At 66.8% G+C, this 57,229-nt stretch carries 50 protein-coding genes, 3 tRNA genes and 4 pseudogenes (1 of these 57 cut by a window edge); 35 read left to right on the top strand and 22 right to left on the bottom strand.

Going from position 1 to position 57,229, the window contains the following annotated elements:
* The 3 genes and pseudogenes from MKK65_RS01085 to MKK65_RS01095 all read right to left on the bottom strand — a co-directional run.
* A pseudogene (locus MKK65_RS01085) lies at positions 1–519 on the bottom strand (flagellar protein); the annotation flags it as partial.
* A gap of 673 nt (positions 520–1,192) precedes the next feature.
* On the bottom strand, positions 1,193–3,334 hold the full coding sequence (locus MKK65_RS01090) for a tetratricopeptide repeat protein (protein ID WP_243954571.1): 2,142 nt from the start codon (positions 3,332–3,334) through the stop codon (positions 1,193–1,195).
* A 231-nt stretch (positions 3,335–3,565) separates the two neighbouring features.
* Positions 3,566–3,655, bottom strand: a tRNA-Ser gene (locus MKK65_RS01095).
* Between the two features lie 165 nt (positions 3,656–3,820).
* Here MKK65_RS01095 and MKK65_RS01100 point away from each other — a divergent pair.
* From MKK65_RS01100 to MKK65_RS01145, 10 genes are all read left to right on the top strand, one after another.
* Positions 3,821–3,894 (top strand) — tRNA-Gln (locus MKK65_RS01100).
* 209 nt (positions 3,895–4,103) lie between these two features.
* Positions 4,104–4,487 carry a hypothetical protein gene (locus MKK65_RS01105; RefSeq protein WP_243954572.1) on the top strand — a complete coding sequence of 128 codons (384 nt, stop codon included), beginning with the start codon at positions 4,104–4,106 and terminating at the stop codon, positions 4,485–4,487.
* A 39-nt stretch (positions 4,488–4,526) separates the two neighbouring features.
* Positions 4,527–5,909: a PepSY-associated TM helix domain-containing protein gene (locus MKK65_RS01110; protein ID WP_243954574.1), complete on the top strand. Its 1,383-nt coding sequence runs from the start codon at positions 4,527–4,529 to the stop codon at positions 5,907–5,909.
* Between the two features lie 20 nt (positions 5,910–5,929).
* The gene (locus MKK65_RS01115; RefSeq protein WP_243954576.1) at positions 5,930–6,325 is read left to right on the top strand and encodes a DUF2946 family protein; all 396 of its coding nucleotides are present in this window, start codon (positions 5,930–5,932) and stop codon (positions 6,323–6,325) included.
* Positions 6,326–6,392: 67 nt separating this feature from the next.
* Positions 6,393–8,705: a TonB-dependent receptor family protein gene (locus tag MKK65_RS01120; RefSeq protein ID WP_243954578.1), complete on the top strand. Its 2,313-nt coding sequence runs from the start codon at positions 6,393–6,395 to the stop codon at positions 8,703–8,705.
* Positions 8,706–8,847: 142 nt separating this feature from the next.
* Positions 8,848–9,822, top strand: coding sequence for an ABC transporter substrate-binding protein (locus tag MKK65_RS01125; RefSeq protein WP_243954580.1), 975 nt, complete (start codon positions 8,848–8,850; stop codon positions 9,820–9,822).
* On the top strand, positions 9,819–11,888 hold the full coding sequence (locus tag MKK65_RS01130) for a cache domain-containing protein (protein WP_243954582.1): 2,070 nt from the start codon (positions 9,819–9,821) through the stop codon (positions 11,886–11,888). Before MKK65_RS01125 ends, MKK65_RS01130 begins: the two co-directional genes overlap by 4 nt.
* On the top strand, positions 11,885–12,283 hold the full coding sequence (locus tag MKK65_RS01135) for a response regulator (protein ID WP_243954584.1): 399 nt from the start codon (positions 11,885–11,887) through the stop codon (positions 12,281–12,283). Before MKK65_RS01130 ends, MKK65_RS01135 begins: the two co-directional genes overlap by 4 nt.
* Entirely contained in the window at positions 12,280–13,545 is a 1,266-nt protein-coding gene (locus tag MKK65_RS01140) for an adenylate/guanylate cyclase domain-containing protein (RefSeq protein WP_243954586.1), read from the top strand. The genes MKK65_RS01135 and MKK65_RS01140 overlap by 4 nt, the downstream gene beginning before the upstream one ends.
* Before the next feature lie 145 nt (positions 13,546–13,690).
* Complete coding sequence (locus MKK65_RS01145) at positions 13,691–14,677, top strand: ABC transporter substrate-binding protein (protein WP_243954588.1); 987 nt, start codon at positions 13,691–13,693, stop codon at positions 14,675–14,677.
* Between the two features lie 279 nt (positions 14,678–14,956).
* Here the strand turns inward: MKK65_RS01145 and MKK65_RS01150 are convergent.
* The 3 genes and pseudogenes from MKK65_RS01150 to MKK65_RS01160 form a co-directional block, all read right to left on the bottom strand.
* Positions 14,957–16,284, bottom strand: a pseudogene (locus tag MKK65_RS01150) (LLM class flavin-dependent oxidoreductase).
* Positions 16,285–16,297: 13 nt separating this feature from the next.
* A complete protein-coding gene (locus MKK65_RS01155) occupies positions 16,298–17,341 on the bottom strand; it encodes an LLM class flavin-dependent oxidoreductase (RefSeq protein ID WP_243954590.1) in 1,044 nt (347 codons plus the stop codon).
* Positions 17,342–17,345: 4 nt separating this feature from the next.
* Entirely contained in the window at positions 17,346–18,332 is a 987-nt protein-coding gene (locus MKK65_RS01160; protein ID WP_243954591.1) for an aliphatic sulfonate ABC transporter substrate-binding protein, read from the bottom strand.
* A gap of 438 nt (positions 18,333–18,770) precedes the next feature.
* On the opposite strand from MKK65_RS01160, the gene MKK65_RS01165 reads away from it, so the two are divergent.
* From MKK65_RS01165 to MKK65_RS01220, 12 genes and pseudogenes are all read left to right on the top strand, one after another.
* Entirely contained in the window at positions 18,771–19,904 is a 1,134-nt protein-coding gene (locus tag MKK65_RS01165; RefSeq protein ID WP_243954593.1) for a methionine ABC transporter ATP-binding protein, read from the top strand.
* A complete protein-coding gene (locus MKK65_RS01170; RefSeq protein ID WP_243954595.1) occupies positions 19,894–20,559 on the top strand; it encodes a methionine ABC transporter permease in 666 nt (221 codons plus the stop codon). The genes MKK65_RS01165 and MKK65_RS01170 overlap by 11 nt, the downstream gene beginning before the upstream one ends.
* Before the next feature lie 42 nt (positions 20,560–20,601).
* A pseudogene (locus MKK65_RS01175) lies at positions 20,602–21,381 on the top strand (MetQ/NlpA family ABC transporter substrate-binding protein).
* 33 nt (positions 21,382–21,414) lie between these two features.
* Complete coding sequence (locus tag MKK65_RS01180) at positions 21,415–21,726, top strand: hypothetical protein (RefSeq protein WP_243954597.1); 312 nt, start codon at positions 21,415–21,417, stop codon at positions 21,724–21,726.
* Positions 21,726–22,961, top strand: coding sequence for an acyl-CoA dehydrogenase family protein (locus tag MKK65_RS01185; protein WP_243954599.1), 1,236 nt, complete (start codon positions 21,726–21,728; stop codon positions 22,959–22,961). The genes MKK65_RS01180 and MKK65_RS01185 overlap by 1 nt, the downstream gene beginning before the upstream one ends.
* A gap of 300 nt (positions 22,962–23,261) precedes the next feature.
* On the top strand, positions 23,262–24,362 hold the full coding sequence (locus MKK65_RS01190) for an ABC transporter substrate-binding protein (RefSeq protein WP_243954601.1): 1,101 nt from the start codon (positions 23,262–23,264) through the stop codon (positions 24,360–24,362).
* An 8-nt stretch (positions 24,363–24,370) separates the two neighbouring features.
* Complete coding sequence (locus MKK65_RS01195; protein WP_243954603.1) at positions 24,371–25,375, top strand: ABC transporter permease; 1,005 nt, start codon at positions 24,371–24,373, stop codon at positions 25,373–25,375.
* Positions 25,369–26,160 (top strand): annotated as a pseudogene (locus MKK65_RS01200) (ABC transporter ATP-binding protein). The gene MKK65_RS01195 and the pseudogene MKK65_RS01200 overlap by 7 nt, the downstream one beginning before the upstream one ends.
* Positions 26,161–26,271: 111 nt before the next feature.
* On the top strand, positions 26,272–27,252 hold the full coding sequence (locus tag MKK65_RS01205) for an aliphatic sulfonate ABC transporter substrate-binding protein (protein WP_243954605.1): 981 nt from the start codon (positions 26,272–26,274) through the stop codon (positions 27,250–27,252).
* A 14-nt stretch (positions 27,253–27,266) separates the two neighbouring features.
* A complete protein-coding gene (locus tag MKK65_RS01210; protein WP_243954607.1) occupies positions 27,267–28,037 on the top strand; it encodes an ABC transporter permease in 771 nt (256 codons plus the stop codon).
* Between the two features lie 62 nt (positions 28,038–28,099).
* Positions 28,100–28,882 (top strand): ABC transporter ATP-binding protein, encoded by a 783-nt coding sequence (locus MKK65_RS01215; RefSeq protein WP_243954609.1) that lies wholly within the window; start codon positions 28,100–28,102, stop codon positions 28,880–28,882.
* 45 nt (positions 28,883–28,927) lie between these two features.
* Entirely contained in the window at positions 28,928–29,884 is a 957-nt protein-coding gene (locus tag MKK65_RS01220) for an aliphatic sulfonate ABC transporter substrate-binding protein (protein ID WP_243954611.1), read from the top strand.
* 4 nt (positions 29,885–29,888) lie between these two features.
* On the opposite strand, the gene MKK65_RS01225 is transcribed toward MKK65_RS01220, so the two are convergent.
* Complete coding sequence (locus MKK65_RS01225) at positions 29,889–31,298, bottom strand: class I SAM-dependent methyltransferase (protein WP_243954613.1); 1,410 nt, start codon at positions 31,296–31,298, stop codon at positions 29,889–29,891.
* A gap of 74 nt (positions 31,299–31,372) precedes the next feature.
* On the opposite strand from MKK65_RS01225, the gene MKK65_RS01230 reads away from it, so the two are divergent.
* The 3 genes from MKK65_RS01230 to MKK65_RS01240 all read left to right on the top strand — a co-directional run bounded on the left by MKK65_RS01230 (position 31,373) and on the right by MKK65_RS01240 (position 34,082).
* The gene (locus tag MKK65_RS01230) at positions 31,373–32,221 is read left to right on the top strand and encodes a glycosyltransferase family 2 protein (protein ID WP_243954615.1); all 849 of its coding nucleotides are present in this window, start codon (positions 31,373–31,375) and stop codon (positions 32,219–32,221) included.
* Positions 32,222–32,345: 124 nt separating this feature from the next.
* On the top strand, positions 32,346–33,266 hold the full coding sequence (gene mdcB, locus MKK65_RS01235; RefSeq protein WP_243954617.1) for a triphosphoribosyl-dephospho-CoA synthase MdcB: 921 nt from the start codon (positions 32,346–32,348) through the stop codon (positions 33,264–33,266).
* 81 nt (positions 33,267–33,347) lie between these two features.
* Positions 33,348–34,082, top strand: coding sequence for a DUF3750 domain-containing protein (locus tag MKK65_RS01240; protein ID WP_243954675.1), 735 nt, complete (start codon positions 33,348–33,350; stop codon positions 34,080–34,082).
* A gap of 720 nt (positions 34,083–34,802) precedes the next feature.
* Here MKK65_RS01240 and MKK65_RS01245 read toward each other — a convergent pair.
* Both MKK65_RS01245 and MKK65_RS01250 read right to left on the bottom strand, forming a co-directional pair.
* Positions 34,803–35,879, bottom strand: coding sequence for a tlde1 domain-containing protein (locus MKK65_RS01245; RefSeq protein ID WP_243954619.1), 1,077 nt, complete (start codon positions 35,877–35,879; stop codon positions 34,803–34,805).
* A 236-nt stretch (positions 35,880–36,115) separates the two neighbouring features.
* Positions 36,116–36,898, bottom strand: a complete 783-nt coding sequence (locus tag MKK65_RS01250) for a lytic transglycosylase domain-containing protein (RefSeq protein ID WP_243954677.1) — start codon at positions 36,896–36,898, stop codon at positions 36,116–36,118.
* Positions 36,899–37,740: 842 nt separating this feature from the next.
* On the opposite strand from MKK65_RS01250, the gene MKK65_RS01255 reads away from it, so the two are divergent.
* Positions 37,741–38,427, top strand: a complete 687-nt coding sequence (locus MKK65_RS01255) for a class I SAM-dependent methyltransferase (protein ID WP_058193373.1) — start codon at positions 37,741–37,743, stop codon at positions 38,425–38,427.
* A gap of 51 nt (positions 38,428–38,478) precedes the next feature.
* Positions 38,479–39,090, top strand: coding sequence for a hypothetical protein (locus MKK65_RS01260; RefSeq protein WP_058193485.1), 612 nt, complete (start codon positions 38,479–38,481; stop codon positions 39,088–39,090).
* 194 nt (positions 39,091–39,284) lie between these two features.
* Here the strand turns inward: MKK65_RS01260 and MKK65_RS01265 are convergent, their stop codons facing one another.
* Positions 39,285–40,976, bottom strand: a complete 1,692-nt coding sequence (locus MKK65_RS01265) for an aminotransferase class III-fold pyridoxal phosphate-dependent enzyme (RefSeq protein ID WP_243954621.1) — start codon at positions 40,974–40,976, stop codon at positions 39,285–39,287.
* A gap of 32 nt (positions 40,977–41,008) precedes the next feature.
* Here MKK65_RS01265 and asd point away from each other — a divergent pair, with 32 nt between their 5' ends.
* Positions 41,009–41,908: an archaetidylserine decarboxylase gene (gene asd, locus MKK65_RS01270; RefSeq protein ID WP_243954623.1), complete on the top strand. Its 900-nt coding sequence runs from the start codon at positions 41,009–41,011 to the stop codon at positions 41,906–41,908.
* A 29-nt stretch (positions 41,909–41,937) separates the two neighbouring features.
* On the opposite strand, the gene MKK65_RS01275 is transcribed toward asd, so the two are convergent.
* Entirely contained in the window at positions 41,938–42,213 is a 276-nt protein-coding gene (locus tag MKK65_RS01275; RefSeq protein ID WP_243954625.1) for a hypothetical protein, read from the bottom strand.
* Positions 42,214–42,351: 138 nt separating this feature from the next.
* Between MKK65_RS01275 and MKK65_RS01280 the strand changes: the two genes are divergently transcribed.
* Together MKK65_RS01280 and MKK65_RS01285 are read left to right on the top strand one after the other, a co-directional pair.
* Positions 42,352–42,699 carry a hypothetical protein gene (locus MKK65_RS01280; protein WP_243954627.1) on the top strand — a complete coding sequence of 116 codons (348 nt, stop codon included), beginning with the start codon at positions 42,352–42,354 and terminating at the stop codon, positions 42,697–42,699.
* Entirely contained in the window at positions 42,690–42,944 is a 255-nt protein-coding gene (locus tag MKK65_RS01285) for a hypothetical protein (protein WP_243954629.1), read from the top strand. Before MKK65_RS01280 ends, MKK65_RS01285 begins: the two co-directional genes overlap by 10 nt.
* Here the strand turns inward: MKK65_RS01285 and MKK65_RS01290 are convergent.
* A complete protein-coding gene (locus tag MKK65_RS01290; RefSeq protein ID WP_243954630.1) occupies positions 42,922–43,080 on the bottom strand; it encodes a hypothetical protein in 159 nt (52 codons plus the stop codon). The genes MKK65_RS01285 and MKK65_RS01290 overlap by 23 nt on opposite strands.
* A gap of 521 nt (positions 43,081–43,601) precedes the next feature.
* Positions 43,602–43,677: transfer RNA gene (locus MKK65_RS01295), tRNA-Glu, on the bottom strand.
* A gap of 107 nt (positions 43,678–43,784) precedes the next feature.
* On the opposite strand from MKK65_RS01295, the gene MKK65_RS01300 reads away from it, so the two are divergent.
* Both MKK65_RS01300 and rpoH read left to right on the top strand, forming a co-directional pair.
* Positions 43,785–44,765 carry an RluA family pseudouridine synthase gene (locus MKK65_RS01300; protein WP_243954632.1) on the top strand — a complete coding sequence of 327 codons (981 nt, stop codon included), beginning with the start codon at positions 43,785–43,787 and terminating at the stop codon, positions 44,763–44,765.
* Positions 44,766–45,024: 259 nt separating this feature from the next.
* Entirely contained in the window at positions 45,025–45,918 is an 894-nt protein-coding gene (gene rpoH, locus MKK65_RS01305; protein WP_243954634.1) for an RNA polymerase sigma factor RpoH, read from the top strand.
* A gap of 45 nt (positions 45,919–45,963) precedes the next feature.
* Here rpoH and MKK65_RS01310 read toward each other — a convergent pair whose 3' ends face one another.
* From MKK65_RS01310 to hemB, 8 genes are all read right to left on the bottom strand, one after another.
* Positions 45,964–47,367, bottom strand: coding sequence for a histidine kinase (locus tag MKK65_RS01310; protein WP_243954636.1), 1,404 nt, complete (start codon positions 47,365–47,367; stop codon positions 45,964–45,966).
* 286 nt (positions 47,368–47,653) lie between these two features.
* Complete coding sequence (locus MKK65_RS01315; RefSeq protein ID WP_243954638.1) at positions 47,654–48,946, bottom strand: adenylosuccinate synthase; 1,293 nt, start codon at positions 48,944–48,946, stop codon at positions 47,654–47,656.
* A gap of 143 nt (positions 48,947–49,089) precedes the next feature.
* Positions 49,090–49,422 carry a hypothetical protein gene (locus MKK65_RS01320; protein ID WP_243954640.1) on the bottom strand — a complete coding sequence of 111 codons (333 nt, stop codon included), beginning with the start codon at positions 49,420–49,422 and terminating at the stop codon, positions 49,090–49,092.
* Between the two features lie 86 nt (positions 49,423–49,508).
* Complete coding sequence (locus MKK65_RS01325) at positions 49,509–50,366, bottom strand: D-amino-acid transaminase (RefSeq protein WP_243954642.1); 858 nt, start codon at positions 50,364–50,366, stop codon at positions 49,509–49,511.
* A gap of 50 nt (positions 50,367–50,416) precedes the next feature.
* On the bottom strand, positions 50,417–51,724 hold the full coding sequence (gene purB / locus MKK65_RS01330) for an adenylosuccinate lyase (protein WP_243954644.1): 1,308 nt from the start codon (positions 51,722–51,724) through the stop codon (positions 50,417–50,419).
* 107 nt (positions 51,725–51,831) lie between these two features.
* Positions 51,832–52,578 (bottom strand): arginyltransferase, encoded by a 747-nt coding sequence (locus MKK65_RS01335; RefSeq protein ID WP_058193383.1) that lies wholly within the window; start codon positions 52,576–52,578, stop codon positions 51,832–51,834.
* A gap of 123 nt (positions 52,579–52,701) precedes the next feature.
* Positions 52,702–53,190 (bottom strand): RDD family protein, encoded by a 489-nt coding sequence (locus tag MKK65_RS01340; RefSeq protein WP_058193384.1) that lies wholly within the window; start codon positions 53,188–53,190, stop codon positions 52,702–52,704.
* A gap of 446 nt (positions 53,191–53,636) precedes the next feature.
* On the bottom strand, positions 53,637–54,695 hold the full coding sequence (hemB, locus tag MKK65_RS01345) for a porphobilinogen synthase (RefSeq protein WP_243954646.1): 1,059 nt from the start codon (positions 54,693–54,695) through the stop codon (positions 53,637–53,639).
* A gap of 224 nt (positions 54,696–54,919) precedes the next feature.
* Here hemB and MKK65_RS01350 point away from each other — a divergent pair, with 224 nt between their 5' ends.
* Positions 54,920–55,360 carry a DUF6163 family protein gene (locus MKK65_RS01350; RefSeq protein ID WP_243954648.1) on the top strand — a complete coding sequence of 147 codons (441 nt, stop codon included), beginning with the start codon at positions 54,920–54,922 and terminating at the stop codon, positions 55,358–55,360.
* Between the two features lie 162 nt (positions 55,361–55,522).
* Positions 55,523–56,035: a transcriptional regulator LdtR gene (ldtR, locus tag MKK65_RS01355; protein WP_243954650.1), complete on the top strand. Its 513-nt coding sequence runs from the start codon at positions 55,523–55,525 to the stop codon at positions 56,033–56,035.
* Positions 56,036–56,045: 10 nt separating this feature from the next.
* On the opposite strand, the gene MKK65_RS01360 is transcribed toward ldtR, so the two are convergent.
* Positions 56,046–56,648, bottom strand: coding sequence for an exopolysaccharide biosynthesis protein (locus MKK65_RS01360; RefSeq protein WP_279596439.1), 603 nt, complete (start codon positions 56,646–56,648; stop codon positions 56,046–56,048).
* A gap of 305 nt (positions 56,649–56,953) precedes the next feature.
* Here MKK65_RS01360 and bcsS point away from each other — a divergent pair, with 305 nt between their 5' ends.
* Positions 56,954–57,229, top strand: the 5' portion of a protein-coding gene (bcsS, locus tag MKK65_RS01365) for a cellulose biosynthesis protein BcsS (protein ID WP_243954652.1). The gene runs 447 nt beyond the window's last position; only the first 276 of its 723 coding nucleotides appear in the window; the start codon lies at positions 56,954–56,956; its stop codon lies beyond the right edge, outside the window.

The following is a 57,229-nucleotide window of genomic DNA, read 5'->3' on the forward strand; positions in this document are numbered from 1 at the left end:
GGAGGGCGGCTTTCTCACGGGCTTGGTGCCGTTGGGGCTCCTGGAGAAGCAGCCGGCGCCGACCGCGGTGTGGAGCGTGGTCAGGGCTGGGTCGAGGGTGGCGGTCGAGGCCAGCGCGACGGTGGTGGCCGAGCCGTTGACGTAGAGGTTGAGCGGGGTGTTGGCGGGCGGGGCCGAATAGGCGGTCGAGGCGGTGCCGGTGGTGGTGGTCTGGGTGGACAGCGCCTGGTTGGCGACCGACTTGGCCTGATCGACCAGCTTCTGGATCGAGGTGATGCCCTGGTTGGCGGCCTGGGTCGACTGGATGCCGTTCGAGATGCCGTCGAGCAGGTTGCCGAGATCCCCCGAGCGCTGGCTCAGCGACTGGGAGGTGAAGAAGCTCACCGGGTTGTCGAGGGCCGAGGAGACCTTCAGGCCGGTGGAGAGCCGGTTCTGGGTGGTCGCGGTCAGCGAGGCCGTATCCTGCAGGGAGAGCAGGTTCTGGCGGGTGGCGGCGGTGAGGGTGACGCTGGAAGACATCGGGTCGATCCTTTTGATCGCGAAGCCGTCTTATTGGCGGCTCCTGCGATGTATCGCCCGATGGCTTGCGGAGACCTTAATTCGATCCTCGAAAAAATGTATCTGGGGGACATCGTTAATGAGTCTCAACCGCACACGAATAAGAAATGTGCTGCGCTTGAACCCTGCTATCTTTAAGTATCAGGATCATTCTATTCTGACATTGACAAAATCAGTTCGGCATTGCTTTACGAGGCGAAGATCACTGCAACCTAAATTCACTTAATATTTGTCAAATCGATCTATTCGGCAGCACGTTCGGCCGGCTCAAACGTCGCCAGCGATGACAGGCGTCCGCCGCCGCGAGGCCGATCACGAGCCGCCCCTGGCCCAACCGGGGCCGCAACATTACGGATACCGACTGATTGATGCGTCATCGGTTCCGCTGGCCCCGGGATCCGGTGAGCGGCCGCGGCATGATCGAGCGACCAGGATGAGCCTGCATGCGCTCGGCGCGGGGCGGAGATATCGGTTCGACGCGAACCGGCACGGCAGAAGCGGAATCGCGCGCCTCAGTGTTTCGCTAGGCGATCGGGCGCGGGGGCGGCGACGTCGCGGTCCGTCCTGACGAACGTCGACGCCCCTTGGATCCCGGCAGCGATTCGCGGCCTTGCGCTTCCGGCGGGGCCGCGTGTCAGGCTTGCCCTTCGGACAGCCAGGCCCGCCACATCCCCCGGAATGCGGCATCGACATCCGCGGCCAGGGCAGCGTGATCCATCAGCGGGCTGGCATGCAAGCGCTCGCGCAGACCCTGGCGGATCGTCCTTAGGCGCTCCTTATCGCAGGCGAGATCCCGGGCGATTGCGACGTAGTCCTCCTCGCTATCCGCGATCAGATCCGGCAGGCCCATCGCAGTGAGAACCGAAACACCGGTGCGCGCCGCCGCGTGGCCGCCCCGCAGCGTCACGAACGGCACGCCCATCGACAAGGTGTCGTAGCTCGTCGTGCCGCCGTTATAGGGGTATGGATCCAGGGCGATATCCACCCGGTGGTAGAGCTCGTGGTAGCCGCTGTTGACCCGCGGCTGGAAGATCACCCGGTCCAGCGGCATGCCGGCCGCGGTGAGACGCGTTTCGACGGCCTCGCGGACCTCCGGGGTGCCGATATCACCCACCACCATGAACAGCCGCGCATCCGGCACCGATGACAGGATGGCGGCCCAGGTCCGGAGGGCGTCGTCGCAGACCTTGGTCAGGCGGTTGAAGCAGCCGAAGGTGATGGAGCCCGCATCCTCGAAGGGCGCCCGCGCGCGCACCGGCGGCAGATCGTCGACGCCGGCATAGGTGGCGGTCACCCGAGGCAGGCGCCAGAGCCGCTCGGCATGAAGCGGCTCGGCGAGGCCGGGCGGATCGGTAATCGGGTCGGTGAGGCGATAGTCGATCGCCGTCAGGCCGGTGGTGCCGGGATGCCCGATCCAGGTCCCCTGCACGGGGGCGGGCTTGCGGGCTAAAACCAGCAGGCGATTGCCGGCGCTGTGGCCGGACAGGTCGACCAGGATGTCGATGGCGTCGGCCTCGATCCGGTCGGCCGCCTCGTCGTCGTCGAGGCCGGCGAGGTTGATCCAGCTGTCGAACAACGGCTTGAGCCGCTCGGAGACCGCGTCTTCGCTCGCATGCGTCATGTAGGCCAGCGCCGTGATGCCGTCCCGGTCGATGGCCCGCAGATAGGGCTCGAAGAAGCGGACGAGCGCATGGTTGCAGAAATCGCCCGAGACGAAGCCGACGCGCAGGCGACGATCCGGATCGCGATCGTTGGCGAAGGGGCGCCGCCGCAGGAGAGGGTCTGCGTAGCGACGGCCATAGGCCAGCGCATCGGCGGCGTATTCCGCATGCGGGATGTCGGCGGCGTAGAGCTTGGCGAACAGGCGATTCGAGGCGACGAACAGCTTGGATGGATCGAGGCTCAGGGCGCGGTCGAAGGCCTCCACTGCCTCGCCCAGGCGCCCGAGGGCCAGCAGGGCACTGCCGCGGTTGCTGTGCGCGCCGGCATTGCCGGGCTCCAGCGTGATCGCACGCTCGGCGTGCCGCAGGGCCTCGCCATACCGGAACCGGCGCTGGTAAACGCCGGCGAGGTTGGCATGCGCGATCGCTAGATCGGGATCGAGTTCGAGGGCCTTCTCCAGGGCCGAGATGGCGCCGTCGTGATCGCCCCGATTGGTGAGGACGGAGCTGAGCCCGCTGAAGAACAGCGGGTTCTCCGGCTCACGGTAGAGCGCGATGCTGATCAGATCGTAGGCGAGCTCGGGCCGGTTCGTCCGGGCCGCGATGGCGCCGGCGAGGTAGGTTGCGTGGGCGTGGGTGTCGTCGAGGAGGAGCACCAGATCGAGCAGCGCCTCCGCCGGGCGGTACTCGCCCCGGTCGTAGCGGGCCTGCGCCGCCGCGAAGGTGCTGGTCAGGAACGCTGTGTTGAGCGGTCGCGTCTCGGAACCGAAGGTCTGTGCCTTATAACGCTCCAGGATCGCGCGCGCGTCCGGCTGCCGATCGACCGCGAGCAGGGCGGTGGCGAGCGCCAGCCAGTAGCCCGGCCGCTCCGGCGCGCCTCGCAACGCCGTGACGAAATGGGTCACGGCCTTCTCCGGCGCGGTTCGCGCGGCGATCTGGCCGAGTTCGTAATGCGCCTCGGGATGGTCGGGCTCGGCGCCGAGGACGCGTCGCAGGCTGGACTCGGCCCGATCGAAGCGACCGGAGGCGCGATGATCCCGAGCCTTGGCGAGGCTGCGCATCGTAGCCCCGTCCAGCGTTGTCCCGCGCGTCCGCCCGCTATCGTGATCGAGCATTCCGCGCCCTCCTGTCGCGCGGAGATTGCGAAGGCATCGTTAAGAACGCGTCAACCCGGTCTGCAGGCGCGTTTCGGGGTTCCAGCAACCCTGCGCAGAGCCAGACTGTAAGGACGAAAGAATCCGCGCCTTCGCACGCGCCGGTGGATAGCTGCGCCGATCCTCCGGAACGCTGCACGGGCCGCCGACGGTACCGCTGGCAAACCAAACCGAGCTGCCAGCGACGCGGGCTGGCGGAAGGGGTGGGATTCGAACCCACGGTGGAGTTGCCCCCACGGCGGTTTTCAAGACCGCTGCCTTAAACCACTCGGCCACCCTTCCAAGCCGCGCCTGCGGCCCTCCGGTTATGGCTGCCCCGCTCGCCGCGTCAACAGGAGAACGCCCTGTTGACCTGTCACGCCATTCCGCATATCTCACCGCCACGCCCGGGGCCGCCATGTCGGCGCGGGCGCTATCCGGTCGTGGGTTTCCATCCAGCCGGCGCGGTGGGGGATAGTTTAACGGTAGAACGGTGGACTCTGACTCCTCTAGTCCTGGTTCGAATCCAGGTCCCCCAGCCACCGAGTTGCACTTCAACGACAAGACTGCAGAATCCGGGATCGGCCACGGGTGCCGCGCGTGAAGCACGCGACCGGCCTGATGCACTTCCGACGCGTGGCGGGCGTCACCCCCGGGCCGTCATGTTCGCGGGCCTGAGGTCTCTTCGATCGCGTAAGGCATGATAACGCCTGATCGAGCGCCGGCGCCCCGTTGACGGCCGGCGGCGACGATGCCTAACAATTTTGTTATGTGCTGGCGCCTGCCCCTGACGGTTCGAGGCCGCGCGATCATCGGGATGGTCGCGCTCTACGCGCTGTTGCTTCAGGCCTTCCTCGGCTTTGCGACGCCAACCCACGCTCTCGGATCGCCCGGCGCGGTGCTGTGCGCCGAGCACGGCTCCGGTCCATCCGATGACGGAGCGGCTCCACGGCATGCCCACCCCTGCTGCACGCTGGTGCAGGTGGTCGGTGCGGCGCTGCCCCCGTCCGAGCCGGTCGCCGTCGCGTGGCCGTTCGCGCCGGCCCAGCGCTTGGCCTGGCGCCCGGAAGCCGACCGGCCGAAGACCGGTCCGCCGCCCTCAGCCACCTCCGCCCGAGGTCCGCCCGCCGCCTGACGATCCCGTTTCCCGATCGTTCAGGCCCGGACCGTTTCCATGTCGATTCTCCTGCACGGCAACGCCCCCGCGTTCGGGGCCGTGGCCGCTTTGCGTGCCTCCCGCGAGGCCGTCTATCGCGCCGTGTGGCGCTGGCACTTCTATGCAGGCCTGCTGTGCCTGCCGTTCCTGATCAGTCTGTCGGCGACCGGCGCGCTCTACCTGTTCAAGGACGAGATCAACGGCAGCCTGTTCGCCTACCGGACCCGCGTGGTCGTTCAGGCGACCGCGCCCCTCGGGCCGGATCGCCTGATCTTCAACGCCCTGCAGGTGGAGCCGGACGGGGTGCCAATCTCCTACGCGGATCCGCCCTCGCCAGACGCCTCCGCGGTGGTCACCCTGTCGAAGGGGGCACGCAAACGGCTCGTCTATCTTAATCCCTATACGGGATCCGTGCTCGACCGTGTCGATCGCGACGGCGAGTTCATGATGGTCGTGCGCGGCCTGCACAGCCTCAGTTACTTCGGCCCCTTCGCCAATGCCGTGGTCGAGGTGGTGGCGGGCTTCGCCATCATTCTGGTGATCACGGGCGTCTACCTCTGGTGGCCGCGCGGCCAAACCGGTGGCGTCATCACCCTACGCGCAACCCCGAGCCGTCGGGTCTGGTGGCGCGACCTCCATGCCGTGACCGGGCTCGTAGCCGGGGGCGGCCTGCTGTTCCTCGCGATCACCGGGCTGCCCTGGTCGATCTGGTGGGGGCAGCAGCTGCGCACCTGGTCGAACGCCGCCGGGCTCGGCCAGCCCGCAATCCTGTGGGCCGGCAAGCCGGTCTCGGCGGTACCGATGCGCGCGCGGCTGCCCGATGCCGGTTGGACCCTTCAGGATGCCCCGGTGCCGCGCTCGCAGCCGTCCGCCAGAGCGGCTGAGCCTATCGGAATCGATCAGGCCGCGGCGATTCTCGCCCGTCTGGGGATGCCGCGAGGCTACGACCTCGCGCTGCCGGTCGGGACCGATGGGGTGTTCGCGGCGGCCGCGTATCCGCACGATGTCGCCGAGCAGCGGATGATCTCCCTCGATCAGTATACCGGCGCACCCCTGGTCGACGTGCATTTCGCCGATCTCGGCCCGGTCGGGCGGGCGATCCAGTACGGGATCGGCATCCACAAGGGCGAGCATTGGGGCCGGGCCAACCAGTTCGCTATGCTGGCCTTCTGCCTGGCCACGATCCTGCTCGCCATCACCGCCGCCACGATGTGGTGGAAGCGCCGACCGACCCGCGGCCTCGGCGCGCCGCCCTGGCCGCGGGACCGGCGTGTGATTCTGACTGTGACCTCGATCATCGCAGGGCTGGGTGCGCTGTTTCCCCTGACCGGCCTAGCAATCCTCGGGATGATCGGGCTCGATCTCGCCATCCAGGTCGCCCGCAGGCGCGAGGCGGCCTGATCCGGAGACGGGCGGGCTCGATGCCCGTGTCGACCGACCTCAACCTCAGGCGCAGGCGCTCCGGCTACCTTGGGACAGGGCTGATCCTGCTCGCCCTGTGGGTGCAGGCCCTGGCGCCGCTGGCGGTCCTGCGGATGGCGCTGGCCGTGCCGGACATGCCGGGCGCGATTCTGTGCGGCCACCCGCCGGATGGAGACGCGATCGGCGCGGTATCGGACCAGCCGGAGGCGCCGCCGACCTGCGACGTTTGCCGGCTCTGCCGCGCCGGGATGATCCCCCCGCCCCTTCCGGAAGCCCCCGGTCTCGCCCGCCTGCTGCGCTGGACCGCGCCGGCCTGGCCGATCCCGCCGCTGTCCCATCCGAAGCCGGCGCCGCGCATCGCAGGCCAGCCGCGTGCGCCGCCCCTCCCCGCCTGATCCCGGCTTCCATGCGGGCGGCGATCGCGCCGTCCGGCCCCACGACCGATCAGACGAGACTTTTGAGATGGTGATTCCCCAAGCCGCATCGCGGTTCGGCGCGCTGGCCGTGCTGCTCGCCGGCAGCGCGATACCAGCCTTCGCGCAACAGGCCGTCACGCTGGACGAGCTCTCCGTCGAAGGCGAAGCCGGTTCCGGCGTCGGCCGAACCGCCGTCGCCACGCCGTTCGGCGTGGCCGCGCCCCAGGGCTCGGCCCCCTCGGTGATCGAGCATCCGGTCGGCGAGATCGTCACGGCAATCGGGCGGGAGAACACCATCGCCAACCGGCCGGCGACCAGCATCGGCTCGGTGCTGGTGAACAGCCCAGGCGTCACCGTCCGCCAGGGCAATGGCGGGCGCGATGTGGTCATCTCGATCCGCGGCAACAACGCCCGCTCCACCGGGGTGATCAAGAACACGGTGGTGCTGGAGGATGGATTCATCCTCACTCAGCCGGACGGCGCGTCGCGCTTCGACCTGACCGACCCGCGGGCCTACAGCCGCATCGACGTGTTCCGCGGGCCGCAATCGCCCCTGTTCGGCAACTACGCCACGGGCGGCGCCATCGCGTTCCGCACCCGCACCGGCCGGGAGATCGACGGCTACGAGATCGGGACCGACGCAGGCAGCTTCGGCTACCTCAGCAATTACTTCACGGTGGGCAAGGCCAGCGGGCCGTTCGAGATCAGCCTGTTCGCGAGCGATGTCCGGGCCAACGGCTATCAGGATCATGCGAGCTACAACACGCAGACCATCAATCTGCTGGCGAGCTACACCCCGACGCCGGACAATCGGTTCACCCTGAAGGTCATTAACAACAACCTCGACACCAATCTCGCGGCCAGATCCTCGTTAACGCAGTATCGGATCAATCCCTACCAGCGGGGTTGCGCCGCCGCCGCGATCGCCGCCCCCGGCTGCACGACCTTTGCCCTGCTCACCAACGGCGCGTTCGGCGCCACCGTCCCGGTCACCGCCGACGAAGGGGCCTTCGGCCGCAAGGACCGGCGCACCATCGTGGCAGCGCGCTGGGAGCACGATATCGACGCGCTCACCACCTGGCGGACGCAACTCGGCTTCGACGAGCGCAACTTCAATCAACCCTTCTATACGACCTCATCGCAGGGCTCCTATCCGGCCTGGAATTTCCTGACCGACGTGACACGGCGCGGCGACCTCTTCGGCCTGCCGGCGGTGGGCTATGTGGCGCTCGCCTACAACACGATCGACAACCGTATCGCCACCTATAACCGCGCGCCCTATGGCGGGCCCCGTCTCGGCGCTTTGATCGGCGTTCAGGACGCGGTCCAATCGAACCTCGGCGGCCGTGCGCGACTGGAACTTGCCCTGTCCGATCACTGGACCGGCGTGCTGGGCATCAGCGCCGAGGGCACAGCCATCACGGGACGCAACCTCGCCTACGGCTACGCCGCCGGCGGCACGACCCGGACGGTGGCAGATGCGGACCGCAACTTCCTGAACGTCGCTCCCGAACTCGCGCTGGTCTACCGGGCGGACGACGCTTGGGCGTTCCGTGGCCGGGTCGCCACCGGTTACACCACACCGGCCGCGAGCAACCTGTTCATCACCCCGGCGGGTCTCCCCGGAAACAACACGCAGCTCCAGACCCAGGAGAATCTCGGCTTCGACCTCGGTGCAGACTGGAGCCCCATCGAAACGGTGCGGCTTAGCGTGACCGGTTTCTACGAGTTCTTCCGCAATGAACTGGTCTCACAATCGCCGGGCGCGGGGCTCTTGGCCTACACCTTCAACGCGCCGGCCTCCGAGCACCGGGGTCTCGAAGTCGGGGCCGACTGGGCCTTCGCACCGGGCTGGCGCGGGGTCCTGGCCTACACGTTCGATGATCAGATCTACACACGCTACACCGAGCAGCTGAGCGCTGGCAGCCTGACGCGCCGGTTCGACCGGGCGGGCAACCAGATCCCCGGCGTGCCGGCGCATCAGGTGCTGGCGCGGGTCGGCTACGATGTGCCGACGGGGCCGCTCGCCGGCCTGGGAGCCTTCGTCGAGACGGTGGTGCAGAGCGACTTCTACATCGACAACGCCAATTTGCTGAAGGCGCCGGGCTACGCGATCGTCAATGCCAACGTCCATTACGCCACGGAGCTGACCGGCGGCTACGCGAAGCGGCTGAACCTCTACCTGGAGGTACGCAATCTCTTCGACACGACTTATGTCGCCTCTGCCCAGACTCTCGCCAACTCGATCAGTGGCGCGACCGGCCTCCAGAATGGCGCCGGTGTTCTGGCGACCACCACGGGGTCCGTCTTCGCAGGTGCGCCGCGCAACATCGTCGGGGGATTCCGTCTGGCATTCTGATAACCGCTTCCGCAGGTCGGCCGTGGTGTGCGGGCCGAGCTTGGATTAAGTCACATTCGGCCACCTTCAGGTCGAGCCGTAAGCTTCCGGCCCGACCTGCGCGACGTCCGGCCGGCGGCGATGGATTGGGCGCGGTGTTCGGATGCGACGGCGGACTCTACTCGCTGGGCTGTCTGCGACTTTGGCCGGGCGATCGCTGGCCGCCCTGGCGGACGAACGCGCACATGTGGCGGCGCTCTGGCCGTTCGTGACCGACGATCCGGAGGGTTTGGCGCTTGCCGCGACCCTTCGCGCGACGCTGCGCGATCACGGGAAGTCGGATCTGCGCATCACCGATTACTGGGGCGGCGGGAGTCCGGAACGGACCGACGCCCTGGCGGCCGAACTCGTGGCATCCGCGCCGAAGGTGATCTTCACTTATCTCAAGCAGCAGCTCGCCGCCGTGTGTGCGGTGACGCGTACGATCCCGGTCGTCTCCGTCGGGCCCGATCCGGTCCGATCGGAATACGCCGCCAGCTTGCAGCGGCCGGGGGGCAACGTGACGGGCTTCATGCTGTACGAGCCCTCACTCGGCGGGAAATGGGTGGCGGCTCTCAAGGAGGCCGTGCCATCGATCGACCGCGTTGCTCTCGTGTCGAACCCGAACAACGAAGGGCGGTACGGCAACTTCTTCGCGGAGCCCTTCCTGTCAACCGCGACCGCCCTCGGCCTCGAACCGACGATCGCGACGATCAAAAGCGAGAGCGAGATCGAGCCGGTGATCACGCAGCTTGCCCGGCAGGAGCGTGTCGGCGTGATCGTGGCGCCCGGGACCTTCGGCGAAGCCAACGGTGACCGGATCGTCGCGTTCGTGACGGCGCATCGCCTGCCCACGCTCTTCGCGATCCGCCGTTTTGCCTATCGGGGCGGGCTGATGGCCTATGGACCGGACACCACCGACGCGATCAGCCGCGCGACGGCCTATGTCGATCGCATCCTCAACGGCGAGAACCCCGCAATTCTGCCGATCCAACTGCCGACGCGGTTCGATTTCATCGTGAACCTCGAGACGGCGCAAGCGCTGGGCATCACGTTTTCCTCGGCGCTTCTCGCGCAAGCCGACGAGATCGTCGAATGAGCAAGCCGCTCGCCCCAGCCGCGGTGTCGAACCCGCCCATACCGGACGTGACGCAGCCGGCCCCGAAGCGGTCGCTGCGGCGCTTCCGCTTGCGGCTTTCAGGAAAGTTCGGCGTCGCGTTCGTTGGACTGGTGACCCTCGTCCTCCTGATCCACGGCGCCGTCGACCTGTTCCTGAACTTCGAGGATGCGAAGCGGACGGCCATCGAAGTGCAGCGCGAGAAAGCGCGTGCCGCCGCCGAGCGCGTCCAGGCATTCCTGTCCGAGATCGAAAATCAGATCGGCTGGACGACGCGGGCCGAATGGCGGCGCGTCGCACCGGAGCAGCGCCGTTACGACTTCATCCGGCTCCTGCGCCAGGCCCCCGCCATCACGGAGGTCGCCTATCTCGATCCGAGCGGCAGGGAGCAGCTGCGCCTGTCGCGGCTCGAGCCCGACGCGATCGGAAGCGGGAAGGACTTTTCCGCCACGCCCCTCTTCACCGAGGCACTTAAGGACAAGATCTGGTTCGGGCCGGTCTATTTCCGCCGGGGATCCGAACCGTACATGACCATCGCGGTGGCCCATTCCGGGCGCGATCCCGGTGTCACCGTGGCCGAGGTCAACCTGAAGCTGATCTGGGACGTGGTCAGCAGCATCAAGATCGGCGAGGGCGGCTACGCCTTCGTGGTCACGTCCAACGGACACCTGATCGCGCATCCGGATCTCAGCCTCGTCTTACGCGATACCGACCTGTCCAATCTGCCCGAGGTCGCAATTGCGCTGGCCTCCATCGAAGCCGGGGATAAGCGGCAGTCGGACGACTACGAGATCACGACGGGAATCGATGGCGGGTCGGTCCTGGCGGCCCGCGCCACGATCCCGCGGGTCGACTGGATCGTGTTCGTGCAGCTGCCCTTGCGGGAGGCGATGCAACCGTTAATCGAGACTGTCATCCAGACCGTCTCCCTGTTCTTCCTCTCCGTGCTTCTGGCGACCGTGGCCGGAACGTACCTCGCCAGGCGCATGGTCGTGCCGATCCGCCAGCTGCAGGATGGCGCGGAACGCTTCGGCGCCGGCGACCTCTCGGAACGCATCGTGATCCGCACCGGCGACGAGATCGAGACCCTCGCGCACCGCTTCAACCTCATGGCGAGCCGCGTGCAGGAATCCTACGAGACCCTTGAGGCCAAGGTCGAGGAACGGACCCGTGACCTCAACAAGTCCCTGGACGATCTCCAGAAGGCTCAGAGCCGCCTCGTCCAATCCGAGAAGCTCGCCTCACTCGGCCAGCTCACGGCCGGCATCGCGCACGAGATCAAGAACCCGCTGAATTTCGTGAACAACTTCGCCTCGCTGTCGAGCGACCTCGTCGACGAGTTGCAGGAGGTGCTTCAGCCCGCAAACCTCGATCCGAAGAGCCGCGCGGAGGTCGATGAGATCGCCGAGCTGTTGAAGGGCAATCTTGGGAAGGTCGTGCAACACGGCAAGCGCGCCGATTCGATCATCAAGAACATGCTGCTGCACTCGCGCTCCGGGTCCGGCGAGCACCGCCCCGTCGAGATCAACGCCCTGGTCGAGGAGAGCCTGAACCTGGCCTATCACGGGGCTCGGGCGGCGCAGCCGGCCTTCAACGTCACCCTGGTCCGCGATCTGGACCCGGCGGCCGGCTCTGCGGATGTCTACCCACAGGAATTGACCCGCGTTCTGCTGAACCTGATGTCGAACGGGTTCTATGCAACCGAGAAGCGTAAGGCGGCGGGAACCGAACCCGGTTACGAACCGACCCTGTCGATCACCACGCGTGACCACGGCGACCGTGTCGAGATCCGTGTGCGGGACAACGGAACCGGCATCCCGGAGAGCGTCAGGGCCAAGATGTTCGACCCGTTCTTCACCACCAAGCCGCCTGGAGAGGGGACCGGCCTCGGCCTGTCCCTGAGCCACGACATCCTGGTCAAGCAGCATGGCGGGTCGATCGACGTCGCCACCGAGCCCGGCCAATTCACCGAGTTCACGATCCTGCTGCCCCGCGGCGGCGGCACGAATGCACAGACGATAGTCGCCCAAGGTCAGAGCGCGCCATGACCGTCCTCATCCTTGTCGTGGACGATGAGCCCGACGTCACGGAGCTGTTCCGGCAGCAATTCCGCCGCGAGCTTCGCGCTGGGCGTTTCACGATGGACTTCGCGCATTCGGCGCCCGATGCCCTGGCCTGCCTGAAGGCTTCGGATGCCTCGAGTCTGATTCTCATGTTCTCCGACATCAACATGCCGGGCATGACCGGCCTGGAACTTCTGCCGCTCGTGCGGGCCGCGCGGCCGGATGTCCCGGTCATCATGATCACGGCCTACGGCGATGCCGACACCCGCGAGAAGGTTCTGGCCGGCGGGGCGGTGGGCCTGATCACCAAGCCGATCGACTTCGATCTCCTGCGCTCCGAGATCGACCGGCGTGTGACGTCCATCGCGGGGCCGGCATGAACGCCGATCTGCCCCCCGCCAAGATCCTGGTCGTCGACGACGAGCCGGATCTCGAGGCGCTGATCACCCAGAAATTCCGCCGGCAGATCCGGTCCGGCCAAGTCGCCTTCCTGTTCGCCCGTGACGGACATGAGGCCCTACAACTGCTCGTCGCGCATCGCGATGTCGACATGGTCGTGTCGGACATCAACATGCCGGGCATGGACGGGCTGACCCTGCTTGCCAAGCTGCAGGAATCCGACGACAAGCCTTCGACCATCATCGTGTCGGCCTACGGCGATATGGCCAATATCCGCACCGCCATGAATCGCGGGGCCTTCGACTTCCTGACCAAGCCGATCGACTTCACCGATCTCGAGACCACGATCGCGCGAACACTGCGCCACGTCGGGACCCTGCGCGAAGGCCGCCAGCGACAGATGCTGGCCGAGCGCGCGCACGCCTCCCTGGCGCGGTACTTCTCGCCCAATCTCGCCGAACGCCTGGCGGGGGACGCATCCGGGCTGGAGCTCGGCGGCGAGCGGCGCGAGGTGGCGTCCCTCTTCACCGATATCGCCGGATTCACTGGGCTGGTGGAGAGCCTGGACCCAGCTCAGCTCGCCGAGATTCTGAACGGCTACTTCGCGGAGATGACCGATCTGGTCTTCGCGCATGAGGGTACCGTCGCCAAGATCGTCGGCGACGCACTCCATGTCTTGTTCGGGGCTCCCGGCGATCAGCCGGACCACGCGGCGCGGGCAGTTGATTGTGCGCTCGCCCTCGACACCGCCTCCGAGGCCTTCCGGGCGCGCTGGCAGGACCGGGGAATCGCGATCGGCGTGACGCGGATCGGCGTTCACGCCGGGCCGGCCATCGTCGGCAATTTCGGGGGCGGCCGGTATTTCGACTACACGGCCTACGGCGACACCATCAACACCTCCGCCCGCCTGGAGAACGCCAACAAGGCGCTCGGTACGCGGATCTGCGTGAGCCAGAGTGTGGTGATCCGGGCCGAGCGATTCCGCGGCCGCCCGGTCGGCGACTTGGTCCTGCGCGGAAAGCAGGGCGCGCTGCGCGCCTTCGAGCCGCTGACCGAGGAGGAATACGACGGCACGACGCTCGACCGCTATCTGGACGCGTTCGCCAAGCTGGAAGCCGGAGAGGCCGGCGCGATGCCGGCCTTCGCGGCTTTGGTCGGGTTGCGGCCGGACGATGCGTTGGCGGCGTTCCATCTCAAGCGCCTGCTCAACGGTGCCTCTGGAACGCGCATCGAGGTGCGTTGATTCCGATTGTGCTCTCGCCTGGCCAGACACAGGACCAACGTTCAAAGAATCTCCGCCCCATCACACGAGTACCCTCCGGGATGACCCGTCCTCCCAACAGCCATAAGAGCGACGGCCGGATAACCGCCACGCTGGCGACCGTCGGATGAGGCGGCGCGACGTCCTCGCCACAATCGGCAGCGCGGCCGTATGGCCTGTGACGGGGTGCGGCCCGAACCCGCTGCCGCGCCGGCTCGGCGTTCTTCTGGTCTATGGCGAGAGCCATCCGGACGTGCCCGTCATCGTCGAGACCCTGAAGGACAGCCTGCAGAAGCGCGGCTGGATCTGGGGACAGAATCTCATCGTCGACCTGCGGTATGGCGACGGCGATGGCGAGAGAATGCGCCGCCAGACCGGCGAATTGCTGGCCTTGAAGCCCGATCTTCTGTTCGCGCAAGGCGTGGTTGGGGCGACGGCCGTCCAGCAGACCACCACGAAAACGCCCGTGGTGTTCATCCAGGTGCAGGATCCGGTCGGCGGCGGCATCGTTGCCAGCCTGGCGCGGCCGGGCGGCAATCTCACCGGCTTCACGAATTTCGACTACACCTTCGTTGGCAAGTGGCTGCAACTCCTCAAAGAGCTCAGCCCCGGGGTCACGCATGCCCGAGCGATCATCAATCCGGATTACCACGCGCGCTTCTCTGGCTACTCAACGGCGCTCGCGCGGATCGGCCCGGCTCTGGGTATCCACGCCGAAGCCACCGGCGTGCATGACGCGGCCGAAATCGAGCGGGCGATCACCGCCGTCGCCGCCCAACCGCAGGCCGGCCTGATCGTGCTGCCCGACGCGGTGACCGGCGTGTACAGTCGTCAGATCATCGATCTCGCGGCGCGGTACCGGCTGCCCGCTGTCTACGCCTACGCCGCCCAGGTCCGCATGGGCGGCCTTGCCGCCTACACGACCAGCGTGGTGCAGGATGTCCAGCAAGCCTCTGGCTATATCGACCGTATCCTCAGAGGCGCCGCAGTCGGCGATCTGCCGGTGCAGGCGAGCGAACGTTTCCTGACCATGATCAATCTCAAGACGGCCGCGGCCCTGGGGCTGACGATCACGCCATCGCTGCTGGCGAAGGCCGATGAGGTGATCGAATAGGGATCACCGGTATCGGGATCGAACGAACCAGAATCCGTCGCTCAAAGGAATGATCCATCAAAGCATTGCGGCCCGTCGAGCCACATCAGACGAGGCCGTTCTGATCACGTCCCTCCAGCTCGCATACGAAACACCAGTGCAGGCCCGATGCCGAACCTGACGCTCCATGCAGGCGGAATCCTGCTGCTGAGTTGGCCGATCCGAGCAGAATAGTTCTGTCGTGGATGCGGTCCGGTGTCTCGCCGTCACCACTCTACCGATGTGTTTGCGCCATGGCTCTCAGCGGTGGCTCGACGGGGATGTCCAGGCAAGCCGTTCGAGACCGAGATGATCGCGCAGCGTCGTCCCTTCGTAATCCCGACGGAACAAACCGCGCCGCTGCAGGATCGGCACGACGTGGTCCACGAAGGTTTCCAGGCCGTCGGGCAACACATCCGGCATCAAGTTGAATCCGTCCGCGGCGCCAGCGCGAAACCAGGCTTCGATGTCGTCAGCGATCTGCTCGGGCGTACCGACGATGATGCGATGACCGACGCCGCCGCCGAGGGCCCGCAACAGCTGGCGCACCGTCAGATTGTCCCGTCGGGCGAGCGCGACGGTGCCGATGAACATCGTGTGGTTGGCGTCGGGCGGGAGGGGCAGCGGGTCGGGCAACGGCTTGTCGAGGTCGAGCTGCTCTGGGGCGATCCGCAGCGTCCCGGCCAGACGGGCCAGGCTGTACTCGCGCGGCACGAGCTCCCAGAGTTCGTCCCGACGCCGACGCGCCTCGGCTTCCGTACCGCCGATCACCGTGGCGAGGCCTGGGAGCACGACGATCGTGGCCGGATCCCGGCCGTACCGCACGGCGCGGGCCCGTAGGTCTGCGGCATAAGCCGCGCCCTCCGGGATGGTCTGAGCCAGGGAGAACACCGCGTCGGCGGTAGCGGCGGCGAGTTCGCGGCCATCCTCCGAGCCGCCGGCCTGCACCGTCACGGGCCTGCCTTGCGGCGAGCGCGGCACGGTGAGCGGCCCGGCGACGCTGTAATGGGGGCCGCGATGGTCGATGGCGTGGACCTTGGCACTGTCGGCGAAGCGTCCGCTCGCCTTGTCGCCCACCAGCGCATCGTCCTCCCAGCTGTCCCAGAGGGCGTGGACGACCTGCGTGAACTCCCGGGCGCGGGCGTAGCGCGCGCCGTGCTCGGACACCCCGGCGAAGCCGAATTGCGGCCCGCGGCGGCGTCCGCCGTGGTGACCACGTTCCAGCCCACCCGGCCACGGCTGACGAGGTCCAGCGTCGCGAAGCGCCGGGCCAGATTGTACGGCTCGTTGTAGCTGGTGGAGGCGGTGGCGATCAGACCGACATGGGTGGTCGCAGCGGCCACGCTCGCCAGCACGATCGTCGGTTCGAGCGCCATGAACGGCCGGTAATCGATCCGGTCGTTGATCGCAGGCGTGTCGGCCAGAAAGATTGCGTCGAGCTTACCGCGCTCCGCGATGCGGGCGACGCGCACGTAATGGTCGATGTCGACGAACGCGTCCGGCCGGTTCTCTGGCAGCCGCCAGGCGGAGGGATAGACGCCGGAATGCAGCAGGTTGACGTTGAGGTGGAGTTCGCGCCGCGCGCTCATCGGAATCCCTGGCTCAGCGGACGCGTGGCAGGACGTGCTCGGCGAACCGGCGCATCTCGGCCTCAAACGGCTGGAACTGCAGCATGAACAACTCGATGCCGGCCTGATGGAAGGCGCGGATCCGGACCGCCACCGTCTCGTAGCTGCCCACCAGACCGGCCGCGGTGCCGCCATTGGTGCCGACATGGCGGCCCGCCGCCGCGTCGGTCTTGGCGAACATGACGCTTGCCGTATCGGTCCGGGCGCGGGTGTCGGCGCGCAGGTCCGCGTCGCGCTGCGCGAGAGCCAGCAGGCGGTTGTGCTCAGCCTCGGCCGCCGCGTCGGTCTCGCGGGCGATGACGAAGGCCGACAGCCCGTAGCGCAGGGGGGCGTTCGCGGCAGGGCGCCCAGAGACGTCGGCGATCAACCCGCGAACGTCGTCCAGCGGCTGGCCGTTGATGAACCACACATCGGCGTGGTCGGCTGCCAGCGCCCGCGCCGGCTCGGATTCGCCGCCGAGATAGATGGTGGGCCGCGGCCGGTAGCTACCGGCGGGGCGCAGCTGATAATCCTGGACCTGGAAATGTGCGCCGGAGAAGCTGACGCGCTCGCCGCGCATCAGCCGGTCCACCAGGACGATCCACTCCCGCCCGTAGGCGTATCGGTCGTCATGGGCCGGGAACGGCAGGCCGGCCCGCTCGAACTCGGCGCGGTTCCAGGCATTCACGAGGTTCAGCGCGAAGCGGCCGCCGCTGATATGCTCGATCTGCAGGGCCATCTTGGCGAGCACCACCGGGTGGTAGAGCCCCGGCTTGATCGCCGCGATGATCTCGATCCGTCGGGTCAGAGCGGCCAGCGCCGCCGCGGCGGTCCAGGCTTCGAGCTGGTCGCGGCTCGCGTCGTAGGGGTTCATCGTGTGCTGGGCGACCAGCACCGAATCGAAGCCCAGCGCCTCGGCCTCGAGTACGAGGGCACGGTTGCGCTCCCAGCTCGCGTCGTCCGGCTCGTCGGGGTCGTGGTGGGCGGCCCGAGAGCCGTGGACGGCGGCCCAGATGCCGAAACGGGGTGCGTCGGCCATCGGGTCAGCCCTTCACCGCCGGCGGCGTCCAGATCGGGACAGCGGTTGCATCGATCCGGCGCGGGATCAGCTTGGCTTCGAGGAAGATGTCGGCGATCGCCTGTTGCTCGCCGAGCTGCGCCCGCTCCACCGGTTCCACGCGGTAGGTGCGCCGGGCATTGGCGGCCGCCACCACGGCGGGGGGCAGGTCGCCCCAGACGGGGGCCAGCAGCGCCACCGCCACGTCCGGGTTGGCCTTCGCCCACTGCCCCGCCTCGACCAGCGCCCGGTACACCGTGGCGACCACCTCCGGATGGGCGGCCACGAAGCTGTCGTTTACAAGGTAGTAGCGGTGGTAGCTGGTCAGACCCGATCCGTCCGCGATGATGCGGACCGGCCGCTTGGCCTCTGCGAAGGCCAGGAACGGGTCCCAGATCGACCAGGCATCGAGGCTGCCCTGCTCGAAGGCGGCGGCCCCCTCGGGCGCCTGGAGATAGGCCGGCCGGATGTCGTCGAGGCCGAGGCCGGCTCGCTTCAGGGCCGCGGCCAGGACGTAGTGGCTGCCGGACCCGCGCGAGACACCCACCGTCCGCCCCTTCAGGTCGGCGACCGTGCGGATCGGCGAATCCGCCGGCACGATGATCGCCTCGGCCGCCGGCGCGCCGCGCTCGCGGGCGTAGAAGGTCAGCGGCGCCCGCGCCGACTGGGTGAAGATCGGTATGGAGTCGGCGACGTCGGCGTGGATGTCGACCGCCCCGGCATTCATCGGTTCGAGGACGTTGGTGAACAGGTGCCAGGTCGGCGTGAAGCCGAGCGGCGCCAGGCGCTCGGCCAGGGTGCCCTTCACCTTGAGGATCGTGAACAGCACCGACGAGCGCTGCATGCTGATCTTCACCTCGCGCGCCGCCGCATGCACCGAGGGCGACGCGAAGGACAGCGCCGCAGCGCCGAGGCCAGCCTTGAGGAGCGTCCGGCGGGACGGAAACCGTCCTGCGGGCGTGTCGTCGGTCATCGTGGTCTCCGGTCGGTGAGCCCCCGTTCGCGGACGTGCAGGAACCGAAATCACGGGTGCGACGGCTGCTAGATCGGGTGCCTATTATTGAAGCCCGCCGGCGCGCGACGATCAAGAAAACAAGGTTTCAAATTCGCAGCGGTTCGAAGAACAGTCCGACTTCGCAAATGACGGGACGAAGAACGAACACCACGGCAAACGACGTGTCCTGTGAGCCGGTATGAAGCTCTGTCGTTCCGAGCTCGGCCGGCCATCGGCTCGGGTGGGAAATTTGTTTCAATGATACGGCACAGCATGAAAAGACGTTCTATGGAGCCGGGAAACTATGTGCCCGCCTTTCCTTGACCCGTCTGCGCGTCGACCGTCATACAGATCGCTTCCGGAAGATCCGACAGCATTGCGGACCGCCAGGTCCCGATCGAGGAGTACCCACAGGCTGTGCCCACCCTGCCGTCGCCTCGCAAACCGTCCGACACGCCGTTGATCCAGTTCGAGAGCGTCTCGAAGACTTATCCGGCGCGGAAAGGCGCGGCGCTGGTCACGGCGCTTTCCGGTATCGACCTCGCAATCCCGTCCGGCACGATCCTCGGGGTGATCGGGCGCTCGGGCGCGGGCAAGTCGACGCTGATCCGGTTGATCAACGGCCTCGAGCGGCCGAGCGCTGGGCGGGTGGTCGTCGGCGACGCAGAGGTTTCGAGCCTGCCCGAGCGGGAGCTGCGACGGGTGCGCGCCCGGGTCGGCATGATCTTCCAGCACTTCAACCTGCTGTCGTCGCGCAATGTGGCGGACAACGTCGCCCTGCCGCTTGAGATCGCGGGCTGGAAACGCGCGGCGATCCGCGGGCGTGTGGCCGAACTGCTGGCCCTCGTCGGGCTGGAGGCGCAGGCCGGCCGCTACCCGGCGGAACTCTCGGGCGGCCAGAAGCAGCGCGTTGGCATCGCCCGGGCGCTCGCCGCCGAGCCCGACGTACTGCTCTCGGACGAGGCCACCTCCGCCCTCGACCCGGAGACCACCCGGTCGATCCTGGCCCTGTTAAAGCGGATCAACCGCGACCTCGGCCTGACCATCGTGCTGATCACCCACGAGATGTCGGTGATCCGGGCGGTCGCCGACGACGTGGCGGTGATCGACCGCGGCGCGATCGTGGAGCGCGGCACGGTCTACGAGGTGTTCACCCGGCCACAGGCCGAGGTGACGCGCAGCCTTCTTGCCGGCGAGGTCGGGCTCGACCTGCCGGCCGGGCTGGCCGAGCGGATCTCCGCTGATCCGCGTCCAGGCGGCGTGCCGGTGCTGCGTCTCTCGCTGCGGGGAGCGCAGGCCGATACCGCGATCATCGCCCGGCTGGCCCGCGAGACCGGGATCGAGGCGGTAATCCTGGCGGGCGCGGTGGACGAGATCGCCGGCCAGCGCTTCGGCTCCCTGGCTCTCGGCCTGTCGCCGGGGCCGGACGTCACGGCCCGGGCCCAGGCCTATCTCGCCGGGCTCAGCCTTCAGGCCGAATTTCTCGGCTATCTGCCGCCGGCCCAGGAGGTCGCCCAAGACGTTGCGCAGGGGGCTGCCCGTGTCGCCTGAACTCATCAACCTCTTGGTCCAGGCCACCGCCGACACGCTGACCATGGTGGCGCTGTCGGCCGCCATCGGTACGCTGCTCGGCCTGCCGCTGGGGGTGTTCCTGGCGACGAGCCGGCGGGGCGAGCTGCTGGCGGCGCCCACGGTCAACGCTGCCCTCGGGATGATCGTTAACGCGACGCGCTCGACGCCCTTCATCATCCTGGTCGTGGCGATCATCCCGTTCACCCGGTTGGTCGCCGGCACCTCGATCGGGACCTACGCCGCCAGCGTGCCGCTGACGGTTGCGGCCACGCCCTACATCGCGCGGCTGGTCGAGGCGGCGATCCGCGAGGTCGATCACGGGCTTGTCGAGGCCGCCCGGGCCTTCGGGGCAAGCCCGGCGCAGATCATCCGCAAGGTGCTGATCCCGGAGGCGCTGCCCGGCATCGTCCTGGGGCTCACCCTCGCGGTGGTGTCGCTGGTCGGCTACTCGGCCATGGCCGGCGCGGTCGGCGGCGGCGGGCTCGGCGATCTCGGCATCCGCTACGGCTACCAGCGCTTCCGGCCCGACATGATGCTGGCGGTCGTGGTCGTCCTGATCGTGCTCGTGCAGGTGTTCCAGAGTGCGGGCGAGCGCCTCGCGCGCCGCCTCAACCGGCGCCACCGCCAGAGCTGATCCGCAGACCCGTTCGACCCTGAAATCGCGAGACCGCCTGCCATGTTGCGTCGCCTGGTGCTTGCCGCCCTCCTCGTGCTGCCCGGCGCCGGGCACGCGGAGGCCCTGAATCGCGTCCGCATCGGCGCGACGCCGGGGCCGCACGGTCAGATCCTGGAGGCGGCGAAGCCCGTCGCGGCGCGCAACGGCCTCGACCTGCAGATCATCGAGTTCTCGGATTACGTGGTGCCGAACGAGGCGCTGTCGGCCGGCGAGATCGAAGCGAACTCGTTCCAGAACCAGCCCTTCCTCGACAACCAGAAGGCCGATCGCGGCTACAGAATCGTCGGCGTCGCCACGACGGTGAACTTCCCGCTCGGGATCTACTCGAAGCGCCACAAAAGTTTCGACGCGGTGCCGACCGGCGGCACGATCGCGATCCAGAACGACCCGACCAATGGCGGCCGCTCGCTCCTGCTTCTGCAGGACAAGGGCGTGATCAAGCTGAAGGCCGGAACCGGGTTCAAGCCAACGGTGGCCGACATCGTCGAGAATCCGCGCAAACTGCGGTTCATCGAGGTCGATGCGGCGCAGACGCCCCGGTCGCTGGACGATGTCGACGCGGCCGCGGTGAACACCAACTTCGCCACGCCGGCCGGCCTGAAACCCTCGGACGCGATCCTAAAGGAGGAACCGAAGGGGCCCTACGTGAACCTCCTGGCGGTCCGCGAGGCCGACCGCGACTAGCCGTGGGTCAAGGCGCTCGTGGAGAGTTATCGCAGCCCCGAGGTCAAGGCATTCATCGAGACGACGTTTGGCAGCACCGTCCTGCCGAGCTGGTAGCGGCTGAGCGGGCACGGGCCTTCGAAATCCCCGATGGACATCCCGCTTTCGACCGTGAGGCGGCTTGGCCGGCCCGGAAACGCAGTGGCGCGGCAACCTGACAAGGCCGACATGTGCCAAGGATCGAGCCGTCTTGCGAGAATCTTGTTTTCCATCGAAGCTTATCGAAAGAAACACGTGCTCACACTGTCCTTCATCGAGGGATCACGGTTCCAAATCGATCGCGGGCGGCCGTTTTTCCTGCGCGCCGGCTTGAGTTCGCGGCTCGACTTGGCGAAATCTTGCCTCTCGTGCCGAACGCTCTCCGGCATCGGTCGCGACGATCAAGATGGGATGCTCGGGTGATGACGCAGCGGGATGCGGGTTGGGGCGCTGGCCCGAGTGAGCGTTACGAGGATCTGGCCGCTCGCTTCCGACCCACCTTCGCCGAGATCCGCGCCACGGCGGTCGAGCGCGACCGCACGCACCGCCTGCCTCATGCCGAGATCGGCTGGTTGAAGGAGGTCGGCTTCACCACGTTGCGCCTGCCGGTCGAGGCCGGTGGCCACGGCGCCAGCCTGCCCGAGCTATTCAATTTGTTGATCGAGCTGTCGCAGGCCGATTCGAACGTGACCAACGCCCTGCGGGCCCATTTCGGCTTCACCGAGGACGTGCTCGGCTCGACCGCGCCGGACTGGCGCGCCCGCTGGATCGCCCGGCTCGCCGCCGGCGAGACTGTGGGCAGCGGCGTCTCCGAGGCCGGTCCGGCCAAGGTCGGCCAATTCGATACGGTGGTCCGCTACAGGGGCGCCGAGCGGGTCGTGTCAGGCAAGAAATTCTATACCACCGGGTCACTGTTCGCTGATTACATCCATCTTTCGGCCGATGACGAGGACGGCGCCGCGATCGTCGCCGCCGTCCCGACGGGAGCGCCGGGCGTCGAGATCGTCGACGATTGGGACGGGTTCGGCCAGGCGCTCACTGCGAGCGGCACGATCCGGTTCGATGACGTCGTTCTGTCTCCAGATCTGATCAAGCCGGACCCGGCGCGCTTCCCCTACGCGATGGCGTTCTTTCAACTCGTCCATCTGGCCACGCTCGCCGGGATCGGGCGCGCCGCTGCCGAGGATGTCGAACGCTTGGTCGCCGAGCGGACACGCGTCTACAGCCTTGGCAATGCCGGCCGGACCGCCGACGATCCGCAGATCTTGGCCGTGGTCGGCAGGGTTCGTGGTAACGCCTACGCGGCCGCGGCCGTGGCGCTGAAAGCGGCGGAGGCGCTCCAGCGCTCCTATGAGCTGCATCGGGACGCGGACAGCCGGGGCACCGAGTCCGAGGCGGAGCGCGCCACCGCCCTGGCGGATGTCGAGGTCAACCAAGCGGTCACCGTGGTCACCAATCTGGTGCTTGAAGCGACGACAATCCTGTTCGACGCACTGGGCGCCTCGGCGGTCAAGCAAGGGCTCGGGCTCGACCGCTATTGGCGGAACGCCCGCACCATCGCCTCGCACAACCCCCGGATCTACCGGGACAGGATCGTCGGCGCCTTCGCGGTGAACGGCACCGAGCCGCCGCGTCAGTATCGCGTTGGCGCGGCCTGACATCATTCCCCGCCTCGGAGCGGTGCTGGAATCGAATCTGGGGACCAGAAGCCGTTCGATGGAGGGCGGTTGAGATCTTCCTGCCTCTAAGGCAAGCAAGGCAATAATTTTTTGGGGTCGACGGCAAGATCAGAAAACGCTTTCGTTGACTCAGCGCTCCAACGATAGAATATTAAAGTCGTTGATCCTTTACGGGATCACTTTCCTACATTGATGATGCACGAAGAGTTCGGCCACGCAGTCTAGCCGTGTCGTGCGTCGGCCTACCTTGCCGCGCGGTCGCGCGGCCGGAGACGTGCGATGATCGAGGACCCGTTACATCCGAGGACCATGGACCCGGGCCGATGGCCCTCGCGTCGCCTGCTGCTGCGGGCCGGCGCTGGAGCGATGGCCGCGCCCTTCGGCCTGGGCCTGAGCGCGAGCCAGGCCTGGGCCCCGGGGCCCGGTGCGCCGTTCAATCCCGGCCCCCTCTGCAGCCCCATCGCTGCGGTAGGCCCGACAACCCCGCTGCGGCCGGTCAAGCTGGCCTGGAACGCCACCGCGATCTGCACAGCCGCTGCGCCGCTGGCGAAGGAGCAGGGCATTTTCGCCAAGCATGGCCTCGACGTGGACTTCGTCAATTTCGGTGGTGCCACGGAGGCGCTTCTGGAAGCCATCGCGACCGGCAAAGCCGATGCGGGGATCGGCATGGCCCTTCGCTGGCTGAAACCCCTGGAACAGGGCTTCGACGTCAAGATTACTGCCGGCCTGCATGGCGGCTGCCTGAGGCTGCTGGCCGACAAAGCGAGCGGGATCACCGACATCCCGTCCCTTAAGGGCAAGACCATCGCGATCAGCGACCAAGCAAGTCCGGCCAAGAACTTCTTCAGCCTGCAACTGGCCAAGGCCGGCATCGACCCGGACAGCGGCGTCGACTGGCGGCAATACCCGGCCGATCTGCTGAACTTGGCGGTGCAAAAGGGAGAAGCGCAAGCGCTGGCCGATGGCGACCCGCGAACTTGGATCTGGCTGAAGGATCAGCGCTTCACTGAAGTGGCGACCAATCTGTCCGGAGATTACGCAGACCGCACCTGCTGCGTCGTGGCGGTCCGCGGCAGCCTGCTCCGGAACGACCGGCCGGTTGCCGCTGCCCTCACCCGGGCGATCCTGGAGGGCGGGCATGCCGTCCACGAGAACCCCGCGGCGGCCGCCAAGGCGTTCTCCGGCTACGGAGGCAAAGGCTCAGTCGAGGATCTGGCCGCGATGCTCCGCAATCAGCAACACGGCGACAGCCCGGTGGGCGGCAGGCTGAAGCAGCAGCTCGCCCTCTACGGCGATGAATTAAAGCTCGTGAACGTTCTGAAGCGCTCGACCGACACAGCGAAATTCGCTGAGCGGATCTACGCCGATGTGCTGGGCTGAGGAACGTCATGTCCGGAAGCATCACCGCGGTCACCGCCCCGCGCGTCGCCACTGCTCGAGCGCATGTGCCTGTCCCTCCCTGGCGGGTCCTTGCGGCCGGTATCGTCTGGCTCGCGTTCGCCGGGCTGACGCTGGCACTGCCGGAGACCGGCGACTTCCCAAGGACGGCCGCCTTCGCGCACGGCGCCGCGGTCATTGGTCTGGGTCTGCTGCCGTTGGGGCTGCTCGGTGCCAGGCTCGGCAGGTTCGGGGCGCGGCTGCAGCACTGGAGCCCGTGGCTCTCGGCACTGGCCATCGCCCTGTTGGCCTGGGAGGTCGTCACGGCGAAATTCGACCTCTTGCCGATGCCGTTCTTTCCGCCGCCCCAGGCCATCCTCGAGGTGTTTTTGGACGATTGGCCGAGACTCGGCGGCAGCACGCTGAACTCGCTGATCCTGCTGGCCGGCGGCTACGCCATCGGGGCAGGGTTCGGCTTCGTGCTCGGCGTCGCCATCGGGACCTCCAAGGCTGTGGGCTACTGGGCGCATCCGGTTCTGCGCTTCGTCGGCCCGCTCCCGGCGACGGCGTGGCTGCCGCTAGCCTTCTTCGTCTTTCCGACCTCGTGGTCGGCGAGCACCTTTCTGGTCGCGCTGGCCACAGGCTTCCCTGTTACCGTGTTGACTTGGTCCGGGGTGGCCGGCGTCAACAAAGCCTATTTCGACGTGGCGCGGACGCTGGGCGCCTCGCCCAGCTTCCTCGTCCTAAGGGTGGCGATCCCGGCGGCGTTGCCGCACGTCTTCGTCGGCCTGTTCATGGGGCTCGGCGGCTCCTTCGCGGTGCTGGTGGTGGCCGAGATGCTCGGCGTGAAGTCGGGCCTCGGCTGGTACCTGCAATGGGGTCAGGGCTGGGCAGCCTACGCGAACATGTACGCGGCGCTGATCGTGATGGCCCTGATGTGCTCGTCGCTGATCACCTTGCTGTTCCGCCTGCGCGATCGCCTGCTCGCCTGGCAGAAGGGGCTGGTGCAATGGTAGCCGCAACGCTGCAGCGACATACGGACCAGGCTCGCGGTGCAAGCCTGCACGCGGAGGCCGTCAGCCACGCCTTCGATATCCGCGGCGCGCCTTTGCCGGTGCTCGACCAAGTCAGTGTCACTGTCGCGCCAGGCGGGTTCGTCGCGCTGCTCGGCCCTTCGGGCTGCGGAAAATCCACCTTGCTGCGGCTGGTGGCCGGGCTGGAGCCTCCGGACCAGGGTGTCATTACCGTGGGTGGTCAATTGGTCGAAGGGCCGGACCCATCCCGGCTGCTCGTCTTCCAGGATCCGACCCTCTACCCATGGCGGACTGTACGCGGAAACGTGGCGCTGGGGCTTGAAGCCCAGGGCGTCGGCCGGGCGGATCGCGCGGCGCGCATCGATCGGGCACTAGGGCTCGTCGGGCTGTCCGCTTTCGCGGACGCCTATCCGCACCAGCTCTCTGGCGGCATGGCGCAAAGAGCGGCTCTGGCCCGGGCGCTGGTCAACGAGCCGCGCCTGCTGCTCCTCGACGAACCGCTGGGCTAGCTCGACGCGCTAACCCGGCTGGCGATGCAAGCGGAGATCCTGCGGCTCTGGCAGGAGAAGCGCTTCACCGCAGTCCTCGTCACCCACGACGTCGAGGAAGCTTTGATCCTGGCCGAGCGGGTGATCGTGCTCAGTGACCGTCCGGCCGCGATCCGAGCCGAGTTGCCAGTCGAGGCCCCCTATCCACGTCACCGGGATGATCCTGACCTCGTTCGGCTGCGTCGGACGATCCTGGAGATTCTCGGTCAGGTTACCTGATCGCGCGGGCAATTGCGGTGCGCGGTCAAGCGACCCTCACGTTCTGGGCCGCGCGCCGTGACCGCGTGCGTAAACGCCTTCCACACGCTTCGCCGAGACCAGGTTCCGTCCATGCATCGCTCACGCCGATCCCTCCTGGCTGCCGGCTTCGTCCTGATCTGGGGGACTAGCCTGTTCGCTCCTGCGGCCCGGGCCGAGGATCCGAAGGAGATCCGCCTGGACTGGGCAACCTACAATCCCGTCGGTCTACTTCTGAAGGAGAAAGGTTTCCTTGAAGAGGCCCTCAAGCCGAAGGGTATCCGGGTGCGCTGGGTCCAATCGCTCGGCTCCAACAAGGCGCTCGAATTCCTGAATGCCGGCGCGATCGATATCGGCTCGGCCGCGGGCGCGGCTGCGCTGGTCGCGCGGATCAACGGGAACCCGCTTAGAGCCGTCTACGCCTTCTCGCGCCCGGAGTGGACGGCGTTGGTCACCCGCAAGGACACCGGCATCGCTAAGCCCGCCGACTTGAGGGGCAAGCGTATCGCCGTCACCCGCGGTACCGATCCGCATATCTTCCTCATCCGCGCGCTTCAGCGCGCAGGCCTGACGGAGAAGGACGCAAAGCTCGTCCTGCTCCAGCATCCGGACGGGCGCACGGCCCTTGACCGGGGCGATGTCGATGCCTGGGCCGGCTTGGATCCCTTGATGGCGGCGGCCGAGATCGAGAATGGCGATGTCCTGTTCTACCGTGACCCGGCGGCCAACACCTGGGGTCTGCTCGGTGTGCGTGAGGACTTCGCGAACGCCCACCCCGATCTCGTCCGGACAGTGATCGCAGCCTACGAGCGGGCGCGCGCCTACGCGCTGGCGAACCCGCAGGCCCTCTCGGCGGCGCTGGTCGCCGCGACCAAGCTGCCCGAACCTGTGATCGCTCGCCAGCTCCAGCGCACCGACCTATCAAAGCCGATGATCGGGCCGGCACAGGCCGAGTCCATCGAGGCGGCCGGCCTCGCTCTTCAGCAGGCCGGCGTGATCCCCGCCGGTACGGATGTCACTGCGGCGGTGCGCGGTTTGCTCGATTCCGGCTTCAACCCCGTCGCCGCACGTTGACGGCCGGGGCTCTGATGCAGCAGGGCGGCCGTGTCGGCCTCGGGCTCGTCCTTCCGCTCGCCCTGGCGATCGGCTGGGAGATCGCGATCGATACCGGCTTGGTCTCCGGCCGGCTGCTGCCGCCACCGAGCCGAATCGGCGCGACGCTGTTGGACCTCGCGGCCTCGGGGGACCTGCTGATGCATGTCCAGGCGACCTTGATCCGGGTCGGACTCGGCTTCCTCTGGGGAGCCGCTGTGGGGATCCTGGCGGGTGGGCTCGTGGCGACGCTTCCGACTCTGCGCTGGCTGCTCGATCCAAGCCTGCAGGCTTTGCGAGCTGTGCCGTCGCTGGCCTGGGTTCCACTCTTCATCCTATGGTTCGGAATCCTCGAGACGCCGAAGGTGCTGCTGATCGCCGTAGGGGTCTTCTTCCCGGTCTATGTCGGGGTCTCGGGGGCGATCGCCTCGGTGGACCGGAAGCTTATCGAAGTCGGACGTATCTTCCAGCTGTCGCGTTTTGGCCTCGCCAGGCGGATCCTGCTGCCCGCGGTGCTGCTTGCGACGCTGGTCGGGTTGCGCCCGGAACTCGGCCTCGGCTTCCTGTTCGTTGTGGCGGCAGAGCTGATGGGCGCTTCGGAGGGGCTCGGTTACCTTCTGGTTGATGGCCAGCAATTCGGCAAACCGGACCAGATCGTCGCCGCAATCATCGCTTTCGCAGCGGCGGGGAAGCTGGCCGACTTGGTCCTGATGACGCTGACGCGGCCCTTGACGCGCTGGCAGGATACGGAACGGGAGAGCCTGTGACGGGCGAGACCCTGCACCACGCGCCCGGCCCATCACTACAATCGCTCACATAAGAAATCCCCGTGCTTATCGTCGATGACCTTTCCAAAACCTACGCGGATGGCACGCAAGCCCTGGCCGGGATCAACCTCTCGGTGCACCCGGGGGAGATCGTTGCGCTCGTCGGCGGCTCGGGCTGCGGAAAGACGACACCGCTGCGCCTCATCGCGGGACTCGACCAAGCGAGCGTCGGATGCGTGCAGGTCGACGGCGAGACGATCCGCGAGCCGCATCCGGATGTCGGCGTCGTCTTCCAGGAAGCGCGACTCCTGCCCTGGCTTGATGTCGCGGACAATGTCGGCTTCGGCCTTGCCGGGCTTACCGGATCCGAGCGTCGGGGCCGGGTCGTCGGGGCACTGGAACGGATCGGTCTGGCGGAGCATGCCGACCGCTGGCCGCGCGAGCTGTCCGGTGGGCAGCAGCAGCGGGTCGCCATCGCCCGGGCATTCGTGACCAATCCGCGCGTGTTGCTGTTGGACGAACCATTCTCCGCGTTGGATGCCTTCACCCGCAGGGATCTGCACGATCAGCTCCTGAACCTGTGGGGCGAGGCGAAGCCGACGATCCTGCTTGTGACCCACGATGTCGGTGAGGCCGTGACGCTGGCTGACCGGGTGGTGGTGATGCGCCCGCGGCCGGGCCGCCTCGACGAAACCATCGTTATCGGGCCGGCCCGCCCACGTGATCCCGTTGCGGCTCATCATGAGAATGCGGTCCGCCGCGTGATGGCTGCCCTCGACCGCTCTTTGCGTCCGGCCGCAGCCCATCAGCCGCTTGCCCCTGAGGACCGTGCTACGTGGTGGTAGATCCTCTCCCTACGTCCTCACTCTGCTCCCATCCCGGATGACACGATGCCTGCCTCTCGCCGAAACCTGATCGCCGGCCTTGCCGCCGCAGCCCTCGTGCCGCTGCCCCGCACAGCCCGGGCAGCCACGACGCTGCGCATCGGCTACCAGCGTTCCTCGACGCTCATCGCGCTGCTGCGCCAGAACGGCAACCTGGAGAAGGCGCTGGCACCGCTCGGGACCGGCTTGTCCTGGCACGAATTCACGAGTGGGCTTCCGATCATGGAAGCTCTCAATGCCGGGCAGATCGACGTTTCGGCCGACGTGGCCGACACGGTGCCGATCTTCGCGCAGGCGGCGGGCGCTCGGATCACCTACATCGCTCAGGAAGCCCCCTCCCCGGACGCGCAGGCCATCCTGGTGCCCGAGAGCTCGCCCGCCAAGACGGTTGCGGATCTGCGCGGCCGGCGCGTCGCCGTCACCAAAGGCGCGGGCAGCCATTACCTGCTGCTGGCTGCCCTCTCGGAAGCCGGCATGACCTTCAAGGACATCACCCCAGCCTACCTGACGCCTGCCGATGGCCGGGCTGCGCTCACAAGCGGCGGTGTCGAGGCCTGGGTCGCCTGGGACCCGTTCCTGTCCGCCGCCCGGCAGCAATCCGGTGCGCGGGTTCTGCGCGATGGTGCCGGCCTGTCCCTGTACAAACGCTACTATCTTGCGGCCGATCCTTACGTGGCCGCCAACAGCCCGGTGCTGGCCGTCCTGTTCAGCCAGCTGGCCGAAACCGGCGCTTGGGTGAAGGCGCAGCCGGACGAAGCGGCTTCAAGCCTGGCGCCGCTCTGGAAAATCGAGCCCGAGGTGATCCGGCGGGCGAACGCGCACCGCAGCTACCACGTAGAGCCGGTCACCCGGGCCGGCCTCTCCGAGCAGCAGAAGATTGCCGACGCCTTCCGGACCGAAGGCCTCCTGCCCCGGCCGGTGGACGCATCCGCACTCCCGATCTGGGCGCCGCCGGTGCGTTGACCCGCTAGGCGCGCGGCACGCCCAGAACCCTCCGGCTCTCCTCCGCAAGCACCGCGTGGCGCACCGCTTCCGGACCGACGGTGGGCGTCTCCTGGGCGGCCTTCGCGATGATCGCCTTGAAGCGCTTCTTGTCCCAGGACCGGGAGCGCAGGCTCTTCAGCACGGCGTCGAGCACGACCCGCACGGCGAGCGACCGCTGCCGCTCCCGCGCGAGTTCGGCGGCCAGCAGCGGATCGCGGAACTGCGCGGCACCGAGCGGCACGACAAGGACCGCGTTCTCCGCCATGGCCGGATCGCCATCGTCGGCGACCGTCAAACCATCGGGGGGCTTTCGGCGGTTCAGGATCTTCGTCGCCTCGTTCAGCAGGATGTGGTGCTGGATCGGGGCCAGGGCATTCGCCGGGACGTCGTGACCCGCCAGCGCGATCTGTTGCTGAAAGCGTCGACGGTTCAGACCGAGTAAGCCCAGGCTGGCCTGCACGGCCGAGAGAACCCTGCGTAGGGCCTGCGTGCGGTACTCGGATCTCAGAAGCTGATCGCGCAGGAGAGCCGCGGATTCACCCAGCGGCCCGTCCGGCAATTGGCGCGCCTGATCAGCCAGCTCCACGATCACCCGCTGCATCAGGACGGTGCGTTCGCTCCGGGCCTCTTCAGCTGCGAGCCGCGGCGCGCCCTTCCGAAGCCAGACGAAAAATTCCGTGGCGTACCGTTCCTGAAGGTCCTCGACCCTCAGGTCGAGATAGCCGAGCAAAGACAATTCCAGGATCATCAAGCTGAAGCTCGACGGTACGAACACCCAGGCGTGGGCGTCGGTATAATCCGGACGCTGCGCGGCGGCGTGCCATTGCGGCGCGTCGGTGATCGGATTGACCGGCTCGGCCAATTGGATGTCGCTGGCGTCCCAGGCCCCGATCCCACCTGGCTTCAAGGCCATGTTGAGAGCGTAGTCGATATGCGTCCGCAGGGTGTGCCGGTCGCGTCGCTCCAAGAAGGCCGTGATCGCTTCGGCAGTCGCCGACAGCGGTCGGTAGAAGTCGAAGCACTTGCGCTTGTCCGGGACGGCTAGGATCACGACGCCGTTTGGTTTCAGCAGCGTCTGCGCAGCACGCAGGAACGTTACGATGTCGGTCGTGTGCTCGATGACGTGGCTGGCGATGAACGCGTCGAACGTTCCATGCTGATCGCTCGGGATAGCGTCGGCGAGGGAACCGCCGGTCCAGACGATGTCGACCTCCTCAATCCGGTCGATCGCCTGGTCATGATATTTCGCGATCAATTCATCACGCGAAGCGTGATCGACCACTATCGTGGTCCAACCGTCACGTTTAGGGGCAAGGGGATTGAAGCTCGGGCCGATCTCAATGATCCGCGCATCTTTATTCAAAGATCGTAGAAGTTGCGGCGCTCGCTCCATATCCAGCTTAGCTCCTAATTAGCGTCCCGCCGCGTACGATGGGGGCGGATTATCAAATGCCGTGTCGAAGGGAAATGTCGGTGGAGAAAAGGCCTCTCGCCGTGGTCACCATGGCGTTCAACGAGAAAACGATGTTGCCGCTCTGGCTAAGGCATTACGACCGGCAGGTCGGAGCCGAGAACTGCTATGTTCTCGATCATGGATCCGTCGACGGCTCAACCATTGGGATCAACGCGAACCTGATTCGGCTGCCGCGAACGCCCCTCGACGAATGGGAGCGCGTGAATACGATCCGCGATTTCTGTGCGTCTTTGTTCATCGGATTCAAGTGCGTGCTCTTCGCCGATGCGGATGAGTTGATCGTCGTCGATCCGGATGTGGCGCCATCGCTGTCGCATTACATCGCGGCGCGCGATGTGCCGCCGATCCTCGACCTGTTCGGCTCCGATGTCCGCCACGTCGAGGGTGAGGCGCCGATCGATCTTCAACGCCTCGTATCGCTACAGAGAGCCTACGTCCGCCCAATATCGACCCTCTGCAAAGCAACACTGATCTCGAAGCGTACGGACTGGCATATCGGCTTCCACTGCGTGGTCCACGATCATCGGCCAAAATTCGACGACCTGTTCCTGTTCCACCTGGCCCATTGTGACAACGACATCTTGTTCGAGCGCCAGAAGAAGCGCAACGCCGCCGCACCGGTCGGAATCCCGGACTCGCATCACGCCATCGAGCCGACGACGTTTCTGGATCATATGAAGTCGGATATTACCGGACTTACGCGGACACGCATTCAGTTGCGCCGTGGTGAAGATCTTTTCGAAACAACGAAGAGGATATTCGCCGATGCAATCGAGCGCAAGAGTTGGGCCCAGGCGCCGAATCTGTGGCACTTGCCAGACCGCTTCGTCGGAACGTTCTAACCGACGGAGACGCGCTCGAAGCCAGCCCTTACAGGTGCCGCGGTCGACCACAGGGGCTCTCAGGCGAAGCGGCCGAATTGACGGCTCTGCGGGAGGTGCGTAGCAGCATGCCCGTCACGACCGGTTGCTCCAGCCGGTCGAGATGGCCCGTGTGTCATGTTTCTCGACGTTGCGCGGGAGAAACCGCATTTCCGATCTGCGCGTTCAGGAAAAGCCGCATGCTCCGAAGCTCCGGCCCGAGCGCGTTGCGAATCTCGCCCACGCCGCCCTGATCGATGAATTGGAAACTTGGCCAAAGCCCGGGCTGGTTAGCCCCGTCGATTCCGGCAGCCATCTCGACATGGATGCCGAAACCCTGCGTCGCAGCGCAGCGGCGATCCGGCCGTACTTCGCTGACCTCTTCGCCGCTGGCGAACGCGGCGAGGACATGGATGGACTCCGCGCCATCGGATTGAGGGCCGAGGCGGCCATGTTGGCGGCGACGGGCGGCGTCAACGCGCATCGCGGCGCCATCTTCTCGCTGGGTCTGATCTCTGCCGCCGCGGGCGCGGCCGGACAGTTTTGCGCCTCTGCCGATGCGTGGGCCGAGGCCGTCGGCTGCCTATGGGGCGGTGCCATCGCTCGGGCGCCCACCTCGATGGAGAGCCATGGTGGTCGAGCGGCGCGCCGCTACGGTGTTGGGGGGGCCCGTGCGGAAGCTGCCGCAGGCTTTCCCACCGTCCGGGCCGTGGGCCTGCCGGCGTTGCGCTTCGGTCGGGCCCGGGCGCCGGACGATCCCGAGGCCGCACGAGTACACTGCTTCTTCGCGCTGCTGGCCGTCGTCGACGACACGAACCTGCTCCACCGCGGCGGGGCTGATGGGCTGGATTGGGCGCGGGCTGCGGCGGCCGATTTCCTCAAGGCCGGCGGGATCGCGACGCCGGATTGGCGGGACCGTGCCATCGCAATCCATCGCAACTTCGTGGCAGCGCGCCTGAGCCCTGGCGGTTGTGCCGACCTGCTCGCCACGACGCTGTTCCTTGAAGCACTGTCTCACGCCGCGTGATCCGCACCGTTCGGCCGCATGGGAACAGGCGTGACCGCTTCCTACATCGGACCCGTCTTCCGTCACGCCCCGGCCAATCTCGTGTCCCTGATCAGGTTCGCGCTTCTCGCGCTCGTCATCCTTTTCCTTGTGCCGATTGCTGTCTCAGCAACCCGGTACTGGCTGCGTGCGGACGGCGACTGGCGCTCAGCCGACCGTTCCAGCGCCGGCCTCCTTCCGCCGGCCGAGACCAATCCCGGGGCCGTGGTCCGAATCTACTCCGCCCGCACGGTGAGCTGGCGCGGTATCGTCGCGACCCATAGCTGGATCGTCATCAAGGGTAGCGGAGAGCGCCGCTACCGCCGCTTCGACTACACGGCCTGGGGCCAGCCGATCTGGATCGACCGCTTCGTGCCGGACGGGCGCTGGTTCGGGAACGCACCCGAGACCGTGTTCGCCGCGGACGGCCCAGAAGCGGAGATGATGCTTCCGCGGATTCGCAAGGCCGTAGCCGAGTACCGCTATGCCCGCCCCGGGGATTACGTGGTCTGGCCGGGACCGAACTCGAACACGTTCGTCGCTGCCGTGATGGCAGCGGTGCCGGAGATGCGGGCCAGCCTCCCGGCCACGGCGATCGGCAAGGACTTTCCCTACGATGGGCGCTGGATCGGGCGGACGCCCTCGGGCACAGGAATTCGGATCAATCTCGGCGGTTACGTCGGCCTCACGTTCGCCTGGGTCGAAGGCTTGGAGCTGAACCTGCTCGGCGGTGTCGCCGGAATCGACTTCCGCCGCCCCGGAATCAAGCTGCCAGCGATCGGACGTTTGGGAATCTGAAACCTTCGGCGAAGATCGTGCTGTCTGTCCGCAACAGCTACTCAGGTGCCTGTCGCACTTGGCCCGGTAGCTGAGCGAAACGGCCGTGAACGTCATTACCCGCAGAGCGGGTACGATCGACCGGCTTGCCACGCCGACCATGATACGGACGGGCCAAGCGGAGACATCCTCTGCAGCGATCAACGCGAATTTCAGTGCAGGGCTGCCATTTCATATCCTTGCCGCCGCCCGACGTCAGCCGGCGACTCGGATTGGGATGATCGGCGCGAACTGCAATCAGCATAAAATGACTAGCCTGCCCACCGTGGACTCAATGGCCGATGTGGCCGTCTATCCATAAGTGCCAATGCAGGGTGAGTGAGTTCTCCCAGACGATCTTGAGGGGCTGCCGACATACGGCGGCCGGTATTCCATCACCGGACGCGCGAGCCATCGGGAGACGCGTTCATGGCACCAGACCCCGATGGGGCTGACACCGCGATGACGGAGAGGCTTGCGTGTATCTCAGCAGCCCTGGGCGTATCGGTGTCGGTCGTCTTCGGTCCTGGTTCCGGTTCGCGATCGACCCATGGTTCTGAGGTCGAGGCGGAGTCCTATCTTCTCAATCCCGTCGAAGCCCATTTGCGGCAGGCGCCACCCGAAGAGCGCAGCTGCTTCCTGGCGTCGGTCGAAGCGCTGCTGCACAGCCAATCGCGATAGCAAGCCCCGGATCGGTCCGCCTCAATTGCCGTTGCGGGCCATGCGGGTGCGCATGGGCGTCTCGGCAAGGCTCGGCAGCGGATCCTGGGTGCCGGCCACGACCACGAGGCGCTGGACTTCGCCGCGCAGGAACGCTTGCAGGAACCGATCGTAGTCGCGGAACGAGACGCAACCGTTCGAATCGCCGCGCGGGCCGAGCATGAAGGTATGCGCCAACAGGCCGTCGCGACCGTAGACAGCCTCAGGGCCACCGACCGGTGTGAGGCGGATCGCTCGTACACCGTGGAACAGCTGCTCCCGCTCCTTGAGGTCGTAGGTGCCGGGCGGCGTCGGGCCGCGCATCCGCACGTTGACGAGGCGCGGCTCGTCGAAACCCTCGCCGAGGCCGGAATGCGCTTCCAGGCGCTCACCGCTCGGCAGCGTCACCACGCGGGCCGCGATGTTGTAGACCGCCGTCCCGGCCGTCGGACGCGCATCCTTGGGAGCGAGCGGCGGCGAGATGCGGCGCTGCGGCACGAGATCCGCGGGCCGAGTCTCAAGGGCGGCATAGGCGAGCGCGGGGGCGCGCTCGACACCGAACAGCTTCTCAAGGAACGAGCGGTCGTCCTCCCGGGGCGGGATCGCGACGGGCGGAAGCTCGCGACGCGCGATCCGCCGGTCGGCCCTGCGCGCCGGGTCAGGACCGCGCGTGGATCGAAATTCGGGAGGACGCGGAATTGGGAGGGGCACGGTCATCGCCGCGCGCGGCGGCTCGGCATCAGGGGTCGGCGTTGCGTCCGCGATCGATGGCAGCGACGGCAGCTCGACCTGCGTCCAGGCCCAGCGGGACAAGGGACCGCCTGTGGCATCGCGCCAGGCTTCGGTCGCCGAAGGCTCAGGGTTCGCCGCCAGGGGGGCAGCCTCAGACCGTGATTCGGCATTCGCGACGTCGCGATCCGGGATGACCAGTGTGGAGGCCGGTGGGCGTCCCGAATGCGGCCAGCCGCTCCCGAGTGCGGCCAGAGCCACGGCAGCGGTCAGGACGGCCAACGGGGCTGCGCAGGAACGGCGGCCGATCCGGGTGGTGGAGCCGTCCAGGGGCAAGGTGTCGATAGCCATGCGGGCGCCCATGCTCTCGTCGCGGAGCGGACGCCTGCCGGATCATCGTCGCCGCGGCTCGGACAAGCCGACAGCGCCTCTCGATGAGCCGGCCGGCCCCGCTGAGCTGAAACAGCGGGGTCGGGCCGGCTTTTCTGGGGCATCGGCGTGGTCGATCACGGGCCGATCAAGACCATTTTGGGGCGGATAAAGATTTCGCGCTCCAATTCTGAAGCGCGTCCGCCCGCGAATAGACTTCAATCGTTGTCGATCTGCTTGCCCAGCAGGGCAATCGCCTTCTCGTAGACCGGTGCGGCGTTCCAACCCTGGATCGCGACGAAGTTCGGCTCGCCGGGCTGGTAGCCGGCTCCGGGGCGCCAGCCATGCGCCTTCAGAAAGTTCGCGGTCGAGGACAGGGCGGCACCGACATTGTTCAAGTCGCCGGTGCCGTAGGCAAGCACGTTCTTCGGCAGGAACTGCGTGTGGCCGACTTCCCCGTGAGCCGCGCCGCGGGTGCTCGGCGAGAGCAGGCCGCGATCGACCAGGGTGAGGGCCGCATAGAGCTGATCCGTAAAGTATTCGGAGCGGCGGCAATCATACGCCAGGGTCGCCACCGCCGAGAGGGTGTTGACGTTGCCACGGACCGCACCGAAGCCTGTCTCCATGCCCCAGATCGCCAGCAGCGGGCCCGGGGGGACGCCGTAGCGCTGCTCGATCGACTCGAACAGGGCGGCGTTGGTGCGCTTGAGCTGACGCCCCTTCGCCACGATGGTCGGGCCGCCCCGCTTGGCCAGGAACTGATCCAGCGACAGCTTGAAGCTGCGCTGGCCGCGATCGGCCGAGATCGTGGCGGTGGAGTAACTCGTGCTTTCGAGGGCGGCCAAGCTCGATGCGCTGGCTTTGCCACGCGCCTCCTGCGCGAAGTCCCGCTTCCAGGCTTCGAACCCAGCTGCCGTGTTGCCGCATTGCGCGGCCTCCGCCTGCCCGGCCATTCCGGCGAGCCCGGCCATTGCCGCCACAGCCAGGGTCATACGCCGCATTTGTTCGATCACGCGAAACACTCCTTCGGCGCTAGGCCGCGCCATGGTCTTCAACCGAGTACCGGGGAACATCTCGTCGACAACGGGGCGAGATGATGTCGGACAAACCGTCCGCCGGCATTGTGGTATTCGGATCATAACGCAAGCCCGCAGGACCGCTGAGACGTCCGGGCCTGTGGTTTCTCATCATCGTGAACAAGATGGCTGCTCGCCGGCGATCGGCACCTCCCGAACTGTGGCGGTGCCGATGGCGCCGTTTCCGGATCGCCGTATCCGCCCGCTGGAACGCTGGCCGCTGAGGTGGATACCGGATCGGCGTCAACGCGCCCGTCCCATCAAGGCGCTGAATGCGAGCTCGATGGCAGCGCGATCCGGAACCGCCCTCGGCGAGCGTACGAAGACCTTCGAGCACTCAAGACCGTGTTCGTCCGCCATCAAAGCTTTGCCAGCGAAGCGCATGTCGGTAAAAGACCCTTTTGTGATGTCACAACACCGTCAAAAGACAATCATAGTTTTGCCGGCGGAAAGATCGACGCGGTGAAACGGTGTGGTGCCGATGACGTTCCGCTTAGTTTTGCGCCATTACGGCCGCCGTATCATCTGATCACGGCCTGACGATGTGTTTGAATGCCTCGGCGGATCGTCCGCATCCCGCCCCTGAAAGCGGCCGCAGCAACCCATTCGCCGTCGCCGGATCCGCGGCGCTGCGACCGGGCTCCAATCCAGCGTGATCCGAATCCGGGCCTGAGCCCGGCCTTTCCCTCAAATCCCGGATCCTTCGGCCCGCGACAAGGCCGGCGGCCGGGTGCCTCAGCCTGACAGCCAGCGAGAGACAGGACCCTATGGCCCTCGGAACGCACAGCACCGGTTCGCCGCGAGCGGCGACACTCGGCCCCGACCTCGATCGCGACGGCGTCGCCAAGGCCTATGGCCGGTGGGCGCCCGTCTACGACGTCGTGTTCGGCCCGGTCTTCGCTCAAGGTAGGACACTGGCGGCGGCCGCGGCCGAGCGGATCGGGGGCCGCGTCCTCGAGGTCGGTGTCGGCACCGGCCTGTCGCTCCCGGCATACCGCCGGGCGGCCGCCATCGTCGGCATCGATATCTCGGCACCGATGCTTGAGAAGGCGCGGACCCGCGTCGCCCGGTTGGCCCTGCGCAATGTCGAGCGACTCGCCGTGATGGATGCCGAGCATCTCGACTTTGCGGATGCCTCCTTCGACGTCGTCGTCGCCCAGTACGTCGTGACCGCGGTGCCGAACCCGGAGGCGGCTCTCGACGAGTTCGCCCGGGTGCTTCGCCCCGGCGGCGAGATCGTCATCACCACCCGGATTGGGGCCGAGGGCGGCCTGCGCCGCCTGATCGAGCACACGCTGATGCCGATCACCAGCCGCCTTGGCTGGCGGACCGAGTTTTCCTGGGAGCGCTACGCTGCCTGGGCAGCGACTGCGCCGGTGGAAGTCGTCGAGCGCCGCCCGCTGCCGCCACTCGGCCACTTCTCACTCATTCGTCTGCGCAAGCGCGACGCCTGATCGCGAAACTCTTCCTACCAGCCCACCCACGATCGATTGGAGAAGCACGGCATGGCCAGCTTTCTTGAGACGTTGCGCGTCCAGCGCTGGGACGACCACCGCTATTATCACCACAACCGGATCAACCAGAGCCTGCACTTCGTCAGTGCGGTGAGCTTCCTGGTCGCCTACGCGATGGCCTTCAAGGATCCCGCGACGGCCGCGCTGATCGGCTGGCTCCTCGCGATGACGAGCCGGCAATCCGGCCATTTGTTCTTCGAACCTAAGGGCTATGACCACGTCAACAACGCGACGCACGAGCACAAGGAAGAGATCAAGGTCGGCTACAATCTTCAGCGCAAGATCGTCCTCTTGGCGATCTGGGCGATCTCGCCGCTGCCGCTCTATTTTGATCCCACCCTGTTCGGCCTGCTCTCACCGCACCAGACGACCGCCGACCTGATCCGCAACGTCGGCTGGATCTGGCTGTGGCTGGCCGGGGCGGGCCTGCTGTTCCGCACCGTGCAGCTGTTCTTCGTGCGCGACGTGCAGACTGGCCTGGTCTGGGCCACCAAGATCCTCACGGATCCGTTCCACGACATCAAGCTCTACCACAAGGCGCCGCTTGCGCTGTTGCAAGGCGAGTTGGTCGAGGAGCACGAACCCCACGAGCGCGGCGCCTGAGCCTGGCGCTCAACCCGGCATCGCACAGCGATGCCGGGGAATCCAAGTTTGAACGGATCGCCGAATATTTGCAGATACAGGTAAGAGTCCCGCAAATTTGACGCCGATCCTTTGACCCTGCCAAATAAAAACTTGGTTTTGCTTGATCACGGGCCGGTGGGGCAGGACCCGTGGTCACGGAGCCGGGCGCTGGATCAGGCTTGGTCCGGCGCTCGGAGGCCCAGGCGAGCGCCCAGCTTGCCGAGCCGGATGGCTGCCACCTCGCGCAGGATCGTCCGCCGGATCGCTTTGTCGGTCGGCGCGCCGCACTCCCACCAGCCATCCGCCCGCATGGCATTCGCCGCCGCCACGAACCGCGTGGCGACGGCCTCGAAGGCCGCGTCATCATAGGCGAGGCTGAAGATCATCCGACCGGTCCCGACCCAGGACAAGGCAAGCCCCTCGGCGCGCAGGTAGAATTGCAGCATCCAGTTGTAGCGCGACGGCCGCGTGTAGAGCACCGTCCAGACCGTGGACATGTTGGCCACCCGCACCGGCAGTTCGGCCTCCGCCAACATTGCGTTCAGCCGCGCGGCCCGGGCATCCCAAATCGTATCGAGGTCGCGGTATTGGGCGGCCACCTCCGGCGTCTCCAGCCGGTCGAGGAACGCGCTCATGGCGCCCATCACGTAAGGATGTGCGTTGAAGGTCCCTCGGGCGAAGCAGATATCCACCGGTCGGTCGTCACGGAACCGCCGCATCAGGTCGGCGCGCCCGCAGATCACGCCCACCGGCAAGCCACCTCCCAGCGTCTTGCCGTAAGTCACCATGTCGGCGCGCACGCCGAAATAGTCCTGCGCGCCGCCTCGGGCCAAGCGGAAGCCGAGGAAGACCTCGTCGAAAATCAGCACGATGCCGTTGGCCGTGCAGACCGCGCGCAGGTCCTTGAGCCACTTGGTATAGGCGGTGCGATCGAAGCCAGCCCTGCGTGCACTGTCGACCAGGGCGGAATCGGACGGCGCGCCCGCATTCGGGTGCATGGCCTGGAGCGGATTGACCAACACACAGGCCACGTCCCGGCGGCTGGCCAGCACGCGCAGCGTCCGCTCGGACATGTCGGCCAGGGTGAGGGTGCCGCGGGTCGGGACCGGATTGCCGATGCCCGGCTGCACCTCGCCCCACCAGCCATGATAGGCGCCGCAGAATCGCACGATCCGGCGCCGTCCGGTGTGGTAGCGGGCAAGGCGCACCGCCTGCATCACCGCCTCGGTCCCGGACATGTGGAACGAGACCTCGTCGAGGCCCGACAGCGCCTTGAGCCGTGCAACATTGCCCGTGACCACCGGGTGCAGCGACCCCAATACCGGCCCGAGGGCGGCGACCTTCGCGGCCCCCTCGTCCAGGCAGGCGCGGTAAAAATCGACGCCGAACAGATTGACCCCGTAGGACCCGGCCAGGTCGTAAAAGACGTTGCCGTCGAGATCGGTGAGGGTCACGCCCGCGGCGGCGGAAGCGAAAGCGCCGGAGCCGAGATGCGTCCGCACGTGTCGGGCATACTGGAACGGCACCCGATACAAACCGGTGAATTGCAGGTCCGAGAGTCCGTCTCGGATCGCGTCGGTCTCAGCCCGGGTCCGGGGGAATCGCGTCCGGTACAGTTCGCTCAGCCGGGCGAAGCCGTTCTCCCGCCGCAGCGCGACCGTCTCGTCCGGATCGTCGGAGCGGAAGAAGGCGCGCTCGGAATAGGCGTAATGCGGGATGAGCCCGGCGACGCGCCGAGCCATCTGGGCATGGCCGGTCAAGGACGGATGCTTGGCCCGAGACAATTGAAGGCGCTGTGCAGCCTTCGGCAGGGCAACCAAAACGGCTGCGGCGGTGGCGGACAGGGTGGCGAGGAGTGCGGACATCGCCCCACGCCGTATCGAAGGTGGTTCACGGCATGATGACGGTTTCGACGAGATCGCGGCTCCGGCGCGCCCTGGCGCAGGTGGGGGCCCAGGAGGATCTCAACTTCCTGCTCACCAACCGGCTGCCGCGTCGGCTCGCCACCCGGTTCATGGGCTGGTTCAGCCGCATCGAGCAGCCGCTGGTGCGGGACGTTTCGATCGCGACGTGGCGCCTGTTCTGCGATGTCGATCTCAGCGACGCAGCCGAGTCCCGATTCCCGAGCCTCCACGCCGCCTTCGTGCGGGCGCTGCGTCCCGGCGCCCGCCCGGTCGCCCTGGACCCGGCGATCCTGGTGAGCCCAAGCGATGCGATCCTAGGTGCGCATGGCCGGATCGAAACTGGCCGGCTCCTCCAGATCAAGGGGCTGTCCTACAGCCTCGAAGATCTGCTCGGGGGCGATGCGGAGCTGGCCCGCGCCCATGAAGGGGGCGTCTATGCGACCCTGCGGTTGACGGCCGGGATGTACCACCGCTTCCACGCGCCCCACGACCTCCTGGTCGAGTCGGTCCGTCACATCTGGGGCGATACCTGGAACGTGAACCCGATCGCATTGCGGCGTATCGAGGCCCTGTTCTGCCGCAACGAGCGCGCGGTGCTGCGCCTGCGAATCGCCGACTATGCCGTGACCCTGGTGCCGGTGGCGGCGATCCTGGTAGCGGGTTTGCGTCTCGGCTTCCTGCCGGAGGGCGTCGACCTGCGACGAACCGGCGGCCGCCCCCTGCCCTGTAACGCCCGCCGGGAAAAGGGCGCGGAATTAGGCTGGTTCGAGCACGGTTCCACCATCGTGGTCCTTGCCCAGCCGGGGTTCACGCTGTGGCCGACCTTGCAGGAGGGCGCACGCCTGCGCGTGGGCGAACCGCTGATGCGGCTGCCGCAGCGGGACCTGGCGTAGCACTTTGGCCCAGGCAACCTGAATGTGGGTCACGTCGTTTGCCATGCCTTCGGACAGATGTTCCAGCTGGCGGAACAATCCCTCGCTGCGAAATGGATCTGGTACGGAGGGATGCCGGTCTTACCAGCGGCGGCTGTGACTGCCGCGAGAATGGTCGTCAACGCTTGCGTCCCGTGAGCGACCTTGGTGACGCTCCGGACGATCTTTTCGGTGACGGAACCCTGATCTTCCCTTCGCGCGATGACGAACACCGTGATGGAACGGAGCTCTACGATGTTTGCTGCGATTGCCTGGATGGCTTCCACGGCGCGGTGTGTTTCATCCGAGATGGATAGGATCTGCTGGGGAGTTGATCGCCCCCCTTGGGAGCGGTCCGCCCTGCAGTATGACTTTTGAGCCGACTCGAGGCTGAGTTCCTTGCTCTCGCATGGACCACGCATCTGATGGTGGTCGAGTTCGACCGTCTCTCGACTGAGTCGTGTCGGTTCTACGAAATCGCGCGCCAAGCACATCCGTGCCCCGATCCGCAGATCTTCGACCTGGACGCGCATGTGGAGGCCAACAAGCGCATCAAGGCGGCATCAGAATGGCAGGCTTATATCGCGGCGAGGGAGCCTACCGACGAAATGGATGACCGGCTGGATGCCATCGTGTCACCCTTCATGGATGAGCCGATGGTGACCCTTCCGGCAATCCTGCTGAAGTTTCGGATCGGGAAGTCGCTTCGCCAGTACGAGGACGGTGCGTTGGCCGGTCTCAGCCGACTCGCTGCGGAGGTTCTATGCGCCTGATCAGCCCGTTCATCGTCGCGGTGGCGTATTGGCAGATGCGGCGGGTCCGCCGTGCCGGTGACGACATGCGCCGGGCCAGGAAAGGCCTCCGCCAAGCGGATGACCTCGCCACCCGGGCTCTGCGGACCCTGGTCGCCGTCGGTCAGGGCCCGATCCCGCGCACGCTCAGCGGCGTGCCGGCGATCCCGCCGATGCCAGTGCTGATCGGAGTCGAGGTGTCGCTTATCCGACGAATATCCGGATGACGTCCGCGCAGGCGATGGCCAACAGCAGCCCCACCCCCCAGCTCAGGGCGCGGATCTGGCGCTGCGCCTCGGAGGCCTTCGTTTCCAGCGCGATGACGCGCAACCGCATCCACTGGACCTCGTCTTCGAGGTTCATTTTTGGGCTCCATCGCTGGGGTCGCAGCTTCCGATGGTAGGCGGCGTGGGCCCGCTGTCCATCCAATTCGGCGGTGCGACCCGACCGCTCATAACGGTCTGGTTGTGGGTTTGAATCCCACCCCTTCTGTCGGCTCATGCAGAGGCCAGCTTGGCGCCTGCATAGCCAATCATGTCGAACGCAGATCCACATCGGTTCAAGTCGCAAACTTGGCGACTTGGTCAACCGAAGGCATTGCCCCCAAATGCCCACGCCCGCGGACCTATCGCTATCGGGGGAGGAAAGCGATCACCGCGGACGTGGGTTGCCGAGGTTAAAAGGCTCGACAACCCAGGGTAGCTGCTGCCGGTTGTGGTCATCAATCGTTGGAAACGTACCCAACCCGCCAACAGGCCGGTTCACACGAATGCCGCTCACGCATACCGTGCGGGCGGAACTAGAATCCACCGTTCTACAAGGATGTATGGGGAACATTAGTTAGTCACTCGCCCCGCAGTCATCAGCTGAGAGCTTGATGCTGCTGGCGCTCCCAAGGGGAATCGAACCCCTGTTTTCGCCGTGAGAGGGCGACGTCCTAGACCGCTAGACGATGGGAGCTTTCCGGCGGCGCGCAGGTGCTATAGCCACGACCCGCCGGGGGAGCAAGGGCCTTCTCGATAGATTCCGCATCGATCGGTGCGGACGGGGCGCGGAGAGGGATCGCGGTGGACGTAATCGACGGGGCGCGGGTTGGGATCGTTGCGGATGGCGGCGTCCGGCTCGATCGGGCACTGGTCGCTCTCTTCCCGGATCTGTCCCGGGCACGGCTTCAGGATCTGGTGCGCGATGGGCGGGTCCGCCGGGATGGGATCCCTCTGCGCGACCCGGCGGTGAAGATCGCCGCCGGTGCTCAGCTCGTCTTGGAGGTGCCACCACCGGTCGATGCAGAACCGGCCGCCGAGGCCGTGGATCTGTCGATCACCTACGAGGACGACGATCTTATCGTCATCGATAAGCCGGCGGGTCTCGTGGTCCATCCGGCCCCGGGCCACGAAAGCGGAACGCTGGTCAATGCGCTGATCGCCCATTGCGGCGTCAGCCTCTCGGGGATCGGGGGCGTGCGCCGCCCCGGTATCGTCCACCGGCTCGACAAGGACACGAGTGGCCTGATCGTCGTTGCCAAGAACGATGCGGCCCACCAGGGATTGACGGCGCAATTCGCCGATCACGGCCGGACCGGGCCGCTGGAGCGCGCCTACGCGGCCCTGGTCTGGGGCATACCGCAACCGCGTGCCGGCACGATCCGGGCGAGCCTCGCCCGCTCAAGGCACAACCGGGAGAAGATCGCCGTCGTCTCGGATGAGTCCGGGCGGCACGCGGTGACGCATTACGCGGTCGCGCAGGCATATCCAGAGGCCGCCTTGGTGCGCTGCCGCCTGGAGACCGGCCGGACGCATCAGATCCGGGTGCACCTCGCCCATCGCGGCCATCCGCTTCTGGGCGATCCGGTCTATGGGGGGGCCTTCCGCACGAAGGCGGCGCGACTGTCTTCGCCGGCGCGCGACGCGCTCACGGCCCTCGGCCGCCAAGCTCTCCACGCGGAATTGCTCGGATTCAGCCACCCGCGCACCGGCGCAACGCTCCGGTTCGAGAGTGCAATCCCACCGGACATCGCCGCGCTTGTGGAGGCCCTCGCGAAAGCTTGAGCCAAGCAAATGTAGTAAGGCTTCGAGCCTGCGTCGCGTGCGAAAGATCACGCCGAACCGCGTCACATCGTGACATGCTACGACCATTCGACTGGTCGCGCGTTGATGGCGACGTGGGTGTTATCAACCGCTACCGGTCCATCTGGCTTACCCGTATGAGATGGGTGGCCCGGAGGGTCGGCTCAAGAGCGGCCCGAGTAGACGGCACTGTTGCCCGTCGCGTCCGCCCGTCAGGGGGACAAGAGTCCAGGAGAATGCCATGGCCGGTACGCTGCCCGTGCTCGCCAATGAAGGTGGCCTGTCGCGCTACCTCGACGAGATCCGCAAGTTCCCGATGCTGGAGCCGACGGAGGAGTTCACGCTGGCGAAAAGCTGGCGGGACGCCGGCGACCGTGAGGCCGCGCATCGGCTCGTGACCTCTCACCTGCGCCTCGTGGCCAAGATCGCCATGGGCTATCGCGGCTACGGCCTGCCCATCGGTGAAGTCGTGTCCGAGGGCAATGTGGGCCTGATGCAGGCGGTCAAGCGCTTCGATCCCGACAAGGGCTTCCGCCTCGCGACCTACGCCATGTGGTGGATCAAGGCGGCGATTCAGGAATACATCCTGCGCTCTTGGTCGCTCGTGAAGATGGGCACCACGGCGAACCAGAAGAAGCTGTTCTTCAACCTGCGCAAGGCCAAGGGCAAAATCTCAGCGCTCGACGAGGGCGATCTGCGCCCCGATCAGGTCAAGCAGATTGCCACCCGGCTCGGTGTCCCCGAGCAGGACGTGATCGACATGAATCGGCGGCTTTCCGGCGACACGTCGCTCAATGCGCCCCTTCGCGAGGAGGGCGAGGGTGAGTGGCAGGATTGGCTCGTCGACAACGCCCCAAGCCAGGAAACCGTGCTGGCCCGCGAGCAAGAGGGCCAGAACCGTCTTTCGGCCCTGCGCGACGCTCTCGGTGTGCTGAACCCACGGGAACGACGCATTTTCGAGGCTCGCCGGCTCGCCGAGAATCCGATCACGCTGGAGGATTTATCGGGCGAGTTTGGCGTCTCCCGCGAGCGTGTCCGGCAGATCGAGGTCCGTGCCTTCGAGAAAGTTCAGGAAGCGGTCAAGCGCAATATTGCCAACCGCGAACTGCCCCGTACCGGTATCGAGGCGCACTGACCAACCGATCCGGCGCGCCACCGAGGCGCGCCGGATCGTTCTCACCTATTGCCACGCGTCGAAGGCGCTCTGCATCACCTGGGCGCCAGCACTGCCCTTCTCGAACGTCAGCACCGCTCGCTTGCCCGAGGTGTAGCGCACAGCGATGTCGAACCAGTTGCGGTGGAGCAAAAGGTCGGTGTTGCGGTCGACGTCATTCGGAAGTGATGACAAGCCGATCAGGAACAGATTGTCCCGGACCCGGACCGGTAGGCCAGATACCGGAGAGCCACGTCCGTTCTCATCGTCCTTGGCCTGAAGCAGGCCGACATCCTGCACCGTTCGCGTGGCATCGCCACCGGTCTGACTGAATGCGAGGCTCACCGTGTGTGAAGCCGGCAACGTGGCGTCGAGGTTTCGCTGGATGGTCATGACCAGCGTCAGCCCGGCATCCGGAATCGTCACGGTCGCGACGACGGCATTCTGAAGCGGCTGGCCCTGCTCGCCATTGACGGTATCGAGCCGCCACGTCACCCGGCCGTTGGTCTTCATGGGCTGTGCGTTGTCGGCGCCCGTCCCCTCTTCGATTAACTCGGCCCTTTGGGCCACGGACAGGTTTTGCTGAGCCGGCGAGGAGGCGACTCGCGGAAGGGTGCTGCTCTCCTGACGCACCGCCGCTCGTGGCGCCGGCGCCGACTCGCCTCCCACCCGGTCGCCGAACTTCGTCTCGGCCTCAGGCTGCTGTGCATCGGCCGTCTCGGTGCCATTCGACGGCAGGCTCTGAGGCCGATCGCGGAGCATGAAGGCAGCGACAGCGATCAAACCGATCACCACCGCGAGTACACTGCCCACGAAGGCGTTGCGCAGGATATGCGAGCGCCCGGACCGAGGTGGCACGACCTCGATTCGCGGACGCTGACGCCCGTTTCCGGCATCGCCCGAGGATGTAGCGCCGTCCGGATCCTCGACGTCCGTCGTTGATGCGGCGGCGAACTCTGTCTCTTCGGGAGCGGGCGACGGGGCAGCACCGGATCGCGGCGACGAGATCGCGATCGGCGCCTCGCGCGGCTCGGGCTCCAGCGTGGGAATAACCCGCGCGAAGGGGGGCACGGCAGCCGGGAGGATCGGCTCGGGCGCCTGCGCGGGCACCGGTACCGGTGCGGGCGAAGCAGGCGGCGACGGCTCCGGGATTTCCGGAGTTGAGGCCGGGGATGGGTTCCGATCTGACACCACGACAGCGTCGTTGGCCGGTGCCGGCAAACCACCGTGATCCACTTCCAGCCGCTCGATCGCCGTGTCGAGCGCCCGGCGCTCAAGATCGATATCGGCCTCCGACAGGGGCGGATCCAGCGAGCGGAGCTGGCTGATCAAGGCATTCCGCGCGCGGTCGTAGACCGCCTTGCGCAGGGCGGGCGATCGGTCGGGCAGCGCATCAAGAGCGCGTGCCAGAAGCGGGTAGTAATCGGCCATGCTGCCTTGGTCCGCCCCTTCGGCCGCCGTCCGGCGCGGCCGGTCGAAGGCCGAGGACCGATGGCCGCTCCCGCCCCCGATGGTCGGTCACGGCCATCGGCCGGTGATGTTCTGTGCCCGGAACGCAGATCGGCATCCGCGAGCCGGTTCCTCCGATAGGATGCAGGGCAGTCGATCACCAGGACCGCCGCCCCGCCATACGCTGGTTCTAGATCACGCGGATGCGGGCTGGATACAGGCCGAAGAGGGGAAAAGCTGCGTCATCAACGGGATAGGACTCGGGGCCTCAATCCTCGAAGGGATTGTGCATCAAGATGGTATCGTCGCGCTCTGGGGAGGTCGACAGCAACGCCACCGGCGCCCCGATCAATTCCTCGATCCGACGGACATACTTGATCGCTTGCGCCGGCAGGTCCGCCCACGAACGGGCTCCGGCGGTCGTCTCGGACCAGCCCGGAATGGTCTCGTAGATCGGCTCGACCCGGGCCTGCGCCGCCTGGCTCGCCGGCAGATGATCGATCGTCTGCCCGTCCAGCTTGTAGCCTGTGCAGACGCGGATTTCCTCGAACCCGTCCAGGATGTCGAGCTTGGTCAGCGCGATGCCGTGGATGCCGGAGGTCCGCACCGTCTGGCGTACCAGAACCGCGTCGAACCACCCGCAGCGGCGCTTGCGTCCGGTGTTGACGCCGAACTCGCGCCCGCGGGCGCCGATGGTCTCGCCGATCTCGTCGTGCAGCTCGGTGGGGAACGGCCCCTCACCGACCCGGGTGGTGTAGGCCTTGGCGATGCCGAGCACGTAGCCGATCGCCCCCGGGCCGAGGCCGGAACCCGTCGCGGCTTGAGCGGCTACGATGTTCGAGGAGGTGACGAACGGGTAGGTGCCGTGGTCGACGTCGAGCAGCGCCCCCTGCGCGCCCTCGAACAGAATCCGCTTGCCGGCCCGGCGCTGATCGTCGAGGAGCGACCAGACCGTGTCGGCGAAAGGCAGGATCTTCGGAGCGATCGCGGTGAGCTCGGCCAGCAGCGTCTCGGCATTCACCTCGTCGATGCCGAGGCCGCGGCGGAGCGCGTTATGGTGGGTGAGCACCCGCTCGATTTTGGCGGGTAACGCGTCGATATCGGCGAGATCGACCACGCGGATCGCGCGACGGCCGACCTTGTCCTCGTAGGCCGGCCCGATACCCCGCTTGGTGGTGCCGATCTTGAGGCCCGCATTGGCGGTCTCGCGGAAATGATCCAATTCGCGGTGGAGCGGCAGGATCAGCGTGGCGTTGTCTGCGATGCGAAGAGACTTCGGCGAGACCTCGACGCCCTGCGCCTTGATCCGCTCGATTTCGTCGACGAGATGCCAGGGATCGACCACGACGCCGTTGCCGATGACGGAGAGCTTGCCGCCGCGCACGACGCCCGAGGGCAGCAGTGCCAGCTTGTAGGTCACCCCGTCGATAACCAGCGTATGGCCGGCGTTGTGGCCGCCCTGGAAACGGACGACGATGTCGGCCTGCTCGGAGAGCCAGTCGACGATCTTGCCCTTGCCTTCGTCGCCCCACTGGGCGCCTACAACGACGACGTTGGCCATGCCTGCCTGCTTACCCGCGACGGAAACCGGGACGGAGCAGCCCACGGGTGCGGGCTGCGTACGTCCTGAGCCGTTTCCGCGATCCGGGCGGCGAAATCAAGCAAGGCGGCCGCATGGCGGCCCTGGCGTTCCGCAGAACGCGGCTATTTCGCCTCGGTCCCCGGCTTCCGGCCCGGCAATTCCTGTGGCTTGATTACCGGCATGGAACCGGACTCGTCGGGTTTCACGACAGTGCCCGTCGTCCCGGATTCCGGCGGCTTGATCACGCCGTCGTTCTTCTGGAGCTTGTCGCTGAGCGACTGGTCCTGGGGCGGCGAGTCGGCGCTCGGGCGGACGCGATCCGGCGGCGTCTGGGTCGACGGCGGCAGCGCCGGATCGGTATCGCGGCCCTTCAGCGGCGCGTCCGGGTTCTGGGCATAGGCGGGCACTGCGAACAGGGCCGCCGCGACTGCGGCCAGCAGGATCTTCCTCGACAAAACTGGTCTCCCCTCTTGGAACACGTGTCCCAAGAGCAACAGCCGGATACCGGATCCGTTCCTGTCCGCGGCGCGGCGGGGCCGCCTCAGCCCTGGCGGGCCGCCTCGATGTAGAGTTCGCGCAGGCGCCGAGTCAGCGGACCGGGACGCCCCTCGCCGATCGACCGGCCATCAATCTCGATCACCGGCATCACGAAGGCCGAGGCGCTGGTGTAGAACGCCTCCTGGGCCTCGTAGGCCTCGGCCACCGGGATCAACCGCTCCTCGACGCGCAGGTCGGCCTCGGCGGCGAGCTTCAGCACGGAGGCCCGGGTGATGCCGGGCAGAAGCGCCGTCGAGAGCGGCCGCGTGACGAGCACACGGTCGCGACTGACGATGAAAGCGGTGGAGGACGAGCCCTCGGTCACGGCCCCGTCCTCGACCATCCAAGCCTCGGCGACCCCGGCCTCGGCGGCCTGCTGCTTGGCGAGAACCTGCGCCAGCAGCGCCACCGACTTGATGTCCCGGCGCTTCCAGCGGAGATCCTCGACGGTGATCACCCGGGCGCCGGATTCGGCCAGCGGGTTGGCCAGCACGGTCTTGGCCTGCGTGAACATCATCACGGTCGGCTCGGTCCCGGCCTTCGGGAAGGCGAAGTCGCGCTCGGCCACGCCGCGCGTCACCTGCATGTAGACCAACCCCTCGGTGACGCCGTTTCGCGCGACGAGCTCGGTCTGCAGCTTCTCCCACCCGGACGCATCGTGGGGATTGCGGATGCCGATCTCGCCGAGCGAACGATCCAGGCGGGCGAGATGCGCGGCGTTATCGACGAGCTTGCCATCAATGATCGCTGAGACCTCGTAGATTCCGTCGGCGAACAGAAAGCCGCGATCCATGATCGGCACGCGCGCCTCCTCGAAGGGGAGGAATGCACCGTTGAGGTAGACGATACGGGGAGTGGTCACGGAGTGCCTTCCTGTGTTGGTCGCAGGGCCAAGCAGGATTCATGCAGCGCTCAAGCTGCACCGAACACCCGCGAGAAGATCGTGTCGACGTGCTTGAAGTGATAGCCGAGGTCGAAGCATTCCTCGATCTGTTCCGGCGTGAGCGCCGCGGTCACTTCCGGATCGGCCTTCAGCAGGGCGAGAAAGTCGCCCTCGCCGCGCCAGACCGGCATCGCGTTGCGCTGGACCAGCCGGTAGGAATCCTCCCGGGACACGCCGGCCTGGGTGAGCGCGAGGAGAACCCGCTGGGAATGAACGAGGCCGCCGAGGCGATCGAGGTTCTTCTGCATGTTCGCCGGATAGATCAGCAGCTTCTCGATCACGCCGGTCATGCGGGCCAGTGCGAAATCGAGGGTCACGGTGGCGTCGGGGCCGATCATCCGCTCCACGGAGGAGTGGGAGATGTCGCGCTCGTGCCATAGCGCGACGTTCTCCAGGGCCGGAACGACATAGCCGCGGACCATCCGGGCGAGGCCGGTGATATTCTCAGTGAGCACCGGGTTGCGCTTGTGCGGCATCGCCGAGGAGCCCTTCTGGCCCTCGGAGAAGAACTCTTCGGCCTCCAGGACTTCGGTGCGCTGCAGGTGGCGGATCTCGATGGCCAGGCGCTCGAGCGACGAGGCGACGACACCCAGTGTCGCGAAGAACATCGCGTGGCGGTCGCGCGGGATGACCTGGGTCGAGACCGGCTCAGCGGTCAGGCCCATCTTCTCTGCGACGTACTGCTCCACCCGCGGGTCGATGTTGGCGAAGGTGCCAACCGCACCCGAGATCGCGCAGGTGGCGACTTCCTCGCGCGCGGCGACGAGGCGCCGCCGGTTGCGCTCGAACTCGGCATAGGCCTGAGCGAGCTTGAGCCCGAACGTCACCGGCTCGGCGTGGATGCCGTGCGAGCGGCCGATGGTCGGCGTGAGCTTATGCTCGAGCGCGCGGCTCTTGAGCGCTGCCAGCAGCGCATCGACATCGGCGATCAGGAGGTCGGCGGCGCGCACCAGCTGCACGTTGAGGCAGGTATCCAGCACGTCCGACGAGGTCATGCCCTGGTGAACGAAGCGCGCTTCGGGGCCGACGATCTCGGCGAGATGGGTCAGGAACGCGATGACGTCGTGCTTCGTCACCGCCTCGATCTCGTCGATGCGGGCGACATCGAACACTGCGTCCTTCCCTTTGGCCCAGATGGTCTCGGCCGCCGCCTTGGGCACGACGCCGATCTCGGCGAGCGCCGTGGTGGCATGCGCCTCGATCTCGAACCAGATGTTGAAGCGACTCTCGGGCGACCAGATCGCCGTCATCGTCGGGCGGCTGTAACGGGGGATCATGGGAGCCTCGGCACGGTCGGGAATGCGTGCGTGGCCGGTAGCATGCGCCAGCCCGACCGCTCAATGCGGTTCACGCAGGCCTGCACCTTCGGCTCGGAACCTGACGCTTAATCCACCCGGACCCAGCCCGGTCCCATAAGCCGCTCTTGGGGGCGGAAGCGGGCCTTGTAGTCCATCTTGCGCGATCCCTCGACCCAGTAGCCAAGATAGAGATACGGCAAGCCGAGTCGGCGGGCCCGGCGGATGTGGTCGAGGATCATGAACGTACCGGGCGAGCGCCCGGCTTCCTCAGGATCGTAGAACGAGTAGACCATCGAGAGCCCGTCCGCGAGCACGTCGGTCAGGCAGAAGGCGAGCGGCGCGCCGTAGCCGCGCCCGGTGATCGCCGTGTCCGGGCCGCGCCGCCGGTAGGATACGAGATGCGTGTCGACGTGGCTGTCCTCGATCATCATGGCGTAGTCGAGCACCGTCATGTCGACCATGCCGCCATCCCCGTGGCGGGCATCGAGATAGCGGCGGAATAGAGCGTATTGCTCGGATGCCGGGCGGTTGGGCTCCGGCGTCCCGATCCAGTCGTCGTTGCGGGCCAGGATGCGTTTCTGGCTGGCGCTCGGCTCGAAATCGTCAACGACGACCCGCACCGAGATGCAGGCCCGGCAGGTCTCGCAGGCCGGCCTATAGGCAATGGTCTGCGAGCGCCGGAAGCCACCCTGGGTCAGGATCTCGTTGAGATCCCGGGCGCGGCGCCCGACCAAGTGGGTGAACACCTTCCGCTCCTCCTGACCCGGAAGGTACGGGCACGGCGAAGGTGCGGTGAGGTAGAATTGCGGAGTGTCGCGCGGATGGCTCGTCACGCTTGGTCTTGACCCTGCACCGGATGGTCCTCGCGGCGCCGGCAAACCAGTCTACAGGCAGAGCGGCCCGGCTCAATGCCCAAGCGGCTCGCCGGGCGACAAATTCAACGCGCGCGACGTATCTCAGCGCGCGTGAACGACGGCCAGGCCGAGCAACAGATCGTGACCCAGCCGGCGATCCGATCGCATCAGCCCGAACAAAATATCAAGGCACCAGAGCAGGAACGTCGAGACCGCAACGTAGAACAGCAGGGCGTGAACTGCAGCAGTGATAAAATCGACCGCTCCGCCGCGCTCGGGCGCGACGACGCGAAGACCCATCAATCGCTGACCGACCGTGCTCTGTTTGGCACCGCCGACCGTGATCGCGCTGTAAATGATACCGCTCGCGGGCAAGACGGCGAACAAGGTCCAGCCAAGTCCGAACGTCACGACGCCGATGACCGTGATCAGCAGTGTGAGCACGGCGGTGAAGCCGAAGATGAACAGGATGTCGAGGAGGTACGCGACCGTGCGAGCGCCCAGGCTTGCGCGAACGAACGGAACAGGCAGCGAGGCGGCGTAGCCGGAAGTTTCGAAGCGCTCGGCGTAACCGGGTTGTGGGTTCTGCATGGTGTCGCGTCCTGCGAGCAAGGCTGCAAAAGAAAACGTAAGAGCGCCCTGGATCAGCTGCAAGGGCCGTCCGGGTTGGGTTTAGTGCTCGGCAGGATCGTCGGCCGCGGCGTCCGGCGTTTCGAGATAGAAGCGCTTGAGCAAGTAGAGCGAGGGCCCCGATAGGTTGGCACCCTCTGTGGCCAGCGCGATGAGGGTCGCGCCAGCGTCGAAGCGGCAAGTCAGCCAATGCTGTCGATTGCCCTCTGCGTAGTCGACTCGAACTGTATCCGCCGCGGGGCCAGGCGCTGCCCGGAGGAGTCTGACACCAGCCTGAGGCGCGACTGCCGGCAAAGCGCGTCGGCACGTCGCGACCCGCTCCCGCCGCAGGGTATCCTGGCAGGCGGCGAGCCCCCCGAGGAAACCCGCCACCGCCGCTGTCCCGAGGAGCCAGCGGCGCGCGTGCCTCACGAGGCGTTGCGGAGGCGCTCGGCGACCCGAGGCGCGTGATAAGTCAGGATCCCGTCCGCGCCAGCGCGCTTGAAGGATAGAAGAGCCTCGACCATGGCGCGGTCGCCGTCGAGCCAGCCGTTGCGAGCCGCAGCCTCGATCATCGCGTACTCGCCCGACACCTGATAGGCGAAGGTCGGCACCTGGAACTCGTCCCGCACCCGGCGGATGATGTCGAGATAGGGCAGCCCAGGCTTGACCATGACCGAATCCGCCCCCTCCTCCAGGTCAAGGCGAACCTCGCGCAGCGCCTCCGCGGAATTGCCCGGATCCATCTGATAAGTGCGCTTGTCGCCGACCAATGCCGCCTTGGTGCCGATCGCATCGCGGAACGGCCCGTAGAACGCGCTGGCGTATTTGGCCGCGTAGGCCATGATCTGCACGTCGAGAAAGCCGGCCTTGTCGAGCCCAGCCCGAATCGCACCGACGCGCCCGTCCATCATGTCCGAGGGGGCGATGATGTCGGTCCCGGCCTCGGCCTGGATCAGGCTCTGCTCTACCAGGACCGCGACGGTCTCATCATTCAGGATGGCGCCGTCCTTCATCAAGCCATCGTGCCCGTGGCTTGTATACGGATCGAGCGCAACGTCGGTCATGATGCCGATCTCGGGAACCGCCTGCTTGACGGCACGCACCGCGCGGCAGACGAGATTGTGGGTGTTAAGTGCCTCCGAGCCGGTCGGATCGCGTAGCTCGACCTCGGTGTAAGGGAAGAACGATACCGCCGGGATGCCCAGCCGCGCCGCGCGCTCGGCATCGCGCACGATCTCGTCGACCGAGAGCCTCTCGACCCCCGGCATCGAGGCGATCGGCTCGCGCCGGCGCTCACCGTCGATCACGAACATCGGCCAGATGAGATCGTCGACGGTCAGCGTATTCTCGCGGACCAGGCGGCGCGACCAGTCCGCCTTGCGGTTACGGCGCGGGCGCTGGGTGATCTTCAGCCCTTCTGGCCGGGCGCTTTCGCGGGCGGCCTCCAGGGCGATCGGGCGCGGCTCGGGCAAAAGGTCTGACATGCGGCTTCGGTATCGTGCGCGCGGTAAGGCAACGATCGCGCGGCGCATCGGCGCTGGGGCCGCTGAACTAGCATAGAGGCCAGGCGCGGTGAAATCAGGCCGTTGACGCAGGGCGCCGGAACCGCTTCAACTCCGCGCTTCCCCCCGAGCATGGATCCCGGCCTCCCGACGATGAACCGGCCTTCTTCAATGATGAGCAGGCCATAGTGCCCGGCTCCTTCCCGATGCGACGCAAGAGCGCCCGCCCCGGCGATCCACCGACCGATCGGATCGAACGTGCGCAAGGGCCGGCACCCGGGACCTGGGACACGCTGCTCGTCTGGTTCATGCGGATCACAGCCCTCTTCTGGCTGGGGAAGTGCATCGCGTCCTGGGCGGAGATCCTCGACGTGCTTCCGGGATCGCGGCCCTTCGAGATCGAACCGTTCGGCCGGCAGGCGGCGATCGTTTACTTCGCCGTGGTGGATGCGGCAGCGGCCATTGGACTGTGGTTGACGAGCGCCTGGGGCGGCGTGATCTGGTTGCTGGCCGTCACATCCGCACTGACATTAGCGGTGTTGACCCCGCAACTCGTGCCGATGCCGGTGCCGCTGCTCGTATTCGGCCTGACCGTCGTGCTGATGTACTTCCTGCTGTCCTGGCTGGCGGCGCAGGAAGCACGGTGAACGAACCGTTCTGATCTTCGCTTCAGTTTGTCTTTACCGCGAAGAGTAAATCGGGAATTCATCCTGTCGCTTAAATCGCCTTTCATTCCCGACCCATAGCTTAGCCATCATCAGCGGCACCGGATCGAACGGAAGCCGCAGCATCAGACGGTGAGGCAGACGATGAAGACCCAGAGCGCCCGAGTCGCGAAGAGCGAGATCCCGGAAGAAGCCCCGTCCGCCAAGGGCTCCTACCTGGAGGCGCTCCACTTGGTCGAGCGGCTGCACCGCCGGCTCCTGGATGTGATCAAGGACGAGTTCGAACGGCGCGGCCGGGAAGACGTCAACAGCGTCCAGGCGCTGCTGCTGTACAACATCGGCGACAAGGAACTCACCGCGAGCGAGTTGCGGACCAAGGGCTACTATCTCGGCTCGAACGTGTCCTACAACGTCAAGAAGCTGGTCGAGGCCGGCTACCTGCACCACGCCCGCTCTAAGACGGACCGCCGCTCGGTCCGAATCAGCCTCACCGACAAGGGACGGCAGGTCCACGAGATCATCCAGGGTCTCTACGACAAGCATGCCCGAACGATCGCGCCGATCGGCGGCATCTCGGACGATGATTTCGGCCGGTTGAACACGGCCCTGGGCCGTCTCGAGCGCTTCTGGACCGACCAGATCCGTTACCGGCTCTGATCCGCCTTGCTCAGAGGTTCAGCAGACCGACGATCCCGGCGATGACCGCGTAGGCGAAGCCGGCATTGATGGCGACGCCGAACACGCCGATCACCAATCCGCCCATCACGACGAGGCCGTCGCGCTCGACGAGGCCGAGGCCCACGAGACAGACGGCGAGACCAAGAGGAATTTGCCCGACAATCGGCGCAGCCACGATCAGCGCCAACGCCAGCGTCAGCAAGGCGATCCCCATGCCACGCATGCCGAGCGCGGTCTCGAACACGCTCACTCGCGGACGCGACCAGCGCTCCAGCCGCCGCAGGATCGGGACCGCACGGGTGACCGCCCGCCGGACATCTGTGAGCGCGATCGAGCGACCAAGCAGAATCCGGGGCAGCCAGGGTGCCGACATGCCCGCCGCGATCTGCACGGCCACGAGAAGCAAAAGCAAGCCGCAGATCAGTGGGATCGGCGGTGGCATCGGCAGGCAGTTCGGCAAGCCGAGCAACACCACAAGCAACGCAAAGGCGCGATCCCGCAGGACCGCGACGATGTCGCCCACGGTGAGGCGCTCCCCCTCCTGGCTCGCCAGCACAGTGAGGACGTCCGACGTTCGTGCACCGGCAGTCAAGGATCCGCCAACCTTCGCTGTCCTGGGGCGGGCTCTAGCCGAGATCACCCGGCAGGCCAAGCGCGGGGCGCTCACGCGACCTCATACCGGTTGTGAACCGCGAAATTCAAACCTCAGATACGCATCTCGGGCTTCAAGTAAATCTGACGTCGACCCTAGCATTCAGGCCTGGCCGAGTGGCCTCGCGAATAAAACGCCTGCGCAATCCCAGGTATCTTTTTAGTGAATCCATGCCGAATCTGGCTGCCCATTCCCAAGATTAACACTAGGTTTACGGCCTCACCGCCGGGAGCCGCTCCGTGTGCATGCGCCGGATCGTCACGAAATGCCACACGAGGAGGATTGTTGCTGTCCTGGCGGCCCCAACTCTTCTTGCACAGGCACTTCCAGCACGCAGCGGCGAGATCGACACGCTGCTGTTCGGCAGTTTCGACGCGGCATCCGCGACATTTCTGACCGTCGGCGCGAAGGTCGGGCTGGGATCCCTCGACAAAGACGGCTTCGTCGCTTTAGCGAGCGTCGGCAGCGGCCGACAACGGGAACGCGGCGACGTCGGCCTACCGCGCACGCGCTACACGTTC

This window comes from Methylobacterium sp. J-001 (genome assembly GCF_022829565.1).
Taxonomy (GTDB): Bacteria; Pseudomonadota; Alphaproteobacteria; order Rhizobiales; family Beijerinckiaceae; genus Methylobacterium.

Coding starts and splice junctions, on each gene's coding strand:
- MKK65_RS01130 (WP_243954582.1), top strand. CDS start 9,819: ATGAGCAAGCCGCTCGCCCCAGCCGCGGTGTCGAACCCGCCCATACCG.
- MKK65_RS01350 (WP_243954648.1), top strand. CDS start 54,920: ATGCGACGCAAGAGCGCCCGCCCCGGCGATCCACCGACCGATCGGATC.
- asd (WP_243954623.1), top strand. CDS start 41,009: ATGATGACGGTTTCGACGAGATCGCGGCTCCGGCGCGCCCTGGCGCAG.
- MKK65_RS01285 (WP_243954629.1), top strand. CDS start 42,690: ATGCGCCTGATCAGCCCGTTCATCGTCGCGGTGGCGTATTGGCAGATG.
- MKK65_RS01140 (WP_243954586.1), top strand. CDS start 12,280: ATGAACGCCGATCTGCCCCCCGCCAAGATCCTGGTCGTCGACGACGAG.
- MKK65_RS01135 (WP_243954584.1), top strand. CDS start 11,885: ATGACCGTCCTCATCCTTGTCGTGGACGATGAGCCCGACGTCACGGAG.
- MKK65_RS01120 (WP_243954578.1), top strand. CDS start 6,393: ATGGTGATTCCCCAAGCCGCATCGCGGTTCGGCGCGCTGGCCGTGCTG.
- MKK65_RS01125 (WP_243954580.1), top strand. CDS start 8,848: ATGCGACGGCGGACTCTACTCGCTGGGCTGTCTGCGACTTTGGCCGGG.
- MKK65_RS01090 (WP_243954571.1), bottom strand. CDS start 3,334: ATGCTCGATCACGATAGCGGGCGGACGCGCGGGACAACGCTGGACGGG.
- ldtR (WP_243954650.1), top strand. CDS start 55,523: ATGAAGACCCAGAGCGCCCGAGTCGCGAAGAGCGAGATCCCGGAAGAA.
- MKK65_RS01185 (WP_243954599.1), top strand. CDS start 21,726: ATGACGCAGCGGGATGCGGGTTGGGGCGCTGGCCCGAGTGAGCGTTAC.
- MKK65_RS01110 (WP_243954574.1), top strand. CDS start 4,527: ATGTCGATTCTCCTGCACGGCAACGCCCCCGCGTTCGGGGCCGTGGCC.
- MKK65_RS01230 (WP_243954615.1), top strand. CDS start 31,373: ATGTCGGTGGAGAAAAGGCCTCTCGCCGTGGTCACCATGGCGTTCAAC.
- MKK65_RS01180 (WP_243954597.1), top strand. CDS start 21,415: ATGGACATCCCGCTTTCGACCGTGAGGCGGCTTGGCCGGCCCGGAAAC.
- purB (WP_243954644.1), bottom strand. CDS start 51,724: ATGATCCCCCGTTACAGCCGCCCGACGATGACGGCGATCTGGTCGCCC.
- MKK65_RS01255 (WP_058193373.1), top strand. CDS start 37,741: ATGGCCCTCGGAACGCACAGCACCGGTTCGCCGCGAGCGGCGACACTC.
- MKK65_RS01250 (WP_243954677.1), bottom strand. CDS start 36,898: ATGCGGCGTATGACCCTGGCTGTGGCGGCAATGGCCGGGCTCGCCGGA.
- MKK65_RS01190 (WP_243954601.1), top strand. CDS start 23,262: ATGATCGAGGACCCGTTACATCCGAGGACCATGGACCCGGGCCGATGG.
- MKK65_RS01115 (WP_243954576.1), top strand. CDS start 5,930: ATGCCCGTGTCGACCGACCTCAACCTCAGGCGCAGGCGCTCCGGCTAC.
- MKK65_RS01245 (WP_243954619.1), bottom strand. CDS start 35,879: ATGGCTATCGACACCTTGCCCCTGGACGGCTCCACCACCCGGATCGGC.
- MKK65_RS01105 (WP_243954572.1), top strand. CDS start 4,104: ATGCCTAACAATTTTGTTATGTGCTGGCGCCTGCCCCTGACGGTTCGA.
- MKK65_RS01210 (WP_243954607.1), top strand. CDS start 27,267: ATGCAGCAGGGCGGCCGTGTCGGCCTCGGGCTCGTCCTTCCGCTCGCC.
- MKK65_RS01220 (WP_243954611.1), top strand. CDS start 28,928: ATGCCTGCCTCTCGCCGAAACCTGATCGCCGGCCTTGCCGCCGCAGCC.
- MKK65_RS01265 (WP_243954621.1), bottom strand. CDS start 40,976: ATGTCCGCACTCCTCGCCACCCTGTCCGCCACCGCCGCAGCCGTTTTG.
- MKK65_RS01290 (WP_243954630.1), bottom strand. CDS start 43,080: ATGAACCTCGAAGACGAGGTCCAGTGGATGCGGTTGCGCGTCATCGCG.
- MKK65_RS01340 (WP_058193384.1), bottom strand. CDS start 53,190: ATGCAGAACCCACAACCCGGTTACGCCGAGCGCTTCGAAACTTCCGGC.
- MKK65_RS01280 (WP_243954627.1), top strand. CDS start 42,352: ATGGTGGTCGAGTTCGACCGTCTCTCGACTGAGTCGTGTCGGTTCTAC.
- MKK65_RS01160 (WP_243954591.1), bottom strand. CDS start 18,332: ATGACCGACGACACGCCCGCAGGACGGTTTCCGTCCCGCCGGACGCTC.
- MKK65_RS01260 (WP_058193485.1), top strand. CDS start 38,479: ATGGCCAGCTTTCTTGAGACGTTGCGCGTCCAGCGCTGGGACGACCAC.
- hemB (WP_243954646.1), bottom strand. CDS start 54,695: ATGTCAGACCTTTTGCCCGAGCCGCGCCCGATCGCCCTGGAGGCCGCC.
- rpoH (WP_243954634.1), top strand. CDS start 45,025: ATGGCCGGTACGCTGCCCGTGCTCGCCAATGAAGGTGGCCTGTCGCGC.
- MKK65_RS01155 (WP_243954590.1), bottom strand. CDS start 17,341: ATGGCCGACGCACCCCGTTTCGGCATCTGGGCCGCCGTCCACGGCTCT.
- MKK65_RS01310 (WP_243954636.1), bottom strand. CDS start 47,367: ATGGCCGATTACTACCCGCTTCTGGCACGCGCTCTTGATGCGCTGCCC.
- MKK65_RS01225 (WP_243954613.1), bottom strand. CDS start 31,298: ATGGAGCGAGCGCCGCAACTTCTACGATCTTTGAATAAAGATGCGCGG.
- MKK65_RS01205 (WP_243954605.1), top strand. CDS start 26,272: ATGCATCGCTCACGCCGATCCCTCCTGGCTGCCGGCTTCGTCCTGATC.
- MKK65_RS01315 (WP_243954638.1), bottom strand. CDS start 48,946: ATGGCCAACGTCGTCGTTGTAGGCGCCCAGTGGGGCGACGAAGGCAAG.
- MKK65_RS01195 (WP_243954603.1), top strand. CDS start 24,371: ATGTCCGGAAGCATCACCGCGGTCACCGCCCCGCGCGTCGCCACTGCT.
- MKK65_RS01145 (WP_243954588.1), top strand. CDS start 13,691: ATGAGGCGGCGCGACGTCCTCGCCACAATCGGCAGCGCGGCCGTATGG.